This is a genomic window from Pseudogemmobacter lacusdianii, from assembly GCF_030848395.1.
Taxonomy (GTDB): Bacteria; Pseudomonadota; Alphaproteobacteria; order Rhodobacterales; family Rhodobacteraceae; genus Pseudogemmobacter; species Pseudogemmobacter lacusdianii.
This window is the reverse complement of record NZ_JAVDBT010000012.1, coordinates 1-55,712: the sequence shown is the minus strand read 5'-3', so window position 1 is coordinate 55,712 and position 55,712 is coordinate 1. Positions and strand designations below refer to the sequence as shown.

The following is a 55,712-nucleotide window of genomic DNA, read 5'->3' as shown; positions in this document are numbered from 1 at the left end:
TGGGTGAGCTCTCGATCTGGCAGACGGAATATCTACAAAAGCTGGAGCCTGCGGCCGAGGGCCATCCCGTGCGCGGCTTCACAGCCTCAACCGCGATGCGGCCGTTTTTGGAGCAGATGACTGCAAGTGAGGCGCAGGCCTTTACCGCAGCCTACGACAAGGCCTTGGACGGCGCCTATCCTTTGCGCAAGGATGGTGCGGCCCTTTTTCCGTTCCGGCGGATGTTTATCGTCCTGACCAAGGCTTGATGCGCAAAGGATTCGATCTATGGCAATTGCTTTGAAACCCACCGATTTCACCGCCCGCATCGTTTGGCTGGGCACGCAGGTGGTGCCGGTGGAGGATCTGGTGATCACCTCCGAGCCGGTCACCGAGATGCCGCTGACCTTTGCGGGCTATGCGCGCGAAAGCCACGGCGGAGAGACGCGGCCCTCATGCTCGCGGGTGAAATCGCAGCACCCGCGCGGCACTATAATCCGCAACACCCGCCAGCTTTGCGTTGTCAGCGCCGAGGAGATGGCCGAGGTCGCGGCTCAACTGGCGCTTGAGCCCTTTGACTATGCTTGGGTCGGGGCCTCGCTGGTGCTGGAGGGGATCCCGGATCTGACGCATCTGCCGCCCTCGAGCCGCTTGCAGGGGCCGGATGGGGTGACTTTGGTCGTCGATATGATCAACCACCCCTGCCAAGAGCCTGCGGTGACCATCGCCAAGGCCACGGGCGGCAAAGGCAAAGCCTTTAAGACCGCTGCCAAAGACAAGCGCGGCTTCACCGCTTGGGTCGAGCGCGAGGGCCTCTTGCGTCTGGGCGATGTGATGCGGCTGCATGTGCCCGATCAACGCGCTTGGTCGCAGCTCGACGCAGCGCGTGGATTGGCCCGTTAAGCGCTCGAAAACGACGCAACGTCAGCGCAAGGTGCATTGGGTTTCCCATCGGAAACCTGCGCTGGCGAATTTTGCGTCTTTCACGTCGCAAACGGCTCCAATCTTTGCCCATTGGCCCGGTATCACGTCGCTAATAGAAATTCCGGCCTGCCGGCCGCTCGTGGGAGACTGGGAATGGCGTTCAAAACCGACATCGAGATTGCGCGGGAAGCGAAGAAGAAGCCGATCATGGAGATCGGTGCGAAGCTGGGGATCCCGGCCGAGCATTTGCTGCCTTACGGCCATGACAAGGCAAAGGTCAGCCAAGACTTCATCAAGTCGCTCTCGGCCAAAGAAGATGGCAAGCTGATCTTGGTGACCGCGATCAACCCGACGCCGGCTGGCGAAGGCAAGACCACCACCACCGTGGGTCTGGGCGATGGCCTGAACCGCATCGGCAAAAAAGCCGTGATCTGTATCCGCGAGGCCTCGCTTGGCCCGAACTTCGGGATGAAGGGCGGCGCTGCGGGCGGCGGCATGGCACAAGTCGTGCCGATGGAAGAGATGAACCTGCATTTCACGGGTGACTTCCACGCCATCACCTCGGCGCACAACCTCCTGTCGGCGATGATCGACAACCACATCTACTGGGGCAATGATCTGCAAATCGACGCCCGCCGTGTGGTGTGGCGCCGCGTTATGGACATGAACGACCGCGCTTTGCGTGACACCGTGGTCAACCTCGGTGGCGTGTCGAACGGTTTCCCGCGTCAAACCGGCTTTGACATCACCGTGGCTTCGGAAGTCATGGCGATCCTCTGCCTCGCGACCGATCTGGAAGACCTGCAAAAGCGTCTCGGTGACATCGTCGTCGCCTATACCCGCGACAAGAAAGCCATCTACTGCCGCGACATCAAAGCAGACGGTGCAATGACCGTTCTTCTGAAAGACGCGATGCAGCCGAACCTGGTGCAAACGCTGGAGAACAACCCGGCCTTCGTCCACGGTGGCCCCTTCGCCAACATCGCACACGGCTGCAACTCGGTTATCGCGACCAAAACCGCGCTGAAACTGGGCGAATATGTTGTGACCGAGGCTGGCTTCGGTGCTGACCTTGGTGCCGAGAAGTTCTTCGACATCAAGTGCCGCAAAGCTGGTCTGAAGCCCTCGGCGGCTGTGATCGTCGCAACCGTGCGTGCGATGAAGATGAACGGCGGCGTGGCGAAGGCGGATCTCGGCACCGAGAACGTGGCAGCCGTGCAAAAAGGCTGCCCGAACTTGGGCCGTCACATTGCCAACGTGAAGTCCTTCGGCGTGCCGGTCGTGGTTGCGATCAACCACTTCTACAGCGACACCGATGCCGAAGTGGAAGCGGTGAAAGCCTATGTCGCCGAGCAAGGCGCCGAGGCGATCCTCTGCAAACACTGGGCTAAAGGCTCGGAAGGCATCGAAGATCTGGCCAATGCCGTTGTGAAACTGGCAGAATCCGGCGTGTCGAACTTCTCGCCGATCTACCCCGACGAGATGCCGCTCTTCCAAAAGATCGAGACCATCGCCAAGCGCATCTATCACGCAGGCGAAGTCATTGCCGACAAGTCGGTGCGCGATCAGCTGAAGGCTTGGGAAGCCGCTGGCTACGGCAATCTGCCGGTCTGCATGGCGAAGACCCAATACTCCTTCTCGACCGATCCGAACCTGCGTGGCGCGCCTGAAGGCCACACCATCCCAGTGCGCGAAGTGCGTCTCTCGGCTGGTGCGGGCTTCATCGTCGCGATCTGCGGTGAGATTATGACCATGCCGGGTCTGCCGAAGGTTCCTTCGGCTGAAGTGATCCGTCTGAACGACGCAGGCCATGTTGAGGGCCTGTTCTAACTCTGGAAAAAGGTGCGGGGGGCCAGCCCCCCGCACCCCCCGGAGTATTTAGGTCAAGATGAAGGCTTTCCGGGGAGGGGCGGCTGTTCTAAGCAGAAGCCGACTTTTTCAGGGGGCAAGAAGATGCGCAAACCCGAAGACTGCAGCAATATGGCCGAGTTGAGGGCCGAGATTGACCGGTTGGACGATACGTTGGTGCGGCTACTGGCGGAGCGGGCGAGTTTCATCGACCGCGCCGCGCAGATCAAAGCGGATGTCGATCTTCCGGCGCGCATTGACTCTCGGGTCGAGCAGGTGGTCGAGAATGTTCGCCGCCATGCCGAAAACTACGGCCTGCCGCCGGATCTGGTGGAAAAGCTGTGGCGCCGGCTGATCGATTGGTCGATCGCCCGCGAGGAAACCCATCTTGGGCCTGATTCCTTGCGCAAAACCTAAAGCTGCTGCGTGCCGCCGGATTTGCGTCTGACTTCGGGATGTCTTCGAGAAGAGGGGCAGAAAAACCCCTTTCTGAGCAACCTCCGCGCTGTCTTTTCGAAAGATGGCTTGTGAAGATCGCGTTGGGAGTTTCACGACCTGCGCATCGGAAAGAAAATAGCGAATGACGGCTACGCTGATTGACGGCAAGGCGATTGCTGAGCGGATGCGCAATGAGACCAAAGCCGAGGCGGCGACGCTGGCGGCGGCGGGGTGGGCGCCTCGACTGGTTTCGGTTTCTGTGGGCGATGTCGCCGCGGCCGAGCTTTATGTGCGCAACCAGCAAAAGCAGGCCGATGCGGCTGGTGTTGCCTTTGAGGCGCGCAACTACCCTGAAAGCACCTCGCTTGAGCAGTTGATCGGCGTGTTGCAGGGGCTGAATGCCGACCCTCGGGTCAATGGTATCATCATCCAGCGTCCGCTGCCCGCGCATATCCCCGTGAAAGCTTTGCAGAAAATTGTGCATCCTTTGAAGGATGTCGAAGGGATGCACCCCTCTTCCATCGGTAATATCGTCTATAACGATCTGGTGTTGGGCCCCTGCACGGCGGTGGCGGCGGTCGAGATCTTGAAAACCCTGCCGCTGCAGATGGAGGGGCTGAACGTCTGTGTCATCGGTCATTCCGAGATCGTTGGTAAGCCTATTGCCTTCTTGATGATGGGCCTTGGGGCGACTGTGACGGTTTGCCACCATATGACCCGGCAGGTGGCGGTGCATTCGCGTGCTGCGGATGCGGTCTTTGTCGCCGTCGGCAAGCCCGGTTTGGTGCGCGGCGAGATGCTGAAGCCCGGCGCGGCGCTGATCGACATCGGTATCAACCGCGTCGAGGGAAAGACGGTGGGGGACGCCGATTTCGCCAGCTGCGCGGAGGTGGCTGGCTGGATCACGCCGGTGCCCGGTGGAGTTGGGCCGGTGACGGTGGCGACCCTAATGAACAACGCCGTTTTGGCGACACGGATGCAGATGGACCATTATCGCGCCGCTTTTACGGCGGTCGGCTGAAGGAGCGATGAAATGACGGCGAAGGTGATCGACGGTAAGGCTTTTGCGGCAAAAGTCCGCGCGCAAGTGACCGAACATGTGGCGCGGCTGGCCGAGCAAAACGGCATCCAGCCGGGGTTGGCGGTGGTCTTGGTGGGCGAGGATCCTGCCTCGAAGGTCTATGTGAAGAACAAGCACGCCTCGACCATCGAGGTCGGAATGGCATCTTTCGAACATCGCTTGGATGCATCGACCGGCGAGGCCGAGCTCTTGGCCTTGATCGACCAGTTGAACGCTGATCCAAAAGTTCATGGCATTTTGGTGCAGTTGCCGCTGCCTGCTCATCTAAACTCTGAACTGGTGATCAACCGGATTGCGCCTGCGAAGGATGTGGACGGATTCCACATTTCGAACGTTGGCCTTTTGGGCACTGGCCAGAAGTCGATGGTTCCTTGCACGCCGTTGGGCTGCCTGATGATGCTGCGCGATCACCATGGCTCTTTGGCGGGCCTGAATGCTGTCGTGGTGGGCCGCTCGAACATCGTCGGCAAACCGATGGCACAGCTTTTGCTGGGCGACAGCTGCACGGTGACAATCGCGCATTCGCGCACCAAGGACTTGGCCGAGGTCTGCAAGCGCGCCGATATCTTGGTGGCGGCGGTGGGCCGGCCTGAGATGGTGACGGGCGACATGGTCAAGCCGGGCGCTACGGTGATCGATGTCGGCATCAACCGGATCGAACGCGACGGCAAGAACAAGCTGGTGGGCGACGTGCATTACGAAAGCGCCGCCGCGGTTGCCGGTGCGATTACCCCGGTTCCGGGTGGTGTGGGGCCGATGACCATCGCTTGCCTTTTGGCCAATACCTTGACGGCCTGCTGCCGTGCCAATGGTCTGGAAGAGCCTAAAGGTCTGACTGCTTGAGATAAAACTCCCGGTGCCGCCTTAGCGCGGCATCGGGATCGCCCGGGCTTTTGTGCCTGTCAAAATGGCGAGTGCGCGAGGCTGCATCAGGCTGGTCAGTGCGGGGCTTTCGGTCCAAAGTCCCCCGGTATAGGCGCCATAAGCGGGCATGATCAGCCGTTGATCATCGACGAGGAAGCAGGGCTTTGCCTGGCCCGCAAGGCGGGCCTTTGGGTGAAAATGCCCTGAAATTTCATAACGTTCTGACGGGTTGGCGATGTGCCTTAAACTAAGCCCGCTGATCTTCAGCTCTGCCCGATGCGTGCCGCCCAGATCTAAGGGGCCGGGGTCGTGGTTCCCCTCGACCCAGATCCACTCGCGACCAGCCATCGCTTGAGCCAACAACAAGCTGTCGGCGCTGTCGAGACTATCGGCGCTCTCCAGATCATCAAAGCTGTCGCCAAGACAGACAACGGTCGCAGGGCGTAGGGCAGCGATGTCAGCATCAAGCTTTTGCAGCGTTGCGCGGCTTTCATAGGGTGGCAGCAATTGGCCCGCACGCCGAGCAAGGCGGTGGGATTTACCAAGATGCAGGTCGCTCACCACCAGAAGCTTTTGGGCAGGCCAATAGAGCGCGCCTGATGGAAGCGCATGAAGGTTCTCAGAACCAAGCGTCAGGCCAAAATGCATGATTTATTCAAGTCCCGCGGCTTTCATCAGCGCTTCAGCTGCCGAATCTGCAAGTTTTTCGCGCGCCTGACCTTGGATTGGAATTTTGCCTGGCTCAAGGAAAAGCGGTGCCGCAAGCGGCGTGACGCGGGGGAGGCGGCGCAATTCTATGCGCCCTTGGACGCGGGTGAGCATCTCTTCGATGCGGGAGAAGTCGATCAGGCCGCGCATCGCCTCGTCCCGCGTCACTTGCAAAAGCAAATGTTCGGGGTCGTAGCGGCGGAGGGTGTCGTAAAGGATGTCCGAGGAGAAGGTGGCTTGTCGCCCGGTTTTGCGGCGTCCTTGATTGCTGCGTTCAGTGAGGCCTGCGACCAGTGCAACTGCGCGGAAGGTCCGCTTCATCAACGCATTGGATTGTAACCAGTTTTCCAAACCTTCCCGGAGGGTTTTAGCGGCGAAAAGCGGCGCGTGATCGGTCACGGGGCTTAGGCCCCAGATCAGGGTTGCATAATCTGTGGCGACGAAGCCTAAGGGGTTAAGGCCCTGATTCTCCATCTGTTTTGTCACAAGCAGTCCAAGCGTCTGCTGAGCGTTGCGGCCGGCGAAGCCGTAGATGCACAGATGCTCGCGTCCATCATGAGGGAAGGACTCTAGGAGAAGCGTGTCACGATTGGGAAGGCGCGACACTTCTGCCTGAAGCCGGAGCCAGTCCGCGGTGTGTTGCGGCAAATCTGGCCAGCTAGCTTGCTGTAATATTTGTAAAATTCTGTCGGCGAGCAGGGTGGATGTCGAAAACTTAGAGCCCCCATAGACCGCGACTTTAGGGTCGGTCGCGGTCGACCGGCTCACCTCCACCGTCATCTCATTCAGCCCCTCATAGCGAACGATCTGCCCAGCAAAGAGGAAAGTATCACCGGGGGTGAGAGAGGAAGCGAAGCTTTCTTCAATCTCACCTAGGGCTTGGCCTCGACTGCGGAACCGGACCTTCAGCATCTCGGTGTCAACAATTGTGCCAAGGTTTTGCCGGATCAGGGCAGCACTTCTAGGATCGCGCAAGTGCCATAGGCCATTGGTCTGCTTCAACCTCTGCCAGCGATCATAGGCGCGGAGCGCGTAGCCTCCGTTTGCCACAAAATCGAGCGCTTTGAGAAAATCATCCCACAACAAGTGGCGATAAGGTCCGGCTGTAATCACCTGCTCATAAAGCGCTACTGCGTCGAAAGCACCGGCGCAGGCGTGTATCAGAATGTGCTGACAGAGCACGTCGAGGGGGCCGGCACCGCGCGGTTCGCCATCAAGATTGTGGGCTTTTACCGCATCTAAAGCTGCTTTGCATTCAATCACTTCAAAGCGATTGGCGGGTACAATAAACGCCTTTGATGGGGTGTTGTAGCGGTGATTGGCGCGGCCGATGCGCTGCACGAGGCGTTTGACGTTTTTGGGGGCTCCGACTTGGACCACCAAATCGACGTCGCCCCAGTCTATGCCCAGGTCGAGCGAGCCGGTGCAGACGACGGCGCGCAGTTCACCGGCCACCATCGCGGCTTCGACCCGCTCGCGCTGCTCGCGCGAGAGGGAGCCGTGGTGGATGCCGATCGGCAACGTGTCGATGTTCGATAACCACAAAGCGTGAAAGAAGAGCTCGGCCTGAGCGCGGGTATTGTGAAAGATAAGTGTGGTGCGGTGTGCTTTGATTAGGTTCAGAATTTCCGGAATGGCGTAACGACCACCTGCACCGGCCCAAGGGGGGGCTTGTGGCGTCTCAAGCATGGAAATGTCAGGATCAGGCCCAGGATCTGCGTTTAGAATTTGGGTGTTGCAGCCCAAGAAGCGGGCAAGGGCGGGGGGATCTTCCACAGTTGCGGAGAGGCCGACTCGACGTAGGCTGGGGGCAAGGCTTTGCAGGCGGGTGAGCAGTAAGCTGAGTTGATCGCCGCGCTTCGATTCGGCCAAAGCGTGGATCTCATCCACGATGACGCGTTGCAGGCCTGCAAATATCTTTGAGGAATCTTCGTAGCTTAGCAGGAGGGCAAGGCTCTCAGGCGTGGTGAGTAGGATGTGGGGCGGATCGACGCGTTGGCGTTTGCGCGCGGTGGCGGCGGTGTCGCTGGTCCGGTCCTCGACCCGGATCGCAAGCCCGGCGCCTTCGATCGGCCTGCGCAGGTTGCGGCGGATGTCTGCCGTTAATGCTTTCAAGGGGGAGATGTAGAGTGTGTGCAAGCCGGCTGGGGGATTTTCGCCCAATTCACAAAGGCTTGGTAGAAATCCTGCAAGTGTCTTGCCGCCCCCTGTCGGGGCGATAAGCAACGTCGAAGGGCGATCGGCGCTGGCAAGCATCGTTTGCTGATGCGGTTGCAACTCCCAACCTTTTGCGGCGAACCAGCGAGACAGAAGGGGCGGGAGGGGGCTCATAATACAAAAGTTAGGTGCTGGTCGGGCAAATGCAATGTCTGCCTGCGCCCGCAGCATTTATCTGCTGAAATTGCTGCAAAACGCGGTCTGTTTTACGTCTGGCTTAGATATGGCGCGCGTATGGAAAACGTATGGCATCAGAGAAAGCCGCAGATCTTAACCTTTTCTTTACAAAGGCCGGCTAACCTGCCCCCATCAGCACATGAAAGGAGGCGTGGCACGCAACGGCAAAACAAAACTTACACGCAACTTGCTGCGCGACGGTGCCAAGAGGTCTTGCGGCAAACCGTTGAGCGGCCTAATCGGAGGGAATGAGGCTTCTATTTCTTGGCGATGTGATGGGCAAAACCGGCCGCTCGGCCGTGGCTGCTCGTTTGCCTGCTCTGCGTGAGGCTTGGGGCCTCGACTTTGTGGTGGTCAATGGCGAGAATGCCACGGGCGGCATGGGGCTTTCGGCCGAACATGCCAAGGGCCTGTTGGCGGCGGGTGCCGATGTGGTGACCTTGGGCGATCATGCCTTTGACCAAAAGGATATCGTGCCCCTGCTTGAGGCAGAGCCCCGTATCTTGCGACCGGTGAACTATTCGAAACTCGCCCCGGGCAAGGGCGCGCGGGTTTTCGACGCGCCCGGTGGGCGCAAGGTTCTGGTGGCGCAGGTTCTGGGCCGGGTCTTCATGAAGCAGCCCTTTGATGACCCGTTCAGCGCGATCGAGCCGGTGTTGAAGTCACATCGTCTTGGCACGGCCGTTCATGCGGCAATCATCGATGTTCATGCCGAGGCAACCTCGGAGAAGATGGGTATGGGGCATTGGTGCGATGGGCAGGCCAGCCTTGTGGTCGGTACCCATACCCATGTGCCGACGGGCGATGCGCAGATCCTAAAGGGCGGAACGGCGTATTTGACCGATGCGGGTATGTGCGGCGATTATGATTCCGTGATCGGTATGGAGAAGATGGAGCCGATGCGGCGCTTTGTGACCGGTATGTCCAAGGCGCGGTTTGAGCCCGCCGGCGGTGAGGCAACCTTGTCGGGGGTCTATGTCGAGACCGATGACAAGACGGGCCTTGCACTGCGGGTTGAGATGGTGCGGCAAGGCGGGCGGTTGCAACAGTCTGGCCCTGCGGCGACGTAAGCGCGGCGAGTGTCTGCAACTGCGCTTGATGTGAGACTGGCTTTGGTTTTCGTGCCTAAACCTGCGCCGAACGTTGAAGGAATGTGCCGATGAGACGCCTATTGCCGATGGTCTTGCTGCTGGCGGCATGTGCGGCGCCCGTGGCATCGCCGGGGCTTCGCTCGGTGAAGCTGAGCCAGGAGGCTTTGACGCTGACTTTGACCAATGGCACCCGCTGCTGGGTGGATTGGCGCCAGGCACCGGTGGGGCGCATGGAGGCTTGCGGCCAAGGCTATGGCTATGCGGTGACCGTTGCGGACAATCCGAACGTCTTGCGTCAATTGGTCGAGGGCGTTGTGCTGGCCTTGGGGGCAAGTGCGGTTCTGGCGCCGATGGCTGAAGTGGTGATCACCGGGCCGGGCGGCACCGATCAGATCTACCGCTTCCCCGAGCGCTAGGGGCGCGCGGCCCTATGAAAAATCGCGCGATTTCGGCGTAAAGAGGCCGCATCGGCGGGGTTGCCCTTGCCGGGGCGGGCAGTGTATGCGGTCCCATCGCAGTAATTGCAGGGGGTCGGGCCATGGCAGGCCATTCGAAATGGGCGAATATCCAGCACCGCAAGGGCAAGCAGGATGCCATCCGTTCAAAGATGTTTTCGAAACTGGCGAAGGAAATCACCGTCGCCGCGAAGATGGGCGATCCTGATCCCGATAAGAACCCTCGGCTGCGACTGGCAGTGAAGGCTGCCAAGGCGCAATCCATGCCCAAAGACGTGATCGACCGCGCGATTAAGAAATCGCAAATGGGCGATGCGGCGGATTACAGCGAGATCCGCTATGAGGGCTACGGCGCGGGTGGCATTGCCATTATCGTCGAGGCTTTGACGGATAACCTGAACCGCACCGCCTCGAATGTGCGCAGCTATTTTTCGAAAGCGGGCGGCAATATGGGGCAGACCGGCTCGGTCAGCCACGGTTTTGATCGTCTGGGTGAAATCTCTTATCCGCTCTCGGCAGGTTCGGCCGATGATGTGATGATGGCCGCAATCGAGGCCGGAGCGGATGATGTGGAGACCGATGACGACGGTCACTGGATCTATTGCAAGATCGAGGAACTGTCGGCGGTCTCCGAGGCTTTGGAGGCGGCGATCGGCGAGTCGACGGAGTCGAAGCTGGTCTGGCGGCCTCAGGTCCGCACCGAGGTGGATCTGGACACGGCGATCAAGCTGATGAAGCTGATCGATGTGCTGGAAGAAGATGATGACGTGCAGACCGTGACCCATAACTTCGATGTGCCCGATGAGGTCGCGGCGCAGCTTTAAGCGCTTGGCCGGTTGATCTGCATTTAGCCCCCGACAGAGTTTCTGCCGGGGGCTTTTTTTGGCCGTTGCCGGGGGTGCTTCGCCCCCCGGACCCCCAGAGAGTATTTTTATCAAGATGAAATTGCAGAGTTTTTGGGTTTGCATTGGCGTGAGGTGCAGGGTTGAGTGGGCCATGCAGGGACGTGCCGTGCAGGCGGGGGAATTCGATGACTGAAGCGGTTTTTGCGGGGTTTTTCACCGGTTTGAGCCTGATCCTCGCGATTGGGGCGCAGAATGCTTTCGTGCTGCGTCAGGGGTTGCGGCGGGAGCATGTCGGGCTTGTGGTCGCGATCTGTGCGGGCTCGGACGCGCTTTTGATTGCCGCCGGGGTTTCGGGCTTTGGCGCGCTTTCGGCGATGGCGCCTTGGCTGGCAGAGACGATGCGGTGGGGGGGCGTTGCGTTTTTGGTGGTTTACGGGGCGTTGCGCTTTGCCGCGGCTGCGCGGGGGGGGGCGGCTTTGTTGCCCTCGGCTGCGCCGGCGGCGGCGCGGGGGCAGGTGGTGGCGACGGCCTTGCTGCTGACTTGGGCCAATCCGCATGTCTATTTGGACACGGTGGTGCTTCTCGGCTCGGTCGCGGCGCAATATCCGGGGCGGGCTATGGGCTTTGCCGCGGGTGCGATGACGGCAAGTGTGTGCTTTTTCACCGCTTTGGGTTATGGCGCGCGCTTGCTGGCGCCGATTTTCGCGCAGGCGAAGGCTTGGGTTTGGCTTGAGATCGGGGTCGGGCTTTTGATGTGGAGCATCGCGGCGGCTTTGGTCTTTTCGTGAGCGCGGGTTTAGGGAACAAAAATGTCTGATAAAGCCGCGAGTGCGGCAGTGGAGCGGCGCAGGCCTTTGCTGGGTATTGCTTGGATGCTGGTCGCAAGCCTTTGTTTTGTCGGGGTGAATGGCGGGGTGAAGTATCTCGGCACCGGCTTGCCGGCGGCGCAATCTTCGTTCATTCGTTTTGCCTTTGGGGCGATCTTCTTTCTGCCGATGGTGCCGAAGATTTGGGCGATGCAGATCTCGGCCCGGCTTTGGCGGATGTTTGGCTGGCGGGCTTTGCTGCATGTGGCGGCGGTGGTCTGCTGGTTTCATGCCATGGCGCGGGTGCCGGTGGCGGAAATTTCGGCGATCGGCTTTTTGAACCCGGTCATGGTGATGCTTGTGGCGGGGATCTTGCTGGGCGATCGGCTGGGGCTGCGGCAGGTTATGGTGGTTCTCGCGGCGATGCTGGGCGCGCTTTTGGTGCTGCGGCCGGGCTTTCGCGAGATCAGTGAGGGGCATCTGTCGCAGCTGGCCGCAACGACCTTTTTCGCGATGAGCTATGTGATCGCGCGCCGTTTGGCCTTGGAGGTGCCGGCGGCGGTCGTGGTTGCGGTGATGTCGATCTCGGTCACTTTTGGGCTGATGCCGCTGGCGGCTGCGGTCTGGGTGCCGGTGAGCGCAGAGCAATTGGCCGTGCTGGCGGGCGTAGCTGCCTTGGGCACGCTGGCGCATTATGCGATGACAAAAGCCTTTGTTGCCGCACCCTTAACGGTGACGCAGCCGGTGAACTTTCTGCAAATCGTTTGGTCGGCGGCTTTGGGGGCCTTGGCCTTTGGCGAGGCGGTGGACCCTTGGGTGCTGGCCGGTGCGGCGGTGATTATTGGGGTTTTGTGCCTCAACACTTGGATCGAGGCGCGCAAAGAGGGACGGGCGAAGGCGGAAGCCTTGGCGGCGGCGGCAGCGGTGGAGAGCTGAGAACGCTGTGGTAACTTTGCGTTGAGAGCCGCCGCTTAGGGTCACGCCGAACAAGCGTTCCTGCGGAGGTGGCCTTATGGCTGACGAGACCGATATTCTGCGCCTGCCGCTGATGCTGCCCAGTCAGGCGCAAAAGCATGTGACCCATAATGAGGCGCTGCTGGCGCTGGACGCTTTGGTGCAACTGGTGGTTTTGAACCGCGATTTGACGGTGCCGCCGGCGCTGCCTGTGTCCGGGGACCGTCATATCGTGGCGGTCGGCGCGACGCTGGATTGGGCCGGGAAGGACCGCCAGATTGCGGTGATGACAGCCGAGGGCTGGCAGTTCTACCCAGCCCTTAACGGCTGGCAGGCGCAGGTGCTGGCCGAGGGCCAAGCGGTGGTCTTTGACGGGTTCGACTGGAAGGGTGTTTCAGAGCTGCCCTTGCAAGTCCGAGAGCTTGGGATCTCGGCCAGTCCGGATGCCACCAACCGGCTGGCACTCTCGGCCCCGGCGACGCTTTTGAACCATGCCGGTGCCGGGCATCAGCTGAAGTTGAACAAGGCCGCAGCGGGCGATACGGCGAGCCTGTTGTTTCAGACCGGTTTTTCAGGTCGGGCCGAGATGGGGACGGCGGGCTCGGATGCTTTCTCGATCAAGGTGAGCGCGGATGGCAGCAGCTTTGTGACGGCGCTTGAGGCCTCGGTCGCTGGGGTGCGGATGGATCTGCCGCTGGTGGGCACGGCGGTGACGCAAAGTGCCGCGGATGCCACTGCGGGGCGGGTGCTGAAGGTTGGCGATTACGGATTGGGGGCGGCGGCGGGGACGGTGATCTACGGACGCGCCAATCTTTTGGGCCCGGTTTCGCAAAGCAGCGGGGCGCCGACCGGCGCGGTGATTGAGCGCGGGACAGGTGCCAATGGTGACTATGTGCGCTTTGCCGATGGCACGCAGATTTGCAGCCTTGCGGCGCTTTCGCTGGCGCATGCCAGCACCGCTTTGGCCGGGCTTTTCCGCTCTGCGGATGTGACTTGGAGCTATCCGGCTGCCTTTGCCGCAGCCCCTGTGGTCAGTGGCGCGGTGGATGACGGTGATTGCTGGCTGGTCACGCAGGGCGCGCCGGGGGCGAGTGCAGCGGTGCTGCGGGCTTTGGCGGCGGTCAGCAAATCGGGCGCGCTCAACCTGCGCATTCAAGCGGTTGGGCGTTGGTTTTAAGCGCGTGTAAACCAATCTGGGACATAATTTACAGGAGCGCTATTTGACACAACCGTGCCGCTGGTGCTTAGGTCTGCCGGTCGCTGGCCTCGGAAAAAGGGGCAGCCACGGGGGATCGGCGCATGAAAATTGTTATGGTTGGCACCGGCTATGTCGGACTTGTCTCGGGCGTGTGCTTCTCGGACTTTGGCCATGAGGTGATCTGCGTCGACAAAGATCCGGGCAAGATTGCGCGGCTGCACGCGGGTGAAGTGCCGATCTACGAGCCGGGGCTTGAGGCTTTGCTGGCCAAGAACGTCGCCGCTGGGCGGCTGAGTTTCACCACCGATCTTGCCGAGGCCGTCGATGGCGCAGGGGCGGTTTTCATTGCCGTTGGCACGCCGACGCGGCGCGGCGATGGCCATGCCGACCTGAGCTATGTGATGGCGGCGGCTGAAGAAATTGGCAAAGCTTTGACAGGCTATGCGGTCGTGGTGACGAAATCCACCGTGCCGGTTGGCACCAATCGCAAAGTGGCCGAGGTGCTGCGGGCTGTGAGCCCTGAGGCGGCGTTTGATGTGGCCTCGAATCCCGAGTTTTTGCGCGAGGGGGCGGCGATTGACGACTTCATGCGCCCCGACCGCGTGGTCGTGGGGGTCGAAAGTGAGCGGGCGCAAAAGGTGATGGCCGAGGTCTATCGGCCGCTCTTCTTGCGTGAGTTTCCGGTGGTTTATACCGGGCTTGAATCGGCCGAGATGATCAAATATGCGGCCAATGCTTTCCTTGCGACCAAGATCACCTTCATCAATGAGATCGCCGCTTTGTGCGAGCGGGTGGGGGCGGATATCAAATCGGTCGCCAAGGGGATCGGCATGGATGGGCGGATCGGCAATAAGTTCCTTCATGCCGGGCCGGGCTATGGCGGGTCGTGTTTTCCCAAAGATACCAAGGCCTTGGCGCGGATTGGCCAAGAGCATGCGGTGCCGATGCAGATCGTGGAAACCGTCATCAAGGTGAATGATGAGGTAAAACGGCGGATGATCCTACGCATTGAGGATCTTTGTGACGGCGTGCTGCGCGACAAGGTGATTGCGGTGCTGGGGGTGACGTTCAAGCCCAATACCGACGATATGCGGGATGCGCCGAGCCTGACGATTGTGCCGGCTTTGGTGGGGGCGGGGGCTAGGGTGCGGCTTTGCGATCCGCAAGGCCAGCACGAGGGGCAAGCTTTGCTGCCCGGCGTGAAATGGTCCGATAATCCCTATCAGGCGGCGCAAGGTGCGGATTTGGTTGTGCTTTTGACCGAGTGGAACGAGTTCCGCGCCTTGGATCTGCAACGGATGGCACGCAAGATGGCGCAGCCTAAGATGGCCGATCTGCGCAATATCTATGACCGGGACGAGGTTCTGTCAGCGGGATTTAGCCATTATGTCGGGGTGGGGCGCTAAAGCAGCCCCGCGAAAGCGGCGCCCAGCATCAGCGCTTGGCCGCTGGGGGAGCTGCGTTTTGCGCCAAGGTTTTGGAAGCTTTGCACCCGGCGCCAGCCGCTTTTGGGCATGGCGAGGAAGGCTTCCAAAACACCTTGCGCCTGGGGGGTGAGAAGGGGGCTTTGCCCCTGCAGGGCAAGGGCATGGGCTTCGATCTCGGACCGCCATTGTTGGGTTAAAACCCGGTTAAGTCGCGACAAGGCTTGTCTGCGCCCGGTGGCACCAAGGGCGTTGCTGCTGTGCTGGCGGTAGAGTGCGGTGGGCAGCGGGTCGAGGATCAGCCGCGCGCCGGCCCCGGCGCTGAGTTGGTAGATCCACCAATCGTGAAAGGCGATGCCCTGTGGCGCTCCGGCATGGCGCAGAAGGTCGAGGGTCGCGGCGTTGAACATCATCGTATGGCCAGCAAAGAGGTTTTGCACCAAGGATGCGGCAAAGCTGGGCTGGGCGCGGCCGGAATGGCTGCGGCGAAAGGGCTTGCCGGCTTCATCGGCCAAAAGGCTTTCGGCGGCGTAAAGCGCCGGGCCTGTGGCGCTGTGAAGCCGCCGCAAGCCGCGCGCCAATTTGCCTTTGAGCCAAATGTCATCTTGATCTGCCAAGGCTATGGGGCCGCGCGGCAGGTCAGGATGGCAAAGTGCCGAGAGAAAATTGGCCGCCGCACCTTGTTGCGGGCCTTGGATCAGTTGCACCGGATGGTTACGGGCGAAATCTTGCAAAAGCGTTAAGGTCGCATCACTCGAGCCATCATCCGAGACGAAAAGCCGCCAATTGCGGTGGCTTTGCGCGGCGATGCTGGCCAATTGCGCCGGCAGATGCGCCGCTCCGTTGCGGGTGGCCATCACAATGGTGATCTCCTCGGCCGCCGCTTTGTGCATCCCCAACCACCGCTTGTGCCAAGGCCCTTTGCGCAGCATGGGCGGCGTCGGCTTTTCGCGCAAGCCTCACCACGCCAGCCCGTCGGAAAATGCCCGACATTCAAGGTGAATTGCAGGCAATTGCCGCGGTTCTGCCGCGCTTCCTGCCCGCTGCGGCACGTCTTTGCACGCAGAGAGAGAGCGGGATGTGGTGCTGTGAAGTTGGGGGTTTTCGTGGCGTTTCGGTTTGAATTGTCCGAGGTTTTCACCTCGGCACCTGCGCATATGATTGCGGGGATTACAGATTTTCTGGTGAGCGAAGAGGGCGGGCGGCGCTTGCTTTACGCGGCCAACCGCTCGGGCGGGGGGGTGACAAGTTTTGACATCACCGGCGCGATGCAACTGGTCGATCAGCAAGGCGTGACGGTCAGTTCTGCGCTTCCCGCGCCGCCAAGTTTGGCGCTGATGTCGTTGGGCGGCGCGAAGAGATTGCTGGTGACGGGCAGCGATCAGCCCTCATTGCTGACCTATTTGGCCAGCGACACAGACCCGATTGGCCGGGTGCTTTTGCCGCCGGGCGGGCCGGTGGGCGTGGTCTCGGCACTTGAGGCGGTCACGATCGGGGGGCAGAGCTATATCTATACCGGGCTTACCAACAGTGGCGCGGTCACGGGCTATCATTTGCTAGCTGATGGCGCGTTGCAACATTTGCAGACCCAGCTTTTGGCCGAGACGCAGCAGGGGCTGAACCTTGCGCAATTGCAGCAGATCAGCGTCGGTGGCGTGACCTATTTGGCGGCGGCGATGATCGCGGAAGACCGGATTGATCTTATGCGGATCGGTGCGGATGGGCGGCTGTCGCAGACCAGCTCGATCGGGGCGGAGCTTGGGCTGGGCATCAATGCGCCTTCGGCTTTGGGCGCCGTGGTGGCGCATGGCGTGACTTACCTTTTGGTGGCCGCTGGGGCCTCGCATAGTTTTACGGTGATCGAGGTGGCGCAGGATGGCGCGATGCTGGTGCGCGATCATATCGGCGACACGCTAGAGACAAGGTTTCAAGCGGTGCAGGCTTTTGACAGCTTCACCTATGCCGGGCGCAGCTTTGTGGTGCTGGGCGGAGGCGATAAAGGCGTTGATCTGCTTGAGATTTTGCCCGGCGGTCGGCTGATCCATCTGGCGCAAATCCTGGATACGGATGCCACAAGCATGGACGGGATCACCGCGATCAACGCGCAAGTGATCGGCGCGCGGGTCGAGATTTTTGTGGCGAGCGAGGCGGCCGGGATCACGCGCTTGACGCTGGATCTGGCCGCTATCGGCGCGGTGCGGATGGGGGGGGCGGGGGCCGACACGCTGCAGGGCACCGGGGGGGATGATCTTTTATCGGGTGGCGACGGGGCCGATCTGTTGAACGGCGGTGCGGGCGATGATGTGCTGATCGATGGGCCCGGAGCCGATACGATGACGGGCGGCGGCGGGGCCGATATCTTCGTTCTGAGCACTGATGGGCAGTTGAACATCATCACCGATTTTCAGCCGGGGATCGACAGGATCGATTTCTCGGCTTGGGGGCGGATCTATGATGTCTCGGCGCTGCGGATCACCGCGACCGCGAATGGCGCGCGGATTACCTATTTAGAGCAAGAGCTTGAGCTGCGCTCGGCCAATGGTCAGCCCCTGAGCGCGACGGGGCTGATCACCGCCGGAACCTTTGCGCTATGGCATATTCCGGCGGCTTTTACCCTGCGCCAGCAGGCGATCACCGGCACTGCCGCCAGCGAGCGGGTCAATGGCACCGAGGATGATGACCTGCTGATGATCTCGGGTGGGAATGACACGATCGACGGGTTCGGCGGCGAGGATATGCTGGATTTCAGCGGCAGCGCGGCTGCGGCTTCGATTGATATGCTGGCCGGGCTGGCGCGCGTGGGCAGTCGCGACCGGGTGGAGTTTCGCGGCATCGAGGGGATCACCGGCACAGGGTTCAATGACACGCTGACCGGCGATAACGCAGCCAATACGCTTTATGGCGGCGATGGCGCGGATATGATCTCGGGTCGCGGTGGCGATGATCAGATCTATGGCGGTGAGGGGCATGACACGCTGGAGGGCGGCGCGGGGGGCGATGCCTTTTACGGCGGGGCTGGCAATGATCTGGTGATTTACTGGAGTTCGCCGGTGGGGTTGCGGATCGATATGACGCAGCCCGACACCTCGACGGGCGAGGCCTATCGCGACAGTTATGAGGGGATTGAGCGGATCGCGGGAACGCTGCACCGCGATGTGATGATCGGCGATGATGAGGCCAATCACCTGATCGGTCTTTCGGGGGGCGATCACCTGATCGGCGGCGCTGGCAATGATATTTTACAAGGCGATGATGGCGATGACACGCTTTCGGGCGGCAGCGGGGCGGACATAATTTACGGCGGAAATGGCTGGGATATGGCCTATTATTGGGATGCGACCGCGGGGGTGCGCGCCGATATGTTGACCATTGTGGCCACCAGCGGCGATGCCGAGGCGGATCAGTTTTCCTCGATCGAGCAGTTGGCCGGGTCGAACTTTAACGATCAGTTGTTGGGCACTCACGGGGCGGACCGCTTGGACGGGCTGGATGGGGATGATGTGCTGTACGGGCGCGGCGGCAATGACATTTTGGTCGGTGGCGCGGGCAATGACAGCATGTCGGGCGGCGGCGGGGCCGATATTATCTATGGCGGCGCGGGCATGGATCTGGCGTTTTACTGGGATGCGCCGGGGCCGGTGCGTGCCGATATGCTGACGATTGTTGCCACTTTTGGCGATGCCGCCAATGACCAGTTCAATTTGGTCGAGATGATGGCGGGCACGTTTTACAACGATTACCTCTTGGGCGATCACAACGCCAATTGGCTGGACGGCCTGCCCGGCAATGATGCGCTTTACGGGCGCGGCGGCAATGACTCGCTTTTTGGCGGCGCGGGCAATGACAGCCTTTCGGGCGGGGCGGGCGCGGATTGGTTATACGGCGGCGATGGCTGGGATATGGTGTTTTACTGGGATGCGCCGGGGCCGGTGCGCGCCGATATGTTGCAGGTGCAAAGCACCTCGGGCGATGCGGCGGGCGATGTTTTCCACTCGATCGAGGTGCTGGCGGGGTCGTTTTACAATGACGTTTTGCTGGGCGATGAAACGGCGAACCAGATTGACGGTTTGACCGGGAATGACCGCATTCTGGGCCGCGGCGGCGATGATGTGCTTTTGGGTGGGGCCGGCAATGACACGTTGCAAGGCGATGACGGCAATGATGTTTATTACGGGCAGGCCGGGGCGGATACGTTCATCTATCACGCCGGTCATGATGTGATTGCCGATTTCGCGCCCGGCGAAGACCGGATCCAGATTGCGCGAACGGCGCTGCCAAGCGGGGTAAGCTCGGTGCAGGATTTGGTTGCAACCGCGCGTGAGATGCCGGCGGCGCATGCGGTGCGGCTGATGTTCAGCGATGGCCACAGTCTGACCATTCACGGCATTTCGGATGCGGATCTTTTGCTGGATAGAATGGTGCTGATTTGACCGGCCGGGGCGGGCTTTAGGCCACGCGCATGTTGCGGTTGTGATGCGCGATGCCCTCTTCGACATCGTCGAAAAAGAGCAGTTGGCCGTCTTCAAGCACCATCACTTTGGTGCAAAGCTCGCGGATCACCGGCATCGCATGGTTGACCACGATCGCCCCCGCGTTGCGCATCCTTTCGCGGAAAAGCGCATTGGATTTCGTGCGGAATGCGGCGTCGCCGACGGCGGTGATCTCATCCACCAGATAGGTGTCAAAGGCGATGCCCATCGAGACGCCAAAGGCCAGCCGCGACATCATGCCTGAGGAATAAGTGCGCAGCGGCAGGCGGAAATGGCCGCCGAGCTCGGCGAACTCCTCGGTGAAAGCGACCAGCTCGTCGCTGTCGACGCCGTAGATCCGGGCGACAAAGCGGGTGTTTTGCGCCCCGGTCATATCGAGATGAAAGCTGCCGGCAAAGCCCACCGGCCATGAGATGGTGCCGCCAACATGCACCCGGCCCGAGCTTGGGGCTTGGGTGCCGGCGATGATCTTCAGCAAGGTTGATTTGCCAGCACCATTGCGGCCCAAAAGCCCAATCGAGGTGCGCGCGGGCAGGGTCGCGGTGACATTATCGACAACGGTCTTTGACACGCCATTCATGGTGAAGGTCTTGGAAAGATTGACGAGACGGATCATCGCCAAAGCCCCTTAGCGCCGATCACGCAGCGAATAGTAAAGCAGCGCGCCGATGGACCAGATCATGAAAAGAAACACCCCAATCGCGGCAAGGGTGACGGGGCGGTCGGGATAGCGTGAGCTTTCGGCAAGTGTCGGCAGCACATGCGCGGCAAGGTAGCGGCTTTTGCGCACAGCATCGGCCTGAGCCACCTCATAACCTGCACGAGCCGCCAGATATGAGGCCTCGGCGAATTCGCGGTCCGCGGCCAGCCGTTCGTAATCGGCCATCATATCGGGATAGAGCCCGCCGGTGGTGCTGGAGAGGCCAAACTTGGCCCGTTCGGATTTGAGCCGCTCTTCGATCACCCGCACGCGCCGTTCAAGCGGGGCAAGGCGTGGATCGCTGGGCAAGGCACCATCGCGCAGCACATCGAGATCGATCACCGCTTGGGTCAGCTGTTGTTGCAGCTCTCCAATAAGTGCGGCTTGCAAAGTCAGATCGGACTCTGGGTCAACAATTTGATATTTATCGCGAAAAGCGGTGACGGCTTGGCGCGATTTGATCACCGTCTCATGGCTGCGGTTCAACTCATCTCGGGAGTAGCGCAGCGTGTCTTCGACGGCGATCGCGTTGAGTTCATTGATCATCAAGGTGGATTTCTCGAAGATCAGTGTCGAGATCTGCTGCGCCTCGACCGGGTCGAAGGCGAGGACGCGGACCTCGATCAGGCGGGTGGTGCTGTCGTAATAGACATTCACCATCTCGCGCCAGTAATCGAGTAGATCTTCGGTCGTGCCGCTGGGATCGAAACGGTAGATGACATCGCCTGCGGGGCGGCTCCAGACCCTGCGCAGATCAATGGCGGCATCAATCTCGGTCACAAGCTGTTGGCTGTTGATGTAGCTGTGAATGATGTCTGTGTCGGTTGAACTGGAGCCCGAGAAGCTGCTGAACCCGCTGAGCAAGGAAATTGCCGAAGCGCCATTCTCTTGGTGAACTGAAAAGCCCAAAGTCGAGGCATATTGGTCGGCGGCTCTGACCCACAGATACCAAGCCGAGGCCATAAGCGGCAGAGCGACGAAAAGGAGAAAAGAGATCAACAGCCCGATGTGCCGTGCCCTTAGCCGGCTGGGTCCGGCAGTGGTCATGTCTAAGCTGCCAGCTTCCGCATCGGGAGAGGTTGGACGCACCGCAGGCACCACGGTCAAAGCGGGCTGAGCGGGTGGCTGCGCCGCAGCGGCGGGCGTCGACGGGGCAGGCGTCGAAGGGGCAGGCGTGCCTGTTGCAGCAGGCGGCTGAGGGGCTGCGGGGGCGGGTGAATTTGGATCTGAAGGCGAGGGGATGTTATTGGTCAATGAATGATACTCGCTTTCTCAATCACTGCAGGCCAATTGTTATTGGTGAAACCTCCTGTTGGCTAGAAATAATTACGAGCTGAGCGCCGCTTTGCGGTCCTTTGCAGATAAAACGAAAAGACTTGGAACGTATCTGGATTTCTGTTTTTTAATGCGATGTCAGCCCCCGAGCCAGTGAGGGCAATTATGAACACGCGCCTCGCCCCTGCCCAAACGCCAATCGCGACCCAAGCAAAGCGCCGTTTCGCCAGTTTTAGAGCGATTGCGGCGCTGATGTTGCGGGAGATGACGACGACTTACGGCAAGTCGCCGGGGGGTTATGCTTGGGCCGTGCTAGAGCCGGTGGCGGGTGTGGCGATCCTGACCTATGCCTTTTCATTTCTCTTTGCAAAGCCGCCACTTGGAACCAGTTTTGAGCTTTTTTATGCCACTGGAACTTTGCCCTTTTTCATGTTCACCACGATTTCAAATCGGGTCAGTACGGCGATTTTATTTTCAAAGCCGCTTTTGGCTTATCCGGCGGTGACCTTTGTTGATGCGCTGATTGCGCGCTTCGCAGTGAACCTATTTACCGAGCTGTTTGTCTTTTATTTGGTGATGGTTGGCATTCTTGCGCTTTATGACACCCGCGCGGTGGTTGATGTGCCGCATGTGGCGATGAGTCTGGCGCTGACCGCGCTTTTTGCGCTGGGCGTGGGGGTGCTGAACTCATATCTTTTCCTGCGCTGGCACATTTGGCATGTGGCTTGGGCGATCATCAGCCGGCCGCTTTTCATCATATCGGGAGCGTTCTTCATGTATGACGCCTTGCCGGCGGCGTTGCGTGAATGGCTTTGGTATAACCCTTTGATCCATGTCGTGGGGCTGATGCGCAGCGGGTTTTATCCGACTTATGACGACCATTATGTCATGGTGTCCTATGTCGTCGGCGTGTCGCTTGGGATGATTTTGACGGGGCTGTTTTTGCTGAGTGGCAGCATCAAGACGCTGCTTTATGAGGCGTGAGGGTGCAGCTTAGGCAAAACGCAAAAGGGTAAGGCCGGGGAAGCCGGTCAGGCTGCGGTCAGCGAGCCAGACGAAGGGGCGCTGCATGGCTGCGATCGCTTCGGCATGGCGCAGATGCACCGGCGTGCGGGCAGAGCCTTCGGCCAACGGCTTTTGCGAAAGGGCATGGGTGACGTCGTAGCCGGTGGCCAGCGGCGTGAGCTTGGGCGGCAGGAAGAGGATCGCGCTCAGCTGCGGGGACGGCGGGAGCAGGGCCAAGGCCGTGGCAAGCGCGGGATCGTCAAAGGTATCGACGAGCAGAACCGTGGCGGCCGTGGTGGTTGTGCCAATGGGTGCCACGGTCAGGCCGGGTTCGGTGCTCTGCCACAAAGATGTAGCGGCGATATCGGGCGGCAGCCAGAGGCAGAGCTCGGCCTGCGGGGGCAGGCCAAGAGCGGAGCGAGCGGCATGGGCCAAGGCTGGCGGCGCGTGCAAGGCGGGCGGTGTGCCGGCGGGCATGAGGTGCTGCAGCTGCGGCTTGGGCGGCGTTGCCAGCGGCAGCGCTGGCAGGCCGGCGTGCTGCAAGATGCGGCGGGTGATCCGCGCCCCTTGCGCGCGCGAAGTGGTGGCGGCGACGAAGGCCAACCCGGCTTGCGAAAGGCGCGTCCACAAAGCCTGATCGGTGTAAAGCGAGACCAGTGCTTTGGCGATCTCATCGGGGCTGTCGGCGATCAGAACGTTCTCGCCATGCTGCAAGCCCATACCCTCGGCCCCGATGCTGGTGGTCACCACTGGCAGCCCATGCGCCATCGCCGTGATGATTTTGCCTTTGAGCCCCGCGCCATAGCGCAGCGGCACCAACATCACCCGCGCTTGCGACAGCGCCGGGGCAAGATCGGCAACAAAGCCCTCGATCACCAGCTGGTCCGAGGCGAGGGCCTGCATCTCGGGCGGGGCATGTGAGCCGATGGCACGGAAGCGGAGTTGCGGCAGTTCAGCCGCGATCAATGGCGCGATGTTTTGGGCGTAATGCAGAACCGCATCGACATTGGGGTAATGGCGGTATCCGCCAAGGAAAACCACATCTTGGCGCGCGGCGAAATCGGCTCCGGGGCCGCGCGGCTCATAGACCCAAGGGAAGACCACGACGGGAACTTGCGGCACATATTCGGCCAGCAATGCGGCCTCGAATTGCGAATGAACGATGGTGACATTGGCGCGGGCGATGACCGACAATTCGCGCTTCTTGGTGGCGGCGGGCGAGAGGTTGCGTTCGGCCACATTGGGGTTGGCGACGCCAAGGGCGCGTTCTTCGCGCAGAAAATGCAGGTCCGAATTGTGGAAGATCACCTTGGCGCGCGGGGCATGGCGCTGGATCGCGGCGAGGTGATCGGTCGCGGTATTGACCCGGAAAATCACCACGGCGTCATAGCTGTCACCGGCTTGGCGCAGGTGATCCTCGACCGATTTGGCCGCCGGATAGAGCAGGCTTTCGATGCCGAGACCGCCCAGAAGCTCCGTGTAGCGTGGGATATAGGTGAAGTTGGAGCAGGGGATGAACGAAACCTTATAGCCCAAGTCGCGCAAGGCCAGCATCAGCTCAAGCGCGGTGATGGAGCCTGCGTCTTTGTCCGGCTCGGGCGTGATTTGGTCGAGCACTAAGATCCGGCCGATCCGGCCGCGATCGACGGCGCTGACGGCATCGACGCCATTGGCGCCTTGATGCGGCAGCACATGCGCCCAACGCGCCTTCAGCTTTTCGGCATTGATGAGCTGATAGGCCTTCACGCCGGTGCTGGTATCGGTGCCCGAGGTGATGCCTTCGTAATGCACCACGCGCGAGAGCGGCTGGTAAAGCGTGGCAAGCCCGATGGCGCGCAAGCGAAAGGCCAGATCGCTGTCCTCGCCATAGGCGGGGGCGAAACTTGGGTCAAAGCCGCCCAGAGCCTGCGCAAGCGCCCTTGGCAGCAAGATCGCGGCACCCGAGCAGTAATCGGCCTGTCTTGCATAGGTGAAAGGCGCGGCCTCGGGGTCTTGGAGGCGGCCCCAATTCCAGCCAGAAAAGTCATCCCAGATGATGCCGCCGGCCTCTTGCAGCCGGCCATCCGGGTAGATCAGTTGCGCGCCTGCCATGCCGATGCCGGGATGCAGCTCGAAGCTGTCGATAAGGGCGGAAAGCCAGAGCGGGGCGACTTCGGTGTCGTTGTTGAGATAGCAGACATAGGTGTTCCGGGCGCGGGCCAGCCCGGCATTGCACGAGCCGATGAAGCCAAGATTCTCGGCATTGCGCAGATAGGTGATGTCGGCGCGGCCCGAGAGGAGGGATTGGGTGGCATCGGTCGAGCCGTCATCGACGACGATGATCTCATATTCGATTTCGGTGGTGTTGCGCTGGATCGCCTCGATGCAGCGCAGGGTGTAGTCGATCTGGTTAAAGACCGGGATGATGAGAGAGGCGCTGCGGGCCGGCAGGTTTTCTGGCACGCCGGTTGCGGCGCGGGCCAGTGCCAGAAGATCCTCGGCCAAGGGGCGCAGTGCGACTTGGGTTTGGCTGGCCAATTGCGGCGCTTTGCTTGGCACAAGTTCCAGCGCCGCGCCGTGCTTGGCGATCAGTGACAAGCGCAGCCGCTGCTTGGTTTGGCGGGAGAGGGGGAGCGCGTGAAAAAGCGGTCGCCCCACGGATTTGACGGCGCGCAGCGCGCGGCTTTTGAGTCGGGCCGCCTGCAAAGCGGCTTGGCTGTCGCGCTGCAGGACCGCATAGGCGCGGTTGAGCCGGTCGATTTCAATGCGGGCGGCGCATCGGTCGGCTTCGATCAAGGCTTCGAGCCGGGCGTGCTCTTGTGCGAACTCGGCTGCGTCCACGCGGTTGCGGGCGGTGAGCGCGTCAAGCTCGTCTTGCAGGCGTTGTTGGGCCTGAAGGGCCGCGTCGCGTTCAGCCTCAAGCCCGGTAAAGCGCTGGGCGGCGCGCTGGGTGAGGGCGGTGTGTTCGCTGTTCAGCCGGGAAATCTCATCGCTCGCGACCTTGCGCATCGCGTCAAGCTCGGTCTCAAGGCCCTTGGTCCGAGCCAAGAGGGCGCGGCGCATCGAGCGGCCCTCCAACGCCTCACCAATCGCGGTGAGGGTATCGGTGAGGCGTTGGTCATGGGCGAGCAGGTCGAGAAGATGGAGCACATCGGCTGGCACTTTGGCGCCCAAGGCCAGCACGCCTAAGCCGTTGCCAAAGCTGAAGTTATATGAGGGGCCGAGATGCGCGATCTCCTCCCATAACCGGTAGACGCCGAAATCGTCGCTGCGCACGGCGGTGTCGTGGAGCATGACCACGCTGCGCGGGGAAAGTTTGGGGCGCCAGCTTTCGAAGTCATGGCGAACGGCGTCATAGGTGTGCAGACCGTCGATGTGCAAAAGATCGACGGAGCCATCGGCGAAGGTGGGAAGGGCCTTGTCAAAGGTGGCGCGCAGGAGGGTGACACGCGGGGCAAGGGCGGCGGCGCGCGCTTGGACGCCTTGGAATACGGCATTGCCGTCGTAGCTGCCGGCATGGTCGTCCCCTTCCCAAGTGTCGATGCCGGTGACCTTTCCCGCTTGGCCAAAGTGCTGAAGTGCGGCGGCGATGGAGAGAAGCGAGTCGCCCTGATGCACGCCAAGCTCGACCACCAAGGCAGGGGTCAGCAGATCAATCAGCGCATGGGCAAAGGGCACATGCGCATGCCAGCTGACCACATCGGTCAGATACGCGGTGTTGGCCGCGAATGCCGCGGCGAGCACGCGCTCGTGAAGGTTGGAGGCGGGGGAGGAGGCAGAGGTGGGGCCGGTGCCTTTGCTCATTCAGCCCCTCCGCTTGCAGAGGGGCTGAGCCGGTCGAGTGCTTCGGCCAGCCTCTCGGCCAGATCTCCGGATTGGTGAAGAAGGCCGGTGATGCCGGTGGCATTGGCCGCCGCGATATCGCTGTCTTTATCGCCAACCAGCAGCGAGCCGGGCAGGTCAATGAAAAGATCCGCGGCGGCGCGTAAAATCATGCCTGGATTGGGTTTTCGGTCTGGATGGTTGGCGGCGCGATAGGCGGGCAAAGGGGCATCGGGGTGAAAGGGGCAATGGTAGAAGGCGTCAATCCAACCCCCAGCCTCGGCCCGCACCTGTGCATTCAGGGCTTGGTGGAAGCGGCGCATGGTGGGTTCATCGTAAAGGCCACGCGCAATGCCGGATTGGTTGGTCACCACAACGGTGCGAAAGCCGCGCTGGCGGGCGAGCGCTACGGCGCGGGCCGCGCCGGGCATGAGTTGCAGCGCGTCGCTTCGGTGTGCATAGCCGTCGTCGTCGCGGTTCAGCACATCGTCACGGTCAAAGAACACCGCGGGGCGGCGCAGCGCCTTTGGCAGGTCGGTCTGCGCTTGCGCGTAGGTCTGCGGCAGGCCGATATCGATGAAGTATCCTTGCTGCGGCTTGGCATGTAGGAGGCCCTCGGCCGCCAATGCCGGGTAGATATCGTTCTCAAGCGAACTGGGGCCGGGGGGGATGCGGTCCAGCACCGCGTGGGAGAGCACAGCGATGCCGGCATGGATCATGCCGGGGCCGGAGATGCCCTTTTCGGCAAAGCGGGTGATGCGGCCTGAAGCGTCGCTTTCGACCCGGCCGAAACGGCCGGTGTCGGGGACGAGGCGCGTGGTCAAAAGCGCATGGCCGCGTGGTAAGGCCGTGGCTGCGGTGGCAATGGCAACCGGATCGCAGGCAAAGAAGCTGTCGCCATTCACCAAGAACAGCTGAGGGTCGAGTTGGCCCCGCAACAGGCCAAGCGCACCGGCGGTGCCAAGCGGGGTCTCCTCGCGGCTTTCGCGGAGGGTGACAGCAAAGCCCTCGGGGGTATGCCAGCGGCCAGACTTGCGGCCCTGTGCAAGGAAAGGCGCAAAGGTTTCTGCAAGATATCCGGTGGAAAGGATGATCTCCTCAACACCGGCCTGCGCCAGCCAGGAGATCAGCCAATCAAGGAACGGCCGCCCGGCGACGGGCAACAGCGGTTTTGGCGTCTCGGCTGTCAAAGGCCCGAGCCGCGTGCCGAGGCCGCCAACAAGCACCACTGCTTGCCTGACATAGAGGGGATGCGTCATCCTTGCAGCGCGCCAAACATCCGCGCCTCGACCAAGGCGCAGAGCAGATGGTAGCTGGCCAGATGGCATTCTTGGATACGGGGCGTGACGGCAGAGGGGGCGAGCAAGAGGTGATCGCAAAGCTCTGCCATTGCACCCCCGTTGCCGCCGCCCAGCCCGACGACAGTTAGGCCGCCGTCTCGCGCGGCAGTGATGGCTTTGATCACATTGGGAGAATTGCCGGATGTGGACAGCACTGTCAGGACATCGCCGCGTCGGCCCAAGGCCTGGACCTGTCGGGCGAAGATGCGATCATAGCCGTAGTCATTGCCGATCGCGGTCAGGATCGAGGTGTCGGTGGAAAGCGCGATGGCCGCCAGTCCGGGGCGGTCAAAGTGGAAGCGGCTGACGAATTCGCCTGCGATATGCTGGGCATCGGCCGCCGAGCCGCCATTGCCGCAAAACAGCAAAGTGCCGCCCGCGCGCAACCGATCAATGTAGAGCTCGGCCACCTGCGCCAAAATGTTGCGGTAGTCTGTCTGGGCATAGAGTTGGGCCAAAACCCCTTTGGTTGCCGCAAGCTCAGATTCGATAAAATTGGCTACAGCACTGTCCAAGCCTGCGCCCCTTCTTGTGTGAAATGACAGTTGAAGAGATTGCCGCGGAAGCTGCCAAGTGCCTTGAGCACGCCGGGCTTGCGCTCGGGCGGTACCGAGATCATCACGAAGCCGCCGCCGCCTGCGCCCGATATCTTGCCGCCATGGGCCCCGGTCGCAATCGCCGCATCCAGCACCTGTTCGATCTCGGCCGTCGAGATATTGGCGGCCATATCGCGCTTTGCGGTCCAACCGTCGCGCAGCACCTCACCAAAACCGGCGAAATCGCCCAAGAGCAGCGCCTCTTTCATCTGGCGGGCCTGATCTTTCAGCCGGTGCATCGCCTCGATCGAGCGGCTTTGCCCGGTTTTCACATTGTGCACCTGCTCTTCGATGATCGCGGCGGAGGCGCGGGAGCGGCCTGAGAAGTATAGGATAAGCCCGGCTTCCAATTCCGAGATGATCCAAGGCCGCAGTCGCAGAGGATTGATGATCACCCGGTCAGCGGCGTAAAATTCCATTAAGTTGAAGCCGCCAAAGGTGGCGGCATATTGGTCCTGTTTGCCCCCCGAAAGGCCAAGATCCTGCCGCTCAATGTTGAAGGCCAAGCGTGCGGTTTCATATTCACCCAAAGGCACGCGCAGGTATTCGCAAAGGGCTGTGACCACGGCCACGACCATCGTGGAGGATGAGCCCAAACCCGAACCGGGCGGCACATCGGCATGGGTCCGTATCGTCACAGCAAAAGGCTGGCCGTTGCAAAAATCGCTGACAATGCGGTTATAGGCCTGCGCGACCAATGCCAGTTCATGGCCGAGCGGCAACGAAGGCTGTGCGGGGCATTGGAAGGATTTATCAATGTCCAATGCCTCGAGCGAGACAAGCCCATCGCTGCGCGGTGTGACCGTGCAATAGGCGTAAAGCGAGACGGTGGCGTTCAACACCATGCCGCCAAAGGCATCTGAATAGGGCGCAACATCGGTGCCACCACCCGCCAGACCAAGCCGCAGGGGGGCCTTGGCCCGCACCTTGTTGAAACTTTCGCGCATGGTTTCTTCGTCCCAGAGCTGCCCTGCAGATCACAGGTCTTGATCGTTGCGGAAGGGCGGATTGTCAGGATTCGAGGCACGAATGGTCGTTTGGTCGTCGCGATATTGGTTGAGATGGAGCCGCATTTCGCGGCTTGGCTGGGTGGCGCTGCGTTGGCGCGCGCCTTGAGCCACCTCGGCGGCTGAACGTTTGCGAATGACCACCTCGATCCCGCTTTCGCCGACTGGGGTCATGGTCTGGTCATAGCGTGGGAGATCGTAACGATAGGTCTCGTCCAAAAGCTCGACCTTTTCGACGGCGGCGGTGACGGGCAGGGCGCGCAGCATGTCGAGGATGTTGATCGAGCGGTCCGACCAGGAACGCGCCTTGGCAATGGTGAAGGTGTTTTTGTGGTCGCGATTGAAGGTCGAGGGGAAGGTGCCTTGTTCGTAAAGATCTTCTTCGGGCAAGGCGAAGATCACATAGCCGCCGGGTTTGGTCACCCGCAGCCAATGGGTCAGTCCTTCGAGTGGGTCGTGTAAATGTTCAAGGCAATGGCTGGAGAAAACGAAGTCAAAGGTGTCATCGGTGACGCCGGCCATGAATTGCGCATCGCCGTCATCAAGGTCCCAAGTGCGGACTGAGGTCATCAGTGGGAAGAATTCTTGATACAGAACAAGAGGATCGGGAGCGCCGCCGATATCGACGCCGTTCCCCTTAAAGTACTGCCTTGCAAAACGAGAGTCGGAGAGGCGACGCGCAATTGATTTGCTGCACTCTTTCATAAGTCCCTCGATGGGTAATAGTTAATTTTAATTTCACTCTAAACTATCGGCGCTGCGGCGGCTTTGAGGTTGCGGCTTTAATCGTTCGGGTCATTGTATGTTTGGATCTCGTTGCATATCTAAACAACTCTAAGTAGTTTTATCAAGTTCGTTGAGCGGATGGGGTGCATTTGAATGATCATCTTGCCAGAGCTGACGAGCGCGCCTGAATTGCATCGAGGGCGCAATATGCGGGCAGCGTATCAGCGGGGGTGGGGGCTGCAATTCAGCAACTTGGCTGAGCAGGTTCGGCGCGATTCGCTTTACCGTGCAGCTCTGGCGGCGGGGGGAGATCGATCGGTCGTCTCAGAGCACAATAGGATGAACATTTTCATCCTGTTGCGGTTCTTTATTGGGGATTTGCCCCCCGGTCATATTGTTGAGTTTGGCTCTTATCGCGGTGGGAGTGCGCTTTTCATGGCGAAGGTTTGTAAAGAGCTGTTTCCGCAAACCAAAGTGTTCGCTTTTGACACATTTGAAGGCATGCCAGAGACTGACGCGGCGCGCGATGCCCACCGCAAGGGGGATTTTTCGGATGCCAATATGGACGAAATCCAGCGGTTGGCCGATAAACACGGGCTTGCAGATAATCTGACGCTGGTGAAGGGACTTTTTGAGGACAGCTGGCCCTCTATGCAGCCTGAGATCGGGGCGATTCGCTTGAACCATGTGGATTGCGATATCTACTCTGCGGTAAAATACAGCTATGATTGCACGCGTTCGACGATGGTCCCGGGTGGCTATTGGGTCTTTGATGATGCGCTTTATGGCAGCTGCATTGGCGCAATGGAGGCGGTCGAAGAGCTGTTGATCCAGCGCGATGGTCGCTTTGCCGAGCAGGCCTATCCGCATCTGGTTTATCGCAATCTGGATCCGAAAGTTTCGGTTTTATAAGGGTTTAGATTGCGGGTGCTCCTACGGTTTTTGCCACCAGATCCCGGTCCAATCTACGCTGGTCATTGGCGCGTCAATGTGGTGCTTGGCGCGAAACTCATCCACCGCCTGGCGGCAAGCGGCAATCGCACCGTAGTCATCAACAATGATAAAGCCTCCGGGCGAGAGGCTATCATAAAGGTTTTCTAGGCCGTTCAGTGTTGATTCATACATATCCCCATCCAACCGGATGAGCGCCCATTTTCGTCCCCTTTGCCCGGGCAGCGTGTCGCGGAACCATCCTTTCAGAAACTCTACCTGCGCGTCTAAAAGGTCATAAGCTGCGAAGTTGGTCTTCACCTGCTCAAGGGGAATGGCGAGCTGGCGGAAGGTGTGGTGGGTGTCATCGCGGTCCTGCGGGAAACTCTTTGGGTTGGGAGGTGGCAGGCCGTCAAAGCTGTCCGCCACCACCACTTTCCGGTCTTTCACCCCATGTGCAGCGAGAATCCCACGCATCAGAATGCAAGCTCCGCCGCGCCAGACGCCGGTCTCAATCAGATCTCCAGGAATTCCACGAGCGAGCGCTCGCTCGGTCAGCATACGCAGGTTTTCAAGCCGTTTCACCCCAACCATCGAATGCGCTTGCGATGGCCAATCACGGCCTTCGCTGCGAATGCTCTCATTATAACTGGCGTCAGACCAAGGGTCCTGTGGCCGGTCACCGTAAATGGTGTTGGCAATCGTGCGGATCAGTAAATCAACGTACAGCTTTGCGGCGGACATATTTATCCCTTTGTTAAAGTTTTGATAATAGGTAATTGCCGCAACTTTTAGCTATCCATCAGTCTAAGATTGAAAGCATGGCTGTGCTGGGGTAGCAAAGGATTTGGCAAATTTATTATCGGATCGCTCAATGGTCTTGCAACAGGTCTTTGGTGAAATGGCATTGCCCCGCCCCGTGATCGTCGGGATGCAAAAGGGCATCATGTCATGGAGCTATCGGGGGCGGCCAACTTGGAAATGTCCAATGGATCTTGCCATTTACGGCCAGATTCTGTGGGAATTGAGACCGCGGACTGTCTTGGAGTTTGGGTCTAACCGCGGCGGAAGCGCCCTATGGTTTGCCGATCAGTTAACGGCATTCGGTGTGGAAGATTTTAAGATTTATTCGCTGGATATTTCTCCGGTTAATGATCTGGAGGATTCACGGATTGTTTTTGGATTCTGCGATGTTGCAGATCCTGCGGCCCATATCGGGCTGGCCGATTTGCGGGCCTTGCCTAAACCTCTTTTGGTGATTGATGATGCCTCTCATATGGCTGGCCATGTGTTGGCAGTGCTGCGCTTTGTTGATCAGGCGATGCAGTCCGGTGACTATTTGATTGTCGAGGATGGCAGCCTTGTTGAGCTGGGCTGGGCCGATGAATATGACGGTGGGCCGCTGGCGGCGCTGCAAGTGTTTTTGGCCGAGCGGGGAGATGACTATAAAGTAGATCGAAACCGGTGTGACACATTCGGCCATAATGTCACTTGGAATCCAGAAGGTTATCTTAAAAGGGTTTAAGGCTGCGCATGTGTCAGGATGCCAGCCCCCTTGCGCATATTCTCCGTGTGATGACTTAAATATTGAAAGAATCTAATGGTCATTTCTACGCAAGGCGCGAAGGTCGGACTGAGAAAGATCCGCACTGCGGGGCGAATGGTTGAGCGCCGTTCTCGGGCTTTGGCCCGTAATATTGCCGCATACTGGGAGCCTCAGCAGCGCATGTTTTCTGTGCATATTCCAAAGACCGGCGGTACGACGTTTCAAACCGTTCTGGGGCAGGAGTTCGGCGCCCGGCTGGTTTTGGATTATGATCTGCCGCGTGAAGAGGTGAACCGGCTGATCGGCGGCGGTGATGCATTTTGCATACATGGGCATTTTCGGCTGGAGAAATATGCCGATGTGGGGGATGCCACATATGTCACTTGGATGCGCGACCCAATTGACCGGTTGATTTCATGGTACAATTTTTGGTCGAACTATCGGTTTCCCGATCACATGCTTTGGCGGCATGTGCATTACGGTCAGATGGATTTCTTAACCTTCGCCAAGTTAAAGTTCATCCAAGATGAGCAGTCTCGCTACTTTAGCGGGCGAAGCTTAGATGATTTTGCCTTTGTCGGCGTGACCGAGCTCTTCTCAGAGGGGATGGAGCTTTTCCGCGACCAGTTCAACATAAGCTGTGATCTGGCAAACTTGCCGCGGCTGCGCGACAGCGGCAAGTTCCGCAAGCTCTTTGATCGCTCGCAACTGTCGCGCAAAGAGTTGGCGATCCTTTATGACGCGCATGGGGTGGATACACAGCTTTATCATCAAGCCGTGGCGCATTTTCGCAAGAACGCTCAACGCTTTTCTGCCTCGGCGGTGGTGGAAAAGGGGGCGCGGTCTGCGCGGAAGAAGGACGAAGCAGCTGATTATGCGAAGTTGATGTGGGGCGGTCAGTATTTGCCGGCCGAAACGGAGCAGAGCGCACTGAGCCACCGAGAGCTCATCAGCCAACGCTTGCAGCGCGCTGGGATCACGAAGATCCGCGGGAGCTATTATTATGGCGATGCTTGGCCGGTGAATGTCTGGGACAGTTTTCGCCCCGAATTGGCAGACCGGCTGCTGCACGCGCTGCGCGATAATGGTTACAACACGGTTATTCTTCTGATCCCTGCCGGGCTTGAGCTGTTGAAGCGCAAGCGCCCGGCGGATTATGCGCAGTTTTTGAAGGACTTGACCTTTCTTCTGGGCCGGATCCGCAGCATGGGCCTGACCTATGCCTATCGGATCGGCTACGGCTGGGAGGGATATCCGGTGGATGAGCATCGGGGGCATCACCTGTTCTCGCTGATCTCTCCGGGCCCAATCCAGCAAAACTACCTGACTATTTTGGCCGAGCTTTGGCAGATGGTGAAGGATGACCCGTTGTTCTTGATGGGGTTCACCACTTGGGAAGATCTGATCTCAAACCCGATCAATCTGGCCACCAAGGAGCCGCCTGAACGCAAAGCGCTGATGGCGAAAGAGATCGGCTACCGGGGGGGCGCCAAGGGGATACCAGATCTGAAAGACCCCGATCTGATTGGATATCTTGAGCATATCGACGACTGCTATGTCGAGTTCATGTATATGATAAAGAAGGTTTTTCCGCCGGTGACCTTGGAGGTTCGTGTCGATCACACTCCGGTCTATGACGCCACTGGCACCATGCATCCCTATATCCACCACAAACAGATGATTGAGCCAGACACGGATGTGCTTGGCACCTATTTCGGCACTTATATGATGATTGGCCCGACGCCTCGGACTGCGGAACAGGCGGTCGAGGGGATGGAGCGGGCCCATATGCACACGCGGCAGGTGGCGCCTTTCAGCAAAGCCTTTGTCGATCAGTTCAATTTTGTGATGCGTGAGAAGGTGTTCAGCCAGTTTGAACCGTTGGAAGCTTCGGAAATCAAAAGATTTTTGGGCATGATGGTCGATTGGTTTGATGCGCGAACTGTGGGCTACGCCACCTGGAGTTTCGTCGATTACATGACCGATATCATCTCGAATTGCAGCTTCCGCTTGGGGCTTGAGGGTTGGAGCGTGGAAGGCAACGCGAGGCTGGTGGAGGTGCAGGAGGAGGGGCTGCCCGCACCTGCGCGGCAGGTGATGATGGCGGCGGGCAGTAGCCTAAGCGGTAGCAACATTCGGCATTATTCGCCTTGGGTGAAGGACGGCTGGATCGTGATCGAGGCGGCGCTGGATCCCGAAGCTGTGCTGACCGTCGATTTGGGGGGAGATTTGCGGCGCCAATATCAAGCAGCAGACTTCACGAAGGATGCGTTGGGGGTTCTGCCTCGGCTGATCCGCCCCTTCGAGGGCCAGACCCGCGGTTTCAAGCTCAGAGTCGAAGCGGGCGGCGCGCGGATTGCTCGGGCCTCGATGGGCGGGGATCTCTGCTCGAACGGCGGGCTGACTGTCGGGTTTGGCGAGAACGAGATTTCGCAATTGGTCGCGGCATTCAATCGCCAAGTTCAAGAAAGGTCCGGCGATGGGCGTTAGCCAAAGGCTTGAATTCCTTTCGCAATCCGGGGCGGGGTCTTTGCCCGCACTTAAGGCGCTGTCCTTCCGTACCTATGCCGACTTCCAAGAGGCATCGGCCGAATTGGGGCCCGAATTCATGCAGCGTCGTGCGCGTGAGATGGAGCTTGGCCGCAGCGGCGGTGATCCGGTGCGCTACCCCGGCCATTGCGATCTTTGCGGCTTGGATACGGAGTTCAGCTGCGATTGGGCAATCTATTACACCCATGATGATGGCTCGCGTGAGCCGGTTTGGCGCGAGCGGTTGGTCTGTGGCCATTGCGCTTTGAACCCGCGGCTGCGCGGCGCGATGCATTACCTTTTTGCCAGTTGCGGGCTGAATGCCAACTCAGCCTGTTACCTAACCGAACAGACGACGCCGCTCTTTGGCTTGTTGCAACCCTTGTGCAAAGGTCTTGTCGGCAGCGAATATCTGCAAGACGGGACGTTGTCCGGGGGGCGCAATGGCGCAGGCTTGCGGCATGAGGATGTGACCGCGCTAAGCTTTGCGGATGAAAGCTTTGATATCATAGGCACTTTTGAGGTGATGGAGCATGTGCCCGATTACCGCGCTGGCTTGCGTGAGATGTTTCGGGTGCTGAAGCCCGGCGGGCATCTCTTGGCGACCTTCCCCTTTCGCGCCGATCTGCCGCAAACTTTGGTGAGGGCGCGCTTGAAAGACGGGGGCGGCATCGAGCATCTGCTGGAACCCGAATATCACGGCGATCCGCTGTCGCGCGACGGGGTGCTGTGCTTTTATCACTTTGGTTGGGACATTCTGGACGAGCTGCGCTTGGCTGGCTTCCGCGATGCCCGTTGTCTTTTTTATTGGTCGTGGGAGGGGGGGTATCTCGGTGGAGCCCTGCCGATGTTCCACGCGACGAAATAGGATTACGACAGGCCCAGAAGGGCCGATATCCAGAAGGCCAAAGTGGCTTTGCGCGATTGGTGCCAGACCCCCGCCTGCTGCAGAAGGCGTAGACGTTGCAGGCCCCGTGACATCTGGGCTTGCTGAAACGCCTGTAGTTTCAACCTGTTCTGCCTCTCAAGCCGATGTGCGGAGGCGGCTAGGGCGCTGGCATTCAGCCGGTGCCATCGCGCATGGGCGCCGCTGAGGTGGCGTCTTAACCTTTGGGGCAGGGCGGCGATCCCGCTGTTTGCGCCCACCAAATTGCTGCCATGTTGGCGATAAAGCACCGTTGGCTCGGGATCGAAGGCAATCTGAGCTCCGGCGCCGCTGAGGAGCTGATAGGCCCACCAATCATGCAGAACGAAGGGGCCCGCCTCGGCCTCGGCCGCGATGAGAAGGGCGGCTGCGGCGGGGTTCATCAGCATCGTATTGCCGCTGAGCACATTTTGCACCAGCGCATTGCCGAAATCCGGAGCGCGTTGCGGCAAGGGACTAAGACCTAGGGGTTGGAGCGCGGCATCGACATAGACCATTCGGCCGCCGGCAAGGATCGGGCGGGGGGTTGCCGGGGCCAGGTCCAGCTTTTGCGCCAAATGGTTGCTCTGCCAGACATCATCTTGATCGCAAAAGGCTAAGGAGGCGCGCACGCCCGCGCCGTGTTGGGCCGCTTGCTGGATCAGGAAGCGGAAATTAGCCACGGCGCCAGAATGCGGGCCGCGCAAAAGGGTGACTTGCCCCGCAGGCCACTTGGCCGCGAAGGCTTGCAATAGGTCTGGCGAGGCATCGGTCGAGCCATCGTCCGAGGCCAAGAGCCGCCAGTCTTGATGGCTTTGCGACGCGATACTGTCGAGCTGGGCTTGCAAAAAGCGGGCGCCGTTGTACACGGCCATTAGGATGACAATTGAAGTCACGGCTGGCCCTACCCTGAAGCGGAAGCGCCAGTATAGAGAGCGGCATGCTATGTGCATAGGCCCGCGGCTTTACGCGGAGCAAAGCTGGGGCAGGCCTCAGGTCACCAAGAAATCGGCTGCGGTCAGGGCGAGGCCGGGGGTCACTGTGGCAAAGAGCACCTTCGCTGCTGCGCCTGTGCCATCGCGGTCGTAGAAGATCTGACCCGTATTCGCATCGTGGATGATCCGATGCGTCGCAGCCGTGGCGGCGGTGCCGGTGACAAATTGATTGGCCGCCAGTGGCCCGGTCTTTGTCAGGGCGAGGAAGATGACATTGTCGATGGCAATCGTGTCATCGGCGGGCGAAAAATCGACAATCGTATCGACATTATTGATGCCGAGGGCCGTGTTGAACTCAAACTGATCGGCCCCAGCACCGCCGATCAATGTGTCTTTGCCGAAGGAGCCCATCAGCACATCATTGCCCGCCCCGCCAGTGATCCGGTTGCCCACCGCATTGCCGACCAGCAGTTGCCCAGTGTTCAGCGCCCCGGTCAAATGCTCAAGATTGGCAAACCAATTCAGGCTGAATGCCGGCGCGCTGCTGACCACTGTGTCAGTGCCTTCGCCCGCCAGCTCGACAATGGTTTCGAGGTGGCTGTCGATATAGAAAGTATCATCGCCGAGACCGCCAAACATATAGTCGATCCCGGCGTCACCATAGAGGTGGTCGTTGCCGTCCAACCCATAGAGCGTGTCATTGCCCAGACCGCCGTAGATCTGATCGGCGCGGTGATTTCCGGCAATGATGTTGTTGATATTGTTACCAATCAGCGTGTGGCCCAAAGTGGGCGAGATCCCGGTCAGGAACTCGATATTGGGCAGCTCCATCAGTGAGTAGGTACCAAGGATCGTATAAATATTGTCCGAGCTGCCTTGGCCCGGCAACTCGATCGCCTGATCCTCGATGACATCGATATAGAAGATGTCATTTCCCAAGCCGCCATACATAACATCAATGCCTGTGCCGCCGCCCAAGGCATCATTGCCGGCGCCACCGTAAAGCGTGTCATGGCCCGCCCCGGCGGCGATCAGATTGGCCAGCTCATTGCCGGTGATCCGGTCATTGCCCGCGCCTGAGGTGACATGCTCCAGTGTGGTGCCGCGCGCGATCACCACATTTCCGATCAGCCCGCCAATGTTTGACCGCGCCAACGGGTTCATGTCGATGATCTGGTCTTGGCTGAAGGCCGAGACATTCAGCGTGTCCTGTCCGCCGCTGTCGTAGATCATAAAGGCCAAAGGTTCGCCGTTATAGATGCTGGAATCAGCCGGGGTTCGTCCGCCCCACATATTGAGCAGGGTCTGGAAAGGCGCGTGGCTGTGGTTGCCTCCGGGGCCCCAAACGGTGGCACCCATCTGATGGCCGGGGCCGGTGCCATAAAGGCTTTGAATGGCGATCACATCAGCTGGCATGATAGTGGCAAGATAGGCCAAGCCGGCGGGGTCCAGCGGGTTATCCTCTTGGTTAAAATAGGACATCACCGTGGTTGACCAGCTGTCATTGTCGTAGGCGTTATGGGTGCCCCATGTCGCCCCGCCATCATAAGGACCAGCATGGCCCAGGCCCAAAGCATGGCCAATCTCATGGATGTAGGTTTGCAGCATATAGCCGTTCAAATTATGCGCATCCCAAGTGTCGGGGATGTTGACCAGCGAGCGCAGCAGGCGGGTGCCGGTCATCTCGGACATGGAATAGGCGCCAAGCGAATCTGCATCGTTGAAGGTGATTTGGGCGACGGGCTGGATCGACAGCTCATATCCGCCCCTGAGATACTCGTTAAAGCTTGAGGCTTCGACGAAATAGGTGCCGCTGGTGGGGGCGGTGAAGGTGATATATTCCCCGGCGCGCCGGCTTTCTTGGCTGTCAGCAAAGCGCAGCTCGGTGCCCGAGGCGTTCAGCACCCGCAGATAGGAATCGGTCTGGCTGCCCGCAGTATGCGTCATTGAAATGGAATAGGTTTGCCCTGCCGTGAGCGTGACGCGGTAAAGGTCGACATCGCCGACCGCGCCGATGCCGGCGGAGACGATTGTATTGGTACCGATCGTGGTGGCGGAGCCTGTGGTCGCCCCAACATCGGTGGTTTCGGTGAATAAGGTGGGGGTCACGCCGACATCGACAAAGGTGATACCGGTGGCGCTTGCCCAGCTGGCCAAGGCATATTCCGCTATATTGCGTGCGGCCGGGGTCAACCGGCTGGCGTCATAGGTGATCGTGCGGCTGCCATCGAGCGTGAAAGAGCGCGCTTGCCCACCGTCGAGGCCCCAATAGCTGTGGGTCAGATAGGCCGCCACCTGATCCAACGTATAAGGCGCCATGGCATGGCTGGCCGTGGGGGCGGTCGCGGTGGTGCCAATCTGGCTGCGGTCTGTTTCGGGTTGGGCTGTGTTCAGCGCAGGAGAGGCTTTGGGCGCATCAGGGGCCAAGGGGGTGGCAGCTGGCTTATACGTCATCACAAGGCCCTTTCTCTCTTACTTTGTTGGGATGGGCACCGGCGTCAGCGCGATTGAACGCTCATAAAGTGAACTTTGCATTGACGCGTTGAGGCTGCGATCCATGCTGGAAACGGAATGCACTTCGCCGGGGTGGCGTTGTCCCTGAGCATCGCTCCAGACCAGTTGAATGATGGTCGAATTGCGCTGGGCAGCGGCGATGTGCAGCTCGGCGGTCAGGGTGGGCTCGGCAGGAGACGCGGCATTTGTCGATTGGGGCGCGAAGACCCACTGGGGATAGCGTTGCCGCAAATGTTGCAAAAATGCGGTGCAGACAGGCGTATAGGCTTCGGGCGCAAGCTGTTGAGACGCAGAGCAACGGTAGGCGATCACTGGTGCGCCGGCTTGCGCGGTGCCTTGCCAAGGCGTCACCAGCGGCAAAGCAACTGTCATTACGAGGACCAGACGCCTGAGCTTCAGGCGCCTGGCACCCCGAAAAGAGCAAACCTGCAACTCGTTACCTCCAGCTGGAACAGAGGGTGTGAGGCCCTTAGGAAAGGGTGATACATACTAAAGATAATATCAAGCCCTAAAGTATGAATTGCTTAATGCTGCGTGTATTCCATGCTTCGGCTTTCCCTTGCAAGCCGGAGGCTGGCAGCGGACAAACGGTATAAGTAGGGCGACGAGGGCAGGGCGGTATGACGACAGTTTTGGTAACGGGCGGCGCCGGTTACATCGGCAGTCACGCCTGTAAGGCCTTGGCCCGAGCCGGTTTTACGCCGGTTGCCTTTGATAACCTGTCGACCGGCTGGGCCGAAGCTGTGCGGTTTGGTCCGTTGGAACGTGGCGATCTGCTGGACCGGGCTGCGATTGATGCTGCAATGGAAAAGCACCGGCCGGTGGCGGTGATGCATTTCGCGGCTTTGTCCTTGGTCGGAGAATCGATGCAAGATCCCGGCCGCTATTGGCGGGTCAATTTGGGCGGCGCGCTGAACTTGATCGAATCGGCCGTGGCGCATGGCGTGAAAAATGTCGTCTTCTCCTCAACCTGTGCCACCTATGGCGATCAAGATGGTGTGGTGCTGGATGAGGACACACCGCAGCGACCCATCAACGCCTATGGCGGCTCAAAACGCGCGATCGAAGAGGTGTTGGGCGATTTTGGCGCTTCGCATGGGCTGCGCCGGGTGATTTTTCGCTATTTCAACGTGGCGGGCGCCGATCCCGAGGGGGAGCTGGGCGAGCAGCACCAACCCGAGACGCATTTGATCCCGCTGATGCTGGAGGCGGTGGCGGGCAAACGCCCTGCGTTGACGGTTTTTGGCGAGGATTACCCCACTCGCGACGGCACCTGTCTGCGCGACTATGTGCATGTGACGGACCTTGCGCAGGCGCATGTCTTGGGGCTGCGCTGGCTTTTGGAGGGCAAGGAGGATCGGGTGTTCTGCCTTGGCTCGGGCACGGGGTTCACGGTGAAAGAGGTGATTGCCGCCTCGCGCGCGGTGACCAATCGAGAGGTGCCGGTGGTGATGGGCGCGCGGCGCGCTGGCGATGCGGCGGCACTGGTCTCGGGTTCTCGCCGCGCGGTTGAGGAGCTGGGCTGGGAGCCGCAGCATTCCTCCTTGCGCCAGATGATCGGCGATGCTTGGGCTTGGGCGCAAAAGCCCGGTTATCAGCGATAAGCGGCTAGAAATCCCAGTCGCGTGCGGGCTTCGCAGTGGTTTGGGCCGGGTTGAGGCGCAGCCATGCGCCGCGGAAGGGCAGGCGGCGCTCGGCGCCCCAGTCGCCAGTGACGGTGAGCTCGTCGCCCTCAAGCCGCACCGCCGCCACCGCCTGACCCGAAGGCCAGTGGATCGCGCCGATTACATGGCGCAGGTCAACCGTGCCTGCCGGTTCAAGCTGCAGAAGGCCGGGCTGGCCAGCGGCGGCCAAAGGATCGGGCGTCTCTTGGCTCGAAAGCCCCAGATTGGGCAGTGCCGCGCCCTCTTCGACACCAAGGCAGCCGTGATGGCGGCCGTTCCAGGGCGCATAATCGCGGCCGCCGTTGGAATGCCAAAGCATGGTCATCGGCAGGGCCATCGGGTTTTTCAGCGATAAGAAAAGATCGCCCTCAGCCGGGCGCACCACCGCCGTCCAACCCAAGGCCGAGCTTGGCTCTTCCACTGCTGCGACGAAATCCTCATGCGCCGCGCCCCAAGGGTAGCTGTGAAGGTTGACCGGGCCGTCTTTGCCGGGAAATTCGGTCGGGTCTTCGTGGCGCTTGGGATAGGCCAACGCCGAGCGACCGCGCGCAGGATCGGGTTCCAATGGTGCGCAAAGGGTTTCAAACCAGCGCTTGCGCGAGAAGGAAAGCTTGGCGCCTTGTGGCACTGAGACCATCGCGTGATTGGCGACCGGTAGGCTGCCAGAACCGCCGATGAAGAGGTGGCGCTGATAAAGGAAGGGATGATCGTCGCTGACCGAAAGCTCCTTGATCACCGAGGCGCCCATGATCTGGCCTTGCAGCAATGCGCGCAGCTGGCCTGATTGCGTGGGCAGGACCTGCCAAGGGCCATTGGCCGCCAAACCATGCAGACCATCCGGGCCAGCACCCATCGGAGCGGCTAGAAAATCCCCGCGCAGCCAAGCCTGATGCGGCGGAGCATCCGTCGGAACATCTTTCTCGGCCCAAGGGGCGGCATGCAAAGGTGCGATGATCTGGCCTTGATCCGTGACTTCAAGCGGGTGGATGACCCCGCCTTGCGCGGAGAATTGCAGGGTGATGCCGCTTGCGGCCAAGGTGATCGACATAGCGCCTCCGCCCGCCACAATATGGCGGTTCGGAGTGAAACTGGCACGGGCAGGCGGGCCGGGGCAAGCACCGAGCGACAGGACTTGCCCGCAACCATTGGCAAGAGAGGCGGGGCCCGCTTAGGCTAGGTCCAGATTGTTAAGGAGAGATTGATGGCAGGCCGGTTGCAGGACAAAATTTGTGTGGTGACGGCGGCGGGGCAGGGCATCGGTCGGGCCTCGGCTTTGGCGATGCAGGCCGAGGGCGCGCAGGTGATCGCCACCGATATCAACTCTCGCACTTTGGGGGAACTGGCCGAACAGGGCATCGAGACCCGACATCTGAATGTGCGCGACAGCGTTGCGGTGCAGCGCCTTGCCGCCGAACTGCCGCGAACGGACGTGCTTTTCAACTGCGCAGGCTTTGTTGCCAATGGTTCGATTCTGGACTGTTCGGACGAGGATTGGGCCTTTTCGATGGACGTCAACGTCAGCTCGATGTTCCGAATGTGCAAAGCCTTCCTTCCGGGGATGATCGCCAAAGGTGGCGGGTCCATCGTCAATATGGCCTCGGCCGTAAGCTCGATCATCGCCGCGCCGGACCGCTTCGTTTACGGTGTGACCAAAGCCGGGGTGATCGGCCTCACCAAGGCGATTGCGGCGGATTTTGCCACCCAAGGGATCCGCTGCAATGCGATTTGCCCCGGCACGGTGGACAGCCCAAGCCTTGAAGAGCGGCTGCGCGCCACGGGTGATTACGACAAAGCGCGTGCGGCTTTCATCGCGCGCCAGCCGATGGGGCGCCTCGCCCTGCCAGAGGAGATTGCGCATCTGGTGGTCTATCTTGCTTCGGATGAATCGGCGTTCACCACCGGCCATGCGCATGTGATTGATGGCGGCTGGACCAATGTCTGACCTTAGGTCAGGCTGCGTGAAGAACCACTAAGGAAACAATGCGATGCGGGTTGGAATCATTGGCGGCACCGGCTGGTTGGGCGGCGCCTTGGGGCGCAGCTTGGTTGATAAAAAACTGGCTGAGGTGATTTTGCTGAACCGCCGCGGACCGCAAGATTACGGTGGTCGCGCGGTGGTGTGGGCCAACGATCTTGCCGATCTCGTGGCGCAATCGGATGTGATTGTCGTCTCGGTCCGGCCCGAGGATTGGGCGGGGTTGCAACTGCAAGCGCCGGGAAAACTAGTGATTTCCTTCATGGCCGGTGTTGGACTTTCCACCTTGGCGCAATGCGGCGGGCGTGTCCTGCGCGCGATGCCCAATGCCTCGGCTGAGATCGGGGCGAGTTATTCGCCTTGGGTGGCAGGGGCTGGGGTCACTGCCGAAGATCGCGCCGCCGCGGCGCGGGTTCTGGGCGCGATTGGCAGCCAAGAAGAGCTGCCCGAGGAGGCTCAGCTGGAGGTGATGACGGCGCTTTCGGGCTCGGGTCCCGCCTATCCTGCCCTTTTGGCACAAGCGATGCTGGCCTTCTTGGCCGAGCGTGGCGTGGCGCCGGATGTGGCGGCGCGCGCGGTTGAGGCAACGGTCTGCGCCTCGGCCCGGCTGTTGGAGGGCAAGGTGGCGGAGGCTCCGGCCTTGGTGCAGACCTTCATCGATTATCGCGGCACGACCTGCGCCGGGCTTGAGACGGCCGAGGCGAAGGGCTTCTCTGCGGCTGTTGCGGCGGCGCTGTCGGCGGCCACTGATAAGGCCTTGGCGATGCGGCAAGCGAATGCGCAAGCCGCAGGTTAAGGCGGGCTAAAGCGCTTTCCTACCGGCATGGGGGAACCCTTGGGTGGGCTGAGCTGTTGCCTAAAGCCCGGGACAGGTTCGGCTTGGCAGAGGGGGGAAACGTGGCGAGGCGGGCCGATCAGATCCTTTTCCCAACGGACTCCGGGTTATACTGCCCGGATGGCGATTTCTATATCGACCCGCTTACCCCGGTGCCGCGCGCTTTGGTCACGCATGGACACTCGGACCACGCCCGTCCCGGTCATGGCGCGGTGCTCGCCACCCGCCAGACGCTGGAGATCATGGCGATCCGCTATGGCGAGGATTTTACCGCGCAAAAGCAGGTGGCCGAAGGGCCTTTGCGCTTGGGCAAGGTTACCGTCAGCTTCCATCCAGCGGGCCATATCCTTGGCTCTGCACAGATCCTGATCACGCCGGATGACGGGCCACGCATCCTCAACTCCGGCGATTATTGCCGCACGCCCAACCCGGTTTGCCTGCCTTGGGAGCCGGTCGATTGCGATGTTTTCATCACCGAGGCGACCTTTGGCCTGCCAGTCTTCCGCCATCCCGACCCTTTGGCCGAGGCGCGGCGGCTTCTGGCCAGCATGGCGGAATTTCCCGAGCGGCCGCATCTGGTGGGGGTCTATGCCCTTGGAAAGGCGCAGCGGCTGATCGCGCTGGTGCGGCAGGCGGGGCATCAAGAACCCATCGCTCTGCACGGCGCTTTGCAGCGGCTTTGCGACTATCACATTGCGCAAGGCATTGATCTTGGCCCGCTTGTTCCCGCCACCGATGCCAAGGGCGCGCAGCTGGTGCTTGCCCCGCCCTCGGCCTTTGCGAGCCCTTGGGTGCAGCGCTTTCGCGATCCGGTGCTCAGCTATGCCTCGGGGTGGATGACGGTGCGCGCCCGCGCGCGTCAGCGCGGCGTGGAGCTGCCTTTGGTGATCAGCGATCATGTTGATTGGCCGCAGCTGACCGCCACAATCCGCGAGCTCAGCCCTCAGGAGGTTTGGATCACGCATGGTGCCGAGGATGGGCTGATGCGCTGGTGCGCGATGGAGGGGGTGCCCGCGCGGCCCCTGCGGCTGGTTGGTTATGGGGATGAGCCGGAATGAAAGCCTTTGCCAACCTCTTGGAGCGGCTGGCTTTTACCGCAGGGCGCAATGCCAAGCTGACGATCCTGGCGCATTACTTCCGCGATACACCCGACCCAGATCGAGGCTGGGCGCTGGCGGCTTTGACCGGCACGCTGGAACTGCGTCAGGTCTCACCCTCGCTGTTGCGGCGGCTGACGGGTGAGCGGGTGGACGCCGAGCTTTTGGCGCTCTCCTACGATTTCGTCGGCGATCTGGCCGAGACGATTGCGTTGATCTGGCCCGAGCCTGAGGGCGCGTTGGCCGATGTGCCTTTGCGTGAGGCGGTGGCTTTGCTGCAAAGCACCGGCAAACTGGCGCTGCCGGGGGCGATTGCGACGGTGCTCGACCAGATGCATCCGCCCGAGCGGTTGGCCTTCCTGAAGCTTGCCACCGGCAATCTGCGCGTTGGCGTCTCGGCCCGTCTGGCGCGGGTCGCACTGGCCGCTTTGGGCAGCCGCCCGGTCGAGGAGATCGAAGAGATCTGGCACGGGCTGGTGCCGCCGTTCCAGCCGCTTTTCGACTGGCTTTCAGGCGGCGCGCGGCCCGAGGCGGCAGCCTTGGCACCCTTCCGACCGGTGATGCTGTCGACGCCAGTGACGCCCGAGGATCTGCAAGCGCTGACGCCCGAAGATTACTTTGCCGAGTGGAAATGGGACGGCATCCGGGTGCAAGCCGTGGCCGAGGGCGGCGAGCGGCGGCTTTACTCGCGCACGGGCGAGGATATCGGCAGGGCCTTCCCCGACCTTTTGGACGCGCTTGATTTCGAGGGCTCTTTGGACGGCGAGCTTTTGGTGCGGCGCGGCGATCAAGTGGCCAGTTTCGCAGATCTGCAAAAGCGGCTCGGGCGGAAGGTCATTTCCAAAGCCATGCTGCAAAGCCATCCGGCGGCGCTGCGGGCCTACGACGTGCTGACGTGGCAAGGCGAGGATCTGCGCAGTCTGCCGCTTTCAGATCGGCGCGCGCGGCTTGAGGATTTGCCACTGCGATCGCCGAGGATCGATGTCTCGCCGCTCTTAAGGTTCACCACTTGGGAGGAGCTGGCGGCATTGCGCGCCGCGCCTCCTTCTGCGGTGATCGAAGGGGTGATGCTGAAGCGGCGCGATTCGCCCTATCTGGCGGGGCGGCTGCGCGGGCCTTGGTTTAAGTGGAAGCGCGACCCGATGCTGGTCGATGCGGTGCTGCTTTATGCGCAAAGTGGCCATGGCAAAAGATCGGGCTTTTACAGTGACTTCACCTTTGGTGTCTGGGACGGGGCAGACCTTGTGCCGGTGGGCAAAGCCTATTTCGGCTTCACCGACCAAGAGCTGCAAGAGCTTGACCGTTTTGTGCGCAAGAACACCGTGCAGCGCTTTGGCCCGGTGCGGCAGTTGGCGCCGCTTTTGGTGGTCGAGGTGGCGTTTGAAGGGCTGAACCGGTCCAGCCGGCACCGCTCGGGCGTGGCGATGCGGTTTCCGCGCATCTCGCGCATTCGCTGGGACAAACCTGCCGCAGAGGCGGACCAGTTGCAGAGCTTGATAGCGATGTTGCCCCCGGCAGAAGTCGAGGGCTGATCGATTCGGTGTAACGGAGCGGCGTTAACGCAAAGCCTCGGACCCGTTCACACCGGTCACGGCCAAAGCCGTCAGCTTGGCATTGGCGGCCTTTTCTTCGTCCAGGATCAAGGTCAGGAGCTTATGCGCCTCATCATAGCCAAGGATCTTCGCCCATTCGCGCAAAGTGCCATAGCGGGCAATCTCGTAATGCTCGACGGCTTGGGCCGCCGCGATCAGGGTGACATCCAAGGCGTGGCCTTCGGCCTCTTCAATCAGCCCGTCAGTTTCTTTCAACAGCCCCGCCATGGCGTCGCACTTCTCGCCGCTCGCCTTCAGTTTGACCGAAGCGAAGACCTTTTCCAGCGTGGCGACATGGCCCTTGGTTTCTTCAAGATGTGCCTCAACCGCCAGTTTCAACTCGCCATTATTGACCGAGCGAGCGACTTTGGGCAGCGCTTTGACCAAGGCTTTCTCAGCCCAGTAAATGTCTTGCAGCGTGTGTTCGAAGGCGTCTTTGAGCGTTTTCATCAGCGGCATCCTTTTGGGGCCAAGCGAATTGCGACGAATCTGAGCGGCGCAAACGCGGGGCACAGAGCATCAAGAGCCAAACGCTGGGGCGGAACGCGGGGTTCCGGGATGGGCGAGGGGGCCACAAGCGGATCGGCTTAAAGTCGCCGGTGATCGGGGGAATACGGTGCGCCTGCGCAGCTTGCGTGGCGAGCATGTCATGCCAAGCAAAGCGGCTTAGAGGGAAGAGACGGTGCTCAAACGCGAACTGACCGCCGAAAGGCGGCACCACTTAACTGTTTTATTATCAGGGAGTTAAGTGGTGCCCAGACACGGATTCGAACCGCGGACACGCGGATCTTCAATCCGCTGCTCTACCAACTGAGCTATCTGGGCACGCTTGGTGTGGGCGTAATAGCCAAGGCGTTCGGGGGTGTCCAGAGGAAAAAAGCACTATTTCACAAGCTAGTGCGGCTTCTTTCCTTCGGGCCTTATTTCTAAGGGCAAAGCGTCCGAAGAAATATCATCCTCGCCCGCCGCATCGTCCGGAACGCGGTAGCTTTCGTTCAGCCAACGGCCCAAATCGATGTCGGCGCAGCGGCGCGAGCAGAAGGGACGGTAGGCATGTACCGTCTCTTTGCCGCAAATCGGGCAGCCCGCGCTCATAGAAGATCCCGCAAGGCGAGACGGTCGCGGCGGCGGGTCAGCTCGAACAGACCCAGCGTGGTCCAGCCGGCCAGATTCGTCTCACCATCGCCTTTGAAAGCGGCTTTCATCACCTGATCAAGGATGTGACGCTCGCGCTTGGGCATCGGGGCGAAATCGATCACGACTTGGCCGCCAAGGCCGCGCAGGCGCAGCTGGCGCGGCAATTCGCGCGCGGCGGCAACGTTCACCTTCAGCGCGGCGGCGGGCGAAGTGTCGCTGCCGGTGTTCACATCCACCGCGACCAAGGCGCGGGTTGGCTCGATCATCATATGACCTTCGCCAAGATCGACGCGGGTGGCGAGGAGCGATTCGATTTCATCCGTGACGGCATGATCTTCGAAGCTGCCCTCTTCGGCGACCTCATCGGGGGCCGGGTCGAGCCAGTCGCGCCAAGCCAGATCATGCGCCGAAGGGCCGTCGAGCAACAGCTCAGGCCCACCGTCGAGATCTTTGAGGATCGCCTCGGCAAGACCCCGCATCGCGGCGATATCTTCGGCTACGGCCTCGGGTTCCGCCTCTTCGCAGGCCGAGCGCAGAATGAGGCCCATCATCTCATCTGCGCCTGCCATGCCCTCTTCGGCCAAAGCCTGCAGCTCATCGCGCAACGCCTCATCGCGGATGCGGCGGCTGATGTTCAGGCCCGGTGCGCCGGGGGTGATGATGGCAAAGCGCGATTTGAACAAAAGTCGCGTGGTGACGGGGGTGGCTTTGCCGGGCTCGGTCGGGCCCGAGACTTGCACCAGCACCCGGCCACCGGGGGCAATGCCGCCGGTTTGGCGCAAAAAGCCGCGCCCGAAGGGGAGTTTGACGAACATGCCGCCAAGGCCCTTCATCGGGCGGTCGGCAATGGCGCGGTAGATCGCGCCGGGGATCGCCTCATCACCTTCGGGGTCGATGGTCAGTTCTTCCAGACGCCCGTCGACCAACAAGGCCGCCGCAGGGCGACCGTCGATCTGGTCAAGGCACAGCACGCGGCCCTTCATGCGCTTCTCCACAATGGCCAGCCTGCGGCCTGCAATAGGGTTGAGGTTTCGGCCAAAGGCAGGCCCATAATGCCGGAATAAGAGCCTTGGATCCAAGGCAGGAAGGCCCCGGCAAGGCCTTGGATGCCGTATGCGCCGGCTTTGCCTTGCCATTCGCCAGATTGCAGATAGGCGTTCAGCTCATCATCGGAGAGGCGCTTCATCTTCACCACCGAGACGCTTTCGCGCGCCCAGATGCGATCGCCGCGCCGCAAAGCGACGGCAGTAATCACCTCATGGCGACGGCCGCCGAGCAGTGTGAGGAAAGCGGCAGCCTCGCCAGCATCGGCGGGTTTGCCAAGGATGCGGCGGCCAAGCGCCACAGTGGTATCGGCGCAAAGCACCAGATCTTCAGGATCCGCAGGCACGGCGAGTGCCTTTTCGCGGGCCAGACGCGCCGCATAGGGGCGGGGCAACTCGCCCTTGCGGGGATCCTCATCTATATCGGGGGGCAAGATCGCATCGGGAGTGATCCCGATTTGCGCCAGCAATTCCTTGCGGCGCGGCGATGCGGAGCCCAGAATAAGCCGCAAGACGGCTTACTTGAAACGGTAGTTGATGCGGCCCTTCGACAGGTCGTAGGGGGTCATTTCCACCTGCACCTTGTCGCCTGCCAGAACCCGGATGCGGTTCTTGCGCATCTTGCCGGCCATCGTTGCAATCAACTCATGGCCATTGTCGAGTTCGACCTTGAATGTCGCATTGGGCAGAAGTTCCTTAACGACACCGGGGAATTCGAGAATGTCTTCCTTGGCCATGGTCACTCCAATAGGGGTAGGGCCCGCGGGAGCCGCAGGCGTTTCTTGCCGCGCATATGCGCCCGAAACCTTGAAGTTTCAAGGGCAAATTGACTTTGTGGGACGGGGAAGGGGGCTCTGCGCCCTCGGCCTGACGACTTACTCTCGGGATATTTTGGTTCTGAAAGAGGGGTTAAGGCCTCTTTCAGAACTTAAATATCCCCGCCGGAGGCATCCGGAGTCGGGGCAAAGGGGAGGGTTTAGAGTTCGCGGATCCAGAACTGCAAAGGCTTGGCGCTTTCGGCGGCAGCGTTGGTGTCTTTCCAGCTGAATTCGGCAAAAACACCGTCGAGAGGCGTATAGCCGCGGCCGCGCCAGAAGGCGTCATTGGTGCGGAAATGTGCGGGCCGCATCGGGTGATTGTCGGGGCGCATCACCGAGCAAAAGGCAACATGGCTGCGGCCGAGGGCGCGGGCATGTTCTTCGCGCAGATCGAAGAAGCGGTGGCCAAGGCCTTGGCCACGGAAAGCGGGCAAAAGCACCGATTCCGCGCCGTAAAGAATGGTCTCGACCGGCAGACCAATGGCTTTTAAAGGCTCGGCAAAAGCCTCGGCATGGTCTTCCATCGGGGTCGAGGTCGAAGCGCCGATCAATTGATCGCCGTGGAAAGCGCCCACCAGCAAAGCGCCGGGGCTGTCGCGATAGGTTTGCAGATAGGCCCGCTCGTAATCGAGCGAGCCATCGTAGAGATAGGGCCAATCGCGAAAGACTGCGATGCGCAGGGCGGCAACGCCGTCCAGCGCCTGTTCCAAATCCGCCCCGGTCAGGGCACGAACAGTGACCTCGTCCATCATTTGGAGACCTGCGCCACCCAGTCGTTCAGGTTGTAGAAGGTGGTGATGCGGGCGATTTTGTCGCCACGGATGTCGAAGAAGCCGCCTGCGGGCAGGATGTAGCGCTGGCCTTTTGCCTCGGGCAGGCCGGGATCGGTCTTGAGATATTCGCCATGCACAACAAATTCGGCAGCGGCACGGTCGCCCGCATCATTGGCGAAAAACACCATATCTTTCAGGGTTTCGCGGTAGCTGACGCCCATATGCGAGCAGAATTCGGTGAAGAGTTCTTTGCCCAGACGATGCGCGCCTTCATTCACCCGATGCTCGATGTCATCGGTGATGCAGGCCAGCATGCCCGCCGTATCACCGGCGTTGAAGGCTTCGTAATAGCGTTGGATCAGGGCGAGGGTTTCGGCGCGGGCCATGGGCATATCCTTTGTCTTGCGCGGTCAGACTAGAGGCGCTGTTGCGCAAGGCCAAGCACGGAGGGGACGCAAACTTGGCCGATTGCGACCTTTCGTGCCGCAACGGCGCCGGTTGATGGCGCGGCGCGGGTAAGGGGGCTAGTCCTTGGCGGGCAGATCTTCGGTCGGTGGGCCGAAGCGGTCGATCATCCGGGTGCGGATCTGCTCGCGCGCTTGGCGATAGGCGGCAAGCTTGCCGTCACGGGTCTCGCCAAGGCCGGTTGGGTCGAGGATCGGCCAATATTCCACCTCAAGATGGTGGTAGCGGGTCAGCTCTAGCGCCATGCGTTGGCTGGCAGGAGAGAGTGCCACGATCAGGTCAAATTGCCCCAGATCATCGCCCCATTGCTGCATTTCCTCAAATGAGCGGCTGCGGTGGCGGCTGAGTTCGACCCCGATCTCTTGGCAGACGGCGATGGAAAAGCCGTCAATCTCCATGTCATTCTTGACCCCCGCCGATTGCACATAGGCGCGCTGGCCATAGAGCAACTTCATCAGCCCCTCCGCCATTGGCGAGCGCACAGCGTTATGATCGCAGCAGAAAAGGACAGACTGGGGGAAAGCGCCCAAGATCACCCCCAGTGCAGGACGCAGATAAGGGTGAAAAGGCGGCGGGCGGTGTCTTGGTCAACCTCGGCCTTGCCGGAAAGGCGCTCTTGCAGGATCGAAGCGCCTTCATTGTGGATGCCGCGCCGGGCCATATCGATCGCTTCGATCTGGCTGGGGGGCAAGCGCTTCACCGCCTCAAAATAGCTTTCGCAGATCTGGAAATAGTCCTTCACCACTTGGCGGAAAGGGCCAAGCGAAAGGTGGAATTCGCCCGCAGGGGTCTCGGCTTCGGTGGTGATGCCAAAGACCAACCGGCCCTCGCGGATCGCCAGATGCAGCCGGTAGGGGCCGGCGGGGATCTCGCGGCCCTCACGGGGCGGCAGGCCGAAGCGGTTCTCTTCCAAGAGATCGAAAATGGCGACGCGGCGTTCCTGCTCGATTTCCGGCGTCGGGCGCGCAAGGCCCTTTTCATCGATCTCGATATGGCAAAGGCGGTTGGTCATCACTGTTCCCTTAACACTGCACCTTTGATGCCCGAGCCGCTGGCCGCGCACAAGAGCACTGCGCGGCCTTGCTCAGCCGTTGAGACGGGCCAGCCGCGCCGTGACGCTGAGGCCGTGGGCATGCAGGCCTTCCGATGCCGCCAAAGCCTCGGCAGCGGGGCCAATGGCTTTCAGCGCTTCCGGGGTCATGCGCGAGATCGTGGTGCGCTTCATGAAATCCAGCACGTTGAGGCCCGAGGAGAAGCGGGCCGAGCGGGCGGTGGGCAGGACGTGGTTCGGCCCGCCGACATAATCGCCGATCGCCTCGGGCGTGAATGCGCCAAGGAAGATCGCGCCGGCATGGAGGCATTTGGCGGCGGTCGCTTCGGGATCGGGGGTCAGGATCTCAAGATGTTCAGGCGCGATGCGGTTCGAAAGCGCTGCGGCCTCGTCCAGATCGCGGACGGTGATGATGGCGCCATTCTCGGCCCAGCTTTGGCCCGCGATATCGCGGCGGGGCAGGGTGGTGAGGTGGCGTTTGATGGCTTCCTCGACCGCTTGGCCGAAGGCGGCATCGGGGGTGATCAGGATGCTTTGCGCGGAAATATCGTGCTCGGCCTGCGACAGCAGATCCAAGGCGACCCAATCGGGATCTTGATCACCGGTTGCGATGACAAGGACTTCTGAAGGGCCTGCAATCATGTCGATGCCGACGCGACCAAAGACCCGCCGCTTGGCGGCGGCGACGAAGGCATTGCCGGGGCCGGTGATTTTATCAACCGGCGCAATGGTTTCGGTGCCGTAAGCCAGGGCTGCAACGGCTTGGGCACCGCCGATGCGGTAGACTGTATCGACGCCAGCCAGTTGGGCTGCGAGCAAAACCAAGGGGTTCACCGCACCGTCGGGCGTGGGGCAGCAGATCACCAAACGTTCGACACCGGCGACTTTCGCCGGGATCGCGTTCATCAGCACCGAGGAGGGGTAAGAGGCGGTGCCGCCGGGGACGTAAAGCCCGGCCGCCGAAACGGCGGTCCAGCGCCAACCCAAAGTGGCACCAGCGGCATCCGTCCAGCTGGCGTCCTCGGGGCGCTGCCTTTCGTGATAAGCGCGGATGCGTTCGGCCGCGAGTTTAAGGGCTTCGCGATCGGTGGGAGAAACTTTGGCCACCTCAGCCGCCATTTCGGACGGGCTGAAGGCGAGGGTGTCAGCGGTCAACGTCAGCCGGTCAAAGCGCGCGGTCAGCTCAAGCACCGCCGCATCGCCGCGGGCGCGCACATCGGCGATGATACCGGCGACGATGGCATCCACATCCTCGGCCTCTTCGCGCTTCATGCCCAGAAGGGCGGTGAAGGCGGCCTCAAAATCCGGCTGCGTGCTGTCAAGGAAATGCGGCATCTTCGGTCCTCCGGCAAACCCGTGGCTGCGGGATAGGGGAGCGGGGGCGAAGTGTCAATTTGCGGGGCTGGCGGCTTTCGGGGAGGGCGGCGGCTCGGGCGCTTCGTCCCCTGCGGCCCTGCGTTGCGCGCAAGGCCTTCCGTCCGGGAATATTTAAGCTCTGAAAGGGGGGTTAGAGCCCGTGATCGGGTTGGCGGCCCGAGGGGGCGAGATAGGGGCGGGTCACATCATCCAGCCGCAGCTCCAGCGCTTCCAGCTGCAAGGCCAGCGCGCCGTCACCCGCGAAGGTGAGGGTAAGCCGACCGCTGCCTTCCTCTTGTGGCTCCCATGTCAGCGAAAGGATCGAGAGCACTTCGTCCTTTTGCCCCGGCGCGATGCCCATGACTTGCGCCGAGAGCACGTCTTCGACGGTAAGCACGCTGCGCACGCGCTCAAAGGGGCGCGAATCGCGGGCGGCTTCCTCACGGTCCTCCCAGCGGAAGCGGTTGAGGAGCGCCACAAAGCGGCGGCGGCGGCGGTCATAGGTGACATCCGCCCCGGTCAGCACAGCATCTTGCAAAAGGGCCGAGAGCACCGGCAGATCGCCAGCCTCTTGCGCCAAAAGCCGCAAGGGCGCCTCACCGCCGTCTTTGAACTTTGCGTCTGCCATCTGCGAACCGCCCCTTTATTGCGCCTTATTCAGAACGGATCCGTTCGATTTTGGCTCCGCAAGCCGAGAGCTTTTCTTCGACCCGCTCATAGCCGCGATCAAGATGGTAGACCCGGCTCACCACAGTTTCGCCCTCGGCCGCCAGTGCGGCAAGGATAAGGCTGACAGAGGCGCGCAGATCGGTCGCCATGACCCGCGCGCCGCGCAGTTTCTCAACCCCGGTGACGGTGGCATGACCGCCTTGCACTTCGATCTTCGCGCCCATCCGCATCAACTCGGGCGCATGCATGAAGCGATTCTCGAAGATCTTTTCTTCCAAGACAGATGTGCCATCGGCCGTGCAAAGTAGCGCCATCATCTGCGCCTGCAGATCGGTCGGGAAGCCGGGGAAGGGTTCGGTCACCACATCGACAGCTTTCACGCGGTCATTCCGGCGGGTGACTTTCAAGCCGCGCTCGGTTTCCGTGACGGAGATCCCCGCTGCATCCAGCTTTTCGCAAAACGCGCCGACGAGGTTGATCCGCCCGCCGAGGCATTCAATCTCACCGCCTGTAATGGCGGGGACCAGCATATAGGTGCCAAGCTCGATCCGGTCGGTGACGACGGGGTGAGTCGCGCCGTTGAGGCGATCAACGCCTTGGATGGTGATGGTGGAGGTGCCTTCGCCCTCGATCTCAGCGCCCATGCGGCGCAGGCAGTGGATAAGATCGACAATCTCCGGCTCGCGCGCGGCGTTTTTCAGTACCGAAGTGCCTTTGGCCAAAGTGGCGGCCATGACGAAGTTTTCCGTCGCCCCGACCGAGGCAAAGCGCATCTCATGCACCGCCCCTTTGAGCCCGCCTTGCGTTTTCGCATGCAGGTTGCCATCGCGCAGCTCAATCTCGGCCCCAAGGGCGGTGAGCGCGTCGATATGGATGTCCATCGGGCGCGCGCCGATCGCGCAACCGCCCGGCAGCGAGACGACAGCATGGCCAAGCCGCGCCAAAAGCGGCCCCAGCACGAGGTTCGAGGCACGCATTTTGCGCACGATGTCATAATCGGCGACCGGGTTCAGCAGGCCATGCGAGGACATGGTGATGACCTTGCCGTCTTGCAGGGCTGAGACCTCAACGCCGAGGCTTTCGAGAAGTTGTGTCATCGTGCGGATGTCGGACAGCCGCGGCGCATTGGTCAGAGTCAGCGGCTCTTCCGAGAGCAAAGTGGCTGGCATCAGCGCCAAACAGGCGTTTTTCGCCCCTGCGATCGGGATCACCCCGTTAAGCGGCCCGTTGCCCTTGACCAGAATCGAATCCATGCCTGCCTCACTCGTTCTTGTTGTTTTGGTCGCGGGCCATATCGCCGCGCGCCTTCGCTTGCGCCTTGCGGCGCGCCATATTTGCCTTGAGCGCCGCCTTCAGCCGGTCGTCCTTGGTCAGCGGAGCCGGCTTTTTCAGAGGTTTTCCGGTGGAGGGCGGCTGGTCTGGATCGCGCATAGAGGGCTGAATATCGCAGCGGGGGCGGGCGGTCCAGTGGAGCGAATAAAAAGCGGCAAAAAGGGGTTGCGGTCCCCGAAAGCTTCGTCTAGATCGGCCCCATCGAAGGCGCTGCAGTAGCTCAGTGGTAGAGCACTCCCTTGGTAAGGGAGAGGTCGAGAGTTCAATCCTCTCTTGCAGCACCATTTATCCCCTTGATCTCAAATATTCCTCTTGATTCTAAGGGTCTAGTGCCTTTTCTGGTGCCAGAATGGGGTATTGAAAATTGGCGGCGAAGCGGCGTCATTGGAAAGAAAAAGACGGTCGTTACTGGGCTCGGCTTGCTATACCTGCGCATCTCCGATCACACTTCGGTAACAAGACCCAACTGACTGAAGCACTCGGCGGTGATTTGAAGGTTGCGGACCGAAATCACTCTGCTGCGGTTGCGAGGTTGTGACCTGCCCCCCGGAAGATCCCTCGCTGTGATGTAGAGTCTGCCCAACCAGAGAAGGAGCAG

General features: G+C 60.8%; 53 protein-coding genes and 2 tRNA genes (1 of these 55 running past the window's edge). 26 read left to right on the top strand and 29 right to left on the bottom strand.

The window, feature by feature from the left end:
- The 6 genes from Q9295_RS12960 to folD form a co-directional block, all read left to right on the top strand.
- Window positions 1-248, top strand: the 3' portion of a protein-coding gene (locus Q9295_RS12960; protein ID WP_306680984.1) for a methyltransferase domain-containing protein. It extends 523 nt beyond the left edge of the window; only the last 248 of its 771 coding nucleotides appear in the window; its start codon lies off the left edge, out of view; it ends in the stop codon at window positions 246-248.
- Between the two features lie 19 nt (window positions 249-267).
- Complete coding sequence (locus tag Q9295_RS12955; protein WP_306680983.1) at window positions 268-882, top strand: MOSC domain-containing protein; 615 nt, start codon at window positions 268-270, stop codon at window positions 880-882.
- Between the two features lie 174 nt (window positions 883-1,056).
- Window positions 1,057-2,733, top strand: a complete 1,677-nt coding sequence (locus Q9295_RS12950; protein WP_306680982.1) for a formate--tetrahydrofolate ligase — start codon at window positions 1,057-1,059, stop codon at window positions 2,731-2,733.
- Between the two features lie 123 nt (window positions 2,734-2,856).
- Window positions 2,857-3,168 (top strand): chorismate mutase, encoded by a 312-nt coding sequence (locus Q9295_RS12945; protein WP_306680981.1) that lies wholly within the window; start codon window positions 2,857-2,859, stop codon window positions 3,166-3,168.
- Window positions 3,169-3,331: 163 nt separating this feature from the next.
- Complete coding sequence (locus Q9295_RS12940; protein ID WP_306680980.1) at window positions 3,332-4,210, top strand: bifunctional 5,10-methylenetetrahydrofolate dehydrogenase/5,10-methenyltetrahydrofolate cyclohydrolase; 879 nt, start codon at window positions 3,332-3,334, stop codon at window positions 4,208-4,210.
- A 12-nt stretch (window positions 4,211-4,222) separates the two neighbouring features.
- On the top strand, window positions 4,223-5,113 hold the full coding sequence (folD, locus tag Q9295_RS12935; RefSeq protein ID WP_306680979.1) for a bifunctional methylenetetrahydrofolate dehydrogenase/methenyltetrahydrofolate cyclohydrolase FolD: 891 nt from the start codon (window positions 4,223-4,225) through the stop codon (window positions 5,111-5,113).
- A 21-nt stretch (window positions 5,114-5,134) separates the two neighbouring features.
- Here the strand turns inward: folD and pdeM are convergent, their stop codons facing one another.
- Both pdeM and Q9295_RS12925 read right to left on the bottom strand, forming a co-directional pair.
- Window positions 5,135-5,782, bottom strand: a complete 648-nt coding sequence (gene pdeM / locus Q9295_RS12930) for a ligase-associated DNA damage response endonuclease PdeM (RefSeq protein WP_306680978.1) — start codon at window positions 5,780-5,782, stop codon at window positions 5,135-5,137.
- 3 nt (window positions 5,783-5,785) lie between these two features.
- Window positions 5,786-8,173, bottom strand: a complete 2,388-nt coding sequence (locus tag Q9295_RS12925; protein WP_306681065.1) for a ligase-associated DNA damage response DEXH box helicase — start codon at window positions 8,171-8,173, stop codon at window positions 5,786-5,788.
- Between the two features lie 311 nt (window positions 8,174-8,484).
- Between Q9295_RS12925 and Q9295_RS12920 the strand changes: the two genes are divergently transcribed.
- From Q9295_RS12920 to Q9295_RS12890, 7 genes are all read left to right on the top strand, one after another.
- Window positions 8,485-9,306: a TIGR00282 family metallophosphoesterase gene (locus Q9295_RS12920; RefSeq protein ID WP_306680977.1), complete on the top strand. Its 822-nt coding sequence runs from the start codon at window positions 8,485-8,487 to the stop codon at window positions 9,304-9,306.
- A gap of 89 nt (window positions 9,307-9,395) precedes the next feature.
- Window positions 9,396-9,743, top strand: a complete 348-nt coding sequence (locus tag Q9295_RS12915) for a hypothetical protein (RefSeq protein ID WP_306680976.1) — start codon at window positions 9,396-9,398, stop codon at window positions 9,741-9,743.
- 122 nt (window positions 9,744-9,865) lie between these two features.
- Window positions 9,866-10,606, top strand: a complete 741-nt coding sequence (locus tag Q9295_RS12910) for a YebC/PmpR family DNA-binding transcriptional regulator (RefSeq protein WP_306680975.1) — start codon at window positions 9,866-9,868, stop codon at window positions 10,604-10,606.
- Window positions 10,607-10,812: 206 nt separating this feature from the next.
- Window positions 10,813-11,415, top strand: a complete 603-nt coding sequence (locus Q9295_RS12905; protein WP_306680974.1) for a LysE/ArgO family amino acid transporter — start codon at window positions 10,813-10,815, stop codon at window positions 11,413-11,415.
- 21 nt (window positions 11,416-11,436) lie between these two features.
- Window positions 11,437-12,369, top strand: coding sequence for a DMT family transporter (locus Q9295_RS12900; protein ID WP_306680973.1), 933 nt, complete (start codon window positions 11,437-11,439; stop codon window positions 12,367-12,369).
- A gap of 76 nt (window positions 12,370-12,445) precedes the next feature.
- On the top strand, window positions 12,446-13,564 hold the full coding sequence (locus Q9295_RS12895; protein ID WP_306680972.1) for a DUF2793 domain-containing protein: 1,119 nt from the start codon (window positions 12,446-12,448) through the stop codon (window positions 13,562-13,564).
- A gap of 122 nt (window positions 13,565-13,686) precedes the next feature.
- Window positions 13,687-14,991, top strand: a complete 1,305-nt coding sequence (locus tag Q9295_RS12890) for a UDP-glucose dehydrogenase family protein (RefSeq protein WP_306680971.1) — start codon at window positions 13,687-13,689, stop codon at window positions 14,989-14,991.
- On the opposite strand, the gene Q9295_RS12885 is transcribed toward Q9295_RS12890, so the two are convergent.
- On the bottom strand, window positions 14,988-15,902 hold the full coding sequence (locus tag Q9295_RS12885; RefSeq protein ID WP_306680970.1) for a glycosyltransferase family 2 protein: 915 nt from the start codon (window positions 15,900-15,902) through the stop codon (window positions 14,988-14,990). The genes Q9295_RS12890 and Q9295_RS12885 overlap by 4 nt on opposite strands.
- Before the next feature lie 195 nt (window positions 15,903-16,097).
- Between Q9295_RS12885 and Q9295_RS12880 the strand changes: the two genes are divergently transcribed.
- Entirely contained in the window at window positions 16,098-19,439 is a 3,342-nt protein-coding gene (locus tag Q9295_RS12880) for a calcium-binding protein (protein WP_306680969.1), read from the top strand.
- A gap of 16 nt (window positions 19,440-19,455) precedes the next feature.
- Here Q9295_RS12880 and Q9295_RS12875 read toward each other — a convergent pair whose 3' ends face one another.
- On the bottom strand, window positions 19,456-20,115 hold the full coding sequence (locus Q9295_RS12875; protein WP_306680968.1) for an ABC transporter ATP-binding protein: 660 nt from the start codon (window positions 20,113-20,115) through the stop codon (window positions 19,456-19,458).
- 12 nt (window positions 20,116-20,127) lie between these two features.
- Complete coding sequence (locus tag Q9295_RS12870) at window positions 20,128-21,246, bottom strand: KpsE/RkpR family capsule polysaccharide export protein (protein ID WP_306680967.1); 1,119 nt, start codon at window positions 21,244-21,246, stop codon at window positions 20,128-20,130.
- A gap of 393 nt (window positions 21,247-21,639) precedes the next feature.
- Between Q9295_RS12870 and Q9295_RS12865 the strand changes: the two genes are divergently transcribed.
- Entirely contained in the window at window positions 21,640-22,458 is an 819-nt protein-coding gene (locus Q9295_RS12865) for an ABC transporter permease (protein WP_306680966.1), read from the top strand.
- A 9-nt stretch (window positions 22,459-22,467) separates the two neighbouring features.
- Here the strand turns inward: Q9295_RS12865 and Q9295_RS12860 are convergent, their stop codons facing one another.
- From Q9295_RS12860 to Q9295_RS12840, 5 genes are read right to left on the bottom strand one after another with little or no spacing between them, the layout of a single operon-like run.
- Complete coding sequence (locus Q9295_RS12860) at window positions 22,468-26,262, bottom strand: class I SAM-dependent methyltransferase (protein ID WP_306680965.1); 3,795 nt, start codon at window positions 26,260-26,262, stop codon at window positions 22,468-22,470.
- On the bottom strand, window positions 26,259-27,539 hold the full coding sequence (locus Q9295_RS12855; protein WP_306680964.1) for an HAD-IIIA family hydrolase: 1,281 nt from the start codon (window positions 27,537-27,539) through the stop codon (window positions 26,259-26,261). Before Q9295_RS12855 ends, Q9295_RS12860 begins: the two co-directional genes overlap by 4 nt.
- The gene (locus Q9295_RS12850; RefSeq protein WP_306680963.1) at window positions 27,536-28,135 is read right to left on the bottom strand and encodes an SIS domain-containing protein; all 600 of its coding nucleotides are present in this window, start codon (window positions 28,133-28,135) and stop codon (window positions 27,536-27,538) included. Before Q9295_RS12850 ends, Q9295_RS12855 begins: the two co-directional genes overlap by 4 nt.
- Complete coding sequence (locus Q9295_RS12845) at window positions 28,120-29,163, bottom strand: GHMP family kinase ATP-binding protein (protein ID WP_306680962.1); 1,044 nt, start codon at window positions 29,161-29,163, stop codon at window positions 28,120-28,122. Before Q9295_RS12845 ends, Q9295_RS12850 begins: the two co-directional genes overlap by 16 nt.
- A gap of 30 nt (window positions 29,164-29,193) precedes the next feature.
- Window positions 29,194-29,928 (bottom strand): methyltransferase domain-containing protein, encoded by a 735-nt coding sequence (locus Q9295_RS12840; protein WP_373457465.1) that lies wholly within the window; start codon window positions 29,926-29,928, stop codon window positions 29,194-29,196.
- Window positions 29,929-30,288: 360 nt separating this feature from the next.
- Here Q9295_RS12840 and Q9295_RS12835 point away from each other — a divergent pair, with 360 nt between their 5' ends.
- A complete protein-coding gene (locus Q9295_RS12835) occupies window positions 30,289-30,861 on the top strand; it encodes a CmcI family methyltransferase (protein WP_306680960.1) in 573 nt (190 codons plus the stop codon).
- A gap of 21 nt (window positions 30,862-30,882) precedes the next feature.
- Here the strand turns inward: Q9295_RS12835 and Q9295_RS12830 are convergent, their stop codons facing one another.
- A complete protein-coding gene (locus Q9295_RS12830; RefSeq protein ID WP_306680959.1) occupies window positions 30,883-31,623 on the bottom strand; it encodes a TylF/MycF family methyltransferase in 741 nt (246 codons plus the stop codon).
- Between the two features lie 130 nt (window positions 31,624-31,753).
- Here Q9295_RS12830 and Q9295_RS12825 point away from each other — a divergent pair, with 130 nt between their 5' ends.
- The 3 genes from Q9295_RS12825 (at window position 31,754) to Q9295_RS12815 (ending at window position 35,822) form a co-directional block, all read left to right on the top strand.
- A complete protein-coding gene (locus Q9295_RS12825) occupies window positions 31,754-32,404 on the top strand; it encodes a CmcI family methyltransferase (protein ID WP_306680958.1) in 651 nt (216 codons plus the stop codon).
- A 201-nt stretch (window positions 32,405-32,605) separates the two neighbouring features.
- Window positions 32,606-34,915, top strand: a complete 2,310-nt coding sequence (locus Q9295_RS12820) for a hypothetical protein (RefSeq protein ID WP_373457464.1) — start codon at window positions 32,606-32,608, stop codon at window positions 34,913-34,915.
- Window positions 34,905-35,822, top strand: a complete 918-nt coding sequence (locus Q9295_RS12815; RefSeq protein ID WP_306680956.1) for a class I SAM-dependent methyltransferase — start codon at window positions 34,905-34,907, stop codon at window positions 35,820-35,822. Before Q9295_RS12820 ends, Q9295_RS12815 begins: the two co-directional genes overlap by 11 nt.
- 2 nt (window positions 35,823-35,824) lie before the next feature.
- Here Q9295_RS12815 and Q9295_RS12810 read toward each other — a convergent pair whose 3' ends face one another.
- The 3 genes from Q9295_RS12810 to Q9295_RS12800 all read right to left on the bottom strand — a co-directional run bounded on the left by Q9295_RS12810 (window position 35,825) and on the right by Q9295_RS12800 (window position 39,679).
- Window positions 35,825-36,754, bottom strand: coding sequence for a glycosyltransferase (locus Q9295_RS12810; RefSeq protein ID WP_306680955.1), 930 nt, complete (start codon window positions 36,752-36,754; stop codon window positions 35,825-35,827).
- Window positions 36,755-36,850: 96 nt separating this feature from the next.
- A complete protein-coding gene (locus Q9295_RS12805; protein ID WP_306680954.1) occupies window positions 36,851-39,247 on the bottom strand; it encodes a M10 family metallopeptidase C-terminal domain-containing protein in 2,397 nt (798 codons plus the stop codon).
- A gap of 18 nt (window positions 39,248-39,265) precedes the next feature.
- Complete coding sequence (locus tag Q9295_RS12800) at window positions 39,266-39,679, bottom strand: hypothetical protein (RefSeq protein ID WP_306680953.1); 414 nt, start codon at window positions 39,677-39,679, stop codon at window positions 39,266-39,268.
- Window positions 39,680-39,927: 248 nt separating this feature from the next.
- Between Q9295_RS12800 and galE the strand changes: the two genes are divergently transcribed.
- Window positions 39,928-40,911: a UDP-glucose 4-epimerase GalE gene (gene galE / locus Q9295_RS12795; protein ID WP_306680952.1), complete on the top strand. Its 984-nt coding sequence runs from the start codon at window positions 39,928-39,930 to the stop codon at window positions 40,909-40,911.
- Window positions 40,912-40,915: 4 nt separating this feature from the next.
- Here the strand turns inward: galE and Q9295_RS12790 are convergent, their stop codons facing one another.
- A complete protein-coding gene (locus Q9295_RS12790; protein ID WP_306680951.1) occupies window positions 40,916-42,019 on the bottom strand; it encodes a hypothetical protein in 1,104 nt (367 codons plus the stop codon).
- Between the two features lie 153 nt (window positions 42,020-42,172).
- Between Q9295_RS12790 and Q9295_RS12785 the strand changes: the two genes are divergently transcribed.
- From Q9295_RS12785 to Q9295_RS12770, 4 genes are all read left to right on the top strand, one after another.
- Window positions 42,173-42,913: an SDR family oxidoreductase gene (locus Q9295_RS12785; protein ID WP_306680950.1), complete on the top strand. Its 741-nt coding sequence runs from the start codon at window positions 42,173-42,175 to the stop codon at window positions 42,911-42,913.
- Between the two features lie 43 nt (window positions 42,914-42,956).
- Window positions 42,957-43,742 carry a pyrroline-5-carboxylate reductase family protein gene (locus Q9295_RS12780; RefSeq protein ID WP_306680949.1) on the top strand — a complete coding sequence of 262 codons (786 nt, stop codon included), beginning with the start codon at window positions 42,957-42,959 and terminating at the stop codon, window positions 43,740-43,742.
- A gap of 101 nt (window positions 43,743-43,843) precedes the next feature.
- On the top strand, window positions 43,844-44,839 hold the full coding sequence (locus Q9295_RS12775) for a ligase-associated DNA damage response exonuclease (protein ID WP_306680948.1): 996 nt from the start codon (window positions 43,844-43,846) through the stop codon (window positions 44,837-44,839).
- A complete protein-coding gene (locus tag Q9295_RS12770) occupies window positions 44,836-46,410 on the top strand; it encodes a cisplatin damage response ATP-dependent DNA ligase (RefSeq protein ID WP_306680946.1) in 1,575 nt (524 codons plus the stop codon). Before Q9295_RS12775 ends, Q9295_RS12770 begins: the two co-directional genes overlap by 4 nt.
- A 24-nt stretch (window positions 46,411-46,434) precedes the next feature.
- Here Q9295_RS12770 and Q9295_RS12765 read toward each other — a convergent pair whose 3' ends face one another.
- The 14 genes from Q9295_RS12765 to Q9295_RS12700 form a co-directional block, all read right to left on the bottom strand.
- Window positions 46,435-46,920: a YciE/YciF ferroxidase family protein gene (locus Q9295_RS12765; protein WP_306680945.1), complete on the bottom strand. Its 486-nt coding sequence runs from the start codon at window positions 46,918-46,920 to the stop codon at window positions 46,435-46,437.
- 299 nt (window positions 46,921-47,219) lie between these two features.
- Window positions 47,220-47,295, bottom strand: a tRNA-Phe gene (locus Q9295_RS12760).
- A gap of 69 nt (window positions 47,296-47,364) precedes the next feature.
- Complete coding sequence (locus tag Q9295_RS12755; protein WP_306680944.1) at window positions 47,365-47,565, bottom strand: DNA gyrase inhibitor YacG; 201 nt, start codon at window positions 47,563-47,565, stop codon at window positions 47,365-47,367.
- Window positions 47,562-48,590, bottom strand: coding sequence for a ribonuclease E/G (locus Q9295_RS12750; RefSeq protein ID WP_306680943.1), 1,029 nt, complete (start codon window positions 48,588-48,590; stop codon window positions 47,562-47,564). Before Q9295_RS12750 ends, Q9295_RS12755 begins: the two co-directional genes overlap by 4 nt.
- Entirely contained in the window at window positions 48,587-49,162 is a 576-nt protein-coding gene (locus Q9295_RS12745; protein WP_306680942.1) for a Maf family protein, read from the bottom strand. The genes Q9295_RS12750 and Q9295_RS12745 overlap by 4 nt, the downstream gene beginning before the upstream one ends.
- A gap of 6 nt (window positions 49,163-49,168) precedes the next feature.
- Complete coding sequence (gene infA / locus Q9295_RS12740; RefSeq protein WP_045389309.1) at window positions 49,169-49,387, bottom strand: translation initiation factor IF-1; 219 nt, start codon at window positions 49,385-49,387, stop codon at window positions 49,169-49,171.
- A 239-nt stretch (window positions 49,388-49,626) separates the two neighbouring features.
- A complete protein-coding gene (locus Q9295_RS12735) occupies window positions 49,627-50,217 on the bottom strand; it encodes a GNAT family N-acetyltransferase (RefSeq protein ID WP_306680941.1) in 591 nt (196 codons plus the stop codon).
- Window positions 50,217-50,627: a ketosteroid isomerase-related protein gene (locus Q9295_RS12730; protein WP_306680940.1), complete on the bottom strand. Its 411-nt coding sequence runs from the start codon at window positions 50,625-50,627 to the stop codon at window positions 50,217-50,219. Before Q9295_RS12730 ends, Q9295_RS12735 begins: the two co-directional genes overlap by 1 nt.
- A 138-nt stretch (window positions 50,628-50,765) precedes the next feature.
- Window positions 50,766-51,176, bottom strand: a complete 411-nt coding sequence (locus Q9295_RS12725; protein ID WP_306680939.1) for an arsenate-mycothiol transferase ArsC — start codon at window positions 51,174-51,176, stop codon at window positions 50,766-50,768.
- Window positions 51,177-51,238: 62 nt separating this feature from the next.
- The gene (locus Q9295_RS12720) at window positions 51,239-51,718 is read right to left on the bottom strand and encodes a UPF0262 family protein (protein WP_306680938.1); all 480 of its coding nucleotides are present in this window, start codon (window positions 51,716-51,718) and stop codon (window positions 51,239-51,241) included.
- Window positions 51,719-51,790: 72 nt separating this feature from the next.
- Window positions 51,791-53,092 carry a histidinol dehydrogenase gene (hisD, locus tag Q9295_RS12715; RefSeq protein ID WP_306680936.1) on the bottom strand — a complete coding sequence of 434 codons (1,302 nt, stop codon included), beginning with the start codon at window positions 53,090-53,092 and terminating at the stop codon, window positions 51,791-51,793.
- Window positions 53,093-53,264: 172 nt separating this feature from the next.
- Window positions 53,265-53,741 carry a DUF2948 family protein gene (locus Q9295_RS12710; RefSeq protein ID WP_306680935.1) on the bottom strand — a complete coding sequence of 159 codons (477 nt, stop codon included), beginning with the start codon at window positions 53,739-53,741 and terminating at the stop codon, window positions 53,265-53,267.
- A 25-nt stretch (window positions 53,742-53,766) separates the two neighbouring features.
- Window positions 53,767-55,035, bottom strand: coding sequence for a UDP-N-acetylglucosamine 1-carboxyvinyltransferase (murA, locus tag Q9295_RS12705; protein WP_306680934.1), 1,269 nt, complete (start codon window positions 55,033-55,035; stop codon window positions 53,767-53,769).
- A gap of 7 nt (window positions 55,036-55,042) precedes the next feature.
- Entirely contained in the window at window positions 55,043-55,213 is a 171-nt protein-coding gene (locus Q9295_RS12700; RefSeq protein WP_306680933.1) for a hypothetical protein, read from the bottom strand.
- Between the two features lie 110 nt (window positions 55,214-55,323).
- On the opposite strand from Q9295_RS12700, the gene Q9295_RS12695 reads away from it, so the two are divergent.
- Together Q9295_RS12695 and Q9295_RS18005 are read left to right on the top strand one after the other, a co-directional pair.
- Window positions 55,324-55,398 (top strand) — tRNA-Thr (locus Q9295_RS12695).
- 80 nt (window positions 55,399-55,478) lie between these two features.
- Window positions 55,479-55,652 carry a DUF6538 domain-containing protein gene (locus Q9295_RS18005; RefSeq protein WP_373457463.1) on the top strand — a complete coding sequence of 58 codons (174 nt, stop codon included), beginning with the start codon at window positions 55,479-55,481 and terminating at the stop codon, window positions 55,650-55,652.
- Window positions 55,653-55,712: the final 60 nt, after the last annotated feature.

What these genes read in the sequence shown, in the direction of transcription:
- Q9295_RS12955 (WP_306680983.1), top strand. Translation starts at nt 268, where the DNA reads ATGGCAATTGCTTTGAAACCCACCGATTTCACCGCCCGCATCGTTTGG.
- Q9295_RS12950 (WP_306680982.1), top strand. Translation starts at nt 1,057, where the DNA reads ATGGCGTTCAAAACCGACATCGAGATTGCGCGGGAAGCGAAGAAGAAG.
- Q9295_RS12945 (WP_306680981.1), top strand. Translation starts at nt 2,857, where the DNA reads ATGCGCAAACCCGAAGACTGCAGCAATATGGCCGAGTTGAGGGCCGAG.
- Q9295_RS12940 (WP_306680980.1), top strand. Translation starts at nt 3,332, where the DNA reads ATGACGGCTACGCTGATTGACGGCAAGGCGATTGCTGAGCGGATGCGC.
- folD (WP_306680979.1), top strand. Translation starts at nt 4,223, where the DNA reads ATGACGGCGAAGGTGATCGACGGTAAGGCTTTTGCGGCAAAAGTCCGC.
- pdeM (WP_306680978.1), bottom strand. Translation starts at nt 5,782, where the DNA reads ATGCATTTTGGCCTGACGCTTGGTTCTGAGAACCTTCATGCGCTTCCA.
- Q9295_RS12925 (WP_306681065.1), bottom strand. Translation starts at nt 8,173, where the DNA reads ATGAGCCCCCTCCCGCCCCTTCTGTCTCGCTGGTTCGCCGCAAAAGGT.
- Q9295_RS12920 (WP_306680977.1), top strand. Translation starts at nt 8,485, where the DNA reads ATGAGGCTTCTATTTCTTGGCGATGTGATGGGCAAAACCGGCCGCTCG.
- Q9295_RS12915 (WP_306680976.1), top strand. Translation starts at nt 9,396, where the DNA reads ATGAGACGCCTATTGCCGATGGTCTTGCTGCTGGCGGCATGTGCGGCG.
- Q9295_RS12910 (WP_306680975.1), top strand. Translation starts at nt 9,866, where the DNA reads ATGGCAGGCCATTCGAAATGGGCGAATATCCAGCACCGCAAGGGCAAG.
- Q9295_RS12905 (WP_306680974.1), top strand. Translation starts at nt 10,813, where the DNA reads ATGACTGAAGCGGTTTTTGCGGGGTTTTTCACCGGTTTGAGCCTGATC.
- Q9295_RS12900 (WP_306680973.1), top strand. Translation starts at nt 11,437, where the DNA reads ATGTCTGATAAAGCCGCGAGTGCGGCAGTGGAGCGGCGCAGGCCTTTG.
- Q9295_RS12895 (WP_306680972.1), top strand. Translation starts at nt 12,446, where the DNA reads ATGGCTGACGAGACCGATATTCTGCGCCTGCCGCTGATGCTGCCCAGT.
- Q9295_RS12890 (WP_306680971.1), top strand. Translation starts at nt 13,687, where the DNA reads ATGAAAATTGTTATGGTTGGCACCGGCTATGTCGGACTTGTCTCGGGC.
- Q9295_RS12885 (WP_306680970.1), bottom strand. Translation starts at nt 15,902, where the DNA reads ATGCACAAAGCGGCGGCCGAGGAGATCACCATTGTGATGGCCACCCGC.
- Q9295_RS12875 (WP_306680968.1), bottom strand. Translation starts at nt 20,115, where the DNA reads ATGATCCGTCTCGTCAATCTTTCCAAGACCTTCACCATGAATGGCGTG.
- Q9295_RS12870 (WP_306680967.1), bottom strand. Translation starts at nt 21,246, where the DNA reads ATGACCACTGCCGGACCCAGCCGGCTAAGGGCACGGCACATCGGGCTG.
- Q9295_RS12865 (WP_306680966.1), top strand. Translation starts at nt 21,640, where the DNA reads ATGAACACGCGCCTCGCCCCTGCCCAAACGCCAATCGCGACCCAAGCA.
- Q9295_RS12860 (WP_306680965.1), bottom strand. Translation starts at nt 26,262, where the DNA reads ATGAGCAAAGGCACCGGCCCCACCTCTGCCTCCTCCCCCGCCTCCAAC.
- Q9295_RS12855 (WP_306680964.1), bottom strand. Translation starts at nt 27,539, where the DNA reads ATGACGCATCCCCTCTATGTCAGGCAAGCAGTGGTGCTTGTTGGCGGC.
- Q9295_RS12845 (WP_306680962.1), bottom strand. Translation starts at nt 29,163, where the DNA reads ATGCGCGAAAGTTTCAACAAGGTGCGGGCCAAGGCCCCCCTGCGGCTT.
- Q9295_RS12840 (WP_373457465.1), bottom strand. Translation starts at nt 29,928, where the DNA reads ATGAAAGAGTGCAGCAAATCAATTGCGCGTCGCCTCTCCGACTCTCGT.
- Q9295_RS12835 (WP_306680960.1), top strand. Translation starts at nt 30,289, where the DNA reads ATGAACATTTTCATCCTGTTGCGGTTCTTTATTGGGGATTTGCCCCCC.
- Q9295_RS12830 (WP_306680959.1), bottom strand. Translation starts at nt 31,623, where the DNA reads ATGTCCGCCGCAAAGCTGTACGTTGATTTACTGATCCGCACGATTGCC.
- Q9295_RS12825 (WP_306680958.1), top strand. Translation starts at nt 31,754, where the DNA reads ATGGTCTTGCAACAGGTCTTTGGTGAAATGGCATTGCCCCGCCCCGTG.
- Q9295_RS12820 (WP_373457464.1), top strand. Translation starts at nt 32,606, where the DNA reads ATGTTTTCTGTGCATATTCCAAAGACCGGCGGTACGACGTTTCAAACC.
- Q9295_RS12815 (WP_306680956.1), top strand. Translation starts at nt 34,905, where the DNA reads ATGGGCGTTAGCCAAAGGCTTGAATTCCTTTCGCAATCCGGGGCGGGG.
- Q9295_RS12805 (WP_306680954.1), bottom strand. Translation starts at nt 39,247, where the DNA reads ATGACGTATAAGCCAGCTGCCACCCCCTTGGCCCCTGATGCGCCCAAA.
- Q9295_RS12800 (WP_306680953.1), bottom strand. Translation starts at nt 39,679, where the DNA reads ATGACAGTTGCTTTGCCGCTGGTGACGCCTTGGCAAGGCACCGCGCAA.
- galE (WP_306680952.1), top strand. Translation starts at nt 39,928, where the DNA reads ATGACGACAGTTTTGGTAACGGGCGGCGCCGGTTACATCGGCAGTCAC.
- Q9295_RS12790 (WP_306680951.1), bottom strand. Translation starts at nt 42,019, where the DNA reads ATGTCGATCACCTTGGCCGCAAGCGGCATCACCCTGCAATTCTCCGCG.
- Q9295_RS12785 (WP_306680950.1), top strand. Translation starts at nt 42,173, where the DNA reads ATGGCAGGCCGGTTGCAGGACAAAATTTGTGTGGTGACGGCGGCGGGG.
- Q9295_RS12780 (WP_306680949.1), top strand. Translation starts at nt 42,957, where the DNA reads ATGCGGGTTGGAATCATTGGCGGCACCGGCTGGTTGGGCGGCGCCTTG.
- Q9295_RS12770 (WP_306680946.1), top strand. Translation starts at nt 44,836, where the DNA reads ATGAAAGCCTTTGCCAACCTCTTGGAGCGGCTGGCTTTTACCGCAGGG.
- Q9295_RS12765 (WP_306680945.1), bottom strand. Translation starts at nt 46,920, where the DNA reads ATGAAAACGCTCAAAGACGCCTTCGAACACACGCTGCAAGACATTTAC.
- Q9295_RS12755 (WP_306680944.1), bottom strand. Translation starts at nt 47,565, where the DNA reads ATGAGCGCGGGCTGCCCGATTTGCGGCAAAGAGACGGTACATGCCTAC.
- Q9295_RS12750 (WP_306680943.1), bottom strand. Translation starts at nt 48,590, where the DNA reads ATGAAGGGCCGCGTGCTGTGCCTTGACCAGATCGACGGTCGCCCTGCG.
- infA (WP_045389309.1), bottom strand. Translation starts at nt 49,387, where the DNA reads ATGGCCAAGGAAGACATTCTCGAATTCCCCGGTGTCGTTAAGGAACTT.
- Q9295_RS12735 (WP_306680941.1), bottom strand. Translation starts at nt 50,217, where the DNA reads ATGGACGAGGTCACTGTTCGTGCCCTGACCGGGGCGGATTTGGAACAG.
- Q9295_RS12730 (WP_306680940.1), bottom strand. Translation starts at nt 50,627, where the DNA reads ATGGCCCGCGCCGAAACCCTCGCCCTGATCCAACGCTATTACGAAGCC.
- Q9295_RS12725 (WP_306680939.1), bottom strand. Translation starts at nt 51,176, where the DNA reads ATGGCGGAGGGGCTGATGAAGTTGCTCTATGGCCAGCGCGCCTATGTG.
- Q9295_RS12720 (WP_306680938.1), bottom strand. Translation starts at nt 51,718, where the DNA reads ATGACCAACCGCCTTTGCCATATCGAGATCGATGAAAAGGGCCTTGCG.
- hisD (WP_306680936.1), bottom strand. Translation starts at nt 53,092, where the DNA reads ATGCCGCATTTCCTTGACAGCACGCAGCCGGATTTTGAGGCCGCCTTC.
- Q9295_RS12710 (WP_306680935.1), bottom strand. Translation starts at nt 53,741, where the DNA reads ATGGCAGACGCAAAGTTCAAAGACGGCGGTGAGGCGCCCTTGCGGCTT.
- murA (WP_306680934.1), bottom strand. Translation starts at nt 55,035, where the DNA reads ATGGATTCGATTCTGGTCAAGGGCAACGGGCCGCTTAACGGGGTGATC.
- Q9295_RS12700 (WP_306680933.1), bottom strand. Translation starts at nt 55,213, where the DNA reads ATGCGCGATCCAGACCAGCCGCCCTCCACCGGAAAACCTCTGAAAAAG.